The organism is Demequina litoralis, from assembly GCF_030418455.1.
GTDB lineage: Bacteria > Actinomycetota > Actinomycetes > Actinomycetales > Demequinaceae > Demequina > Demequina litoralis.
The window spans coordinates 57,672-113,739 of the sequence record NZ_JAUHPW010000004.1 but is presented as its reverse complement, the minus strand read 5'-3'; the positions used below and the strand labels follow the sequence as shown (position 1 = coordinate 113,739).

The window sequence follows — 56,068 nt, the reverse complement described above, 5'->3', positions numbered from 1 at the left end:
GGCGCGGTCCTACGAGGAGGCGGAGGCGACCGCGTCGCGGCTGTTCGCGCGGTGAGGCCTACGCTCGGGGGGTGATCCTCATCGACCCTCCGCTGTGGCCCAACCACGGGCGCATCTGGGGTCACCTCGTCTCGGACGAGTCGCTCGCGGAGCTGCACACGTTCGCCGACCGTGCCGGGATCCCGCCGCGGGCCTTCGACCGCGACCACTACGACTACCCGGAGGAGCGGCGCGAGGCGCTCGTGGCGCTCGGCGCCGTCGAGGTGTCGACGCGCGAGCTGATCCGCCGCCTCCGCGCCTCGGGCCTGCGGGTGACGGCGGCACAGCGCCGCGCGGATTCCCAATGACAAGGGTGACAGGTGGGACTCGAGCCGCCGCCCGCGCCGGTCACACCCTTCACCTGTGTCATGGGGAATCAGCGCCGTGCATCCACGTATCTCACCCCTGGCGCTAATTGACAGGTGTCAATAGTCTGGAGGGACACGTGACGCGACGAGGCGCACGATGGCCGTGCTCCGCCTCGCGCACCCGACGAGAGGAGACGCCGTGAAGGCATGGCAGTTCACCGGCACCCACCAGCCGCTCGCGCTCAACGAGTTCCCCGACCCCACGCCCGGGCCCGGCGAGGTCGTGCTCGAGGTCAAGGCGGCCGGACTGTGCCACTCCGACGTGGGCGTGCTCGAGGACGAGGGCTGGCTCGCCCTCCTCCCGGTCCTCCCCGTGACGATGGGCCACGAGATCGCCGGCGTCGTCACCGCCATCGGCGACGGTGTCGAGGGCTACGCGGTCGGCGACCGCGTGGGCGTATGCCCCACCGGGGGCTCGGGCGTCGCTCCCGGCTACGGCCGCGACGGCGGCTTCGCCCCGCTGCACCGCGTACCCGCGATCGACCTCGTGCGCATGCCCGAGGGCCTGCCCTTCGACCTCGCCGCCGCGGGCACCGACGCCGGCATGACCTCGTACCACGCGATCGCGACGATCGGCGAGGTGAAGGCGGGCGACAAGGTGGCCGTGATCGGCCTCGGCGGCCTCGGGCAGATCGGCGCGCGCGTCGCGGTGGTCAAGGGCGCCGACGTCACGGCGGTCGAGATCAACGAGGAGGTCTGGCCGCTCGCGCAGGAGATCGGCGCGTCCCGCGTGGTCAAGGACATCGCGGAGCTCGCCGGCGGCGACTTCGACCTCGTGGTCGACTATGCCGGCTTCGGCACCACGACCGCGGGCGCGGTCGACGCGATCCGTCGCGACGGCACCATCGTGGTGGTGGGCATGGGCCGGCTCGAGGCGACGCTCAACACGCGCGACGTGATTCTCAAGCAGGCCCGGATCCTCGGCTCGAATGGCGGCACCCTCGACGACGTCGCCGAGGTCTACGCGCTGTTCGCCTCGGGCGAGGTCGAGCCGCAGGTCGCCACCATCGGCTTCGACGAGATCCCCGAGGGCATCGAGCGGCTCAAGCGGGGCGAGGTACGGGGCAGGCTCGTGGCGCTGCTGTAGCCGGCCGCGCATCGTCCCTCGCCGACCCACGGGAGCCACGGGACCCGCCCGACCGACGCAAGCCGCCGTCGACCCCAGTCACATCCTTCACCCTTGTCATTGGGAATCGCGCCCGCCGACGACGAAGGCCCCCGCCCCCGGCGAACCGGGGACGGAGGCCTTCGCGCTGGCTTCGTGCGAGAAGCGCGAGACGGGCTTAGAAGCCCATGCCGCCCATGTCGGGCGCGCCGCCGGCCGGCATGGCCGGCTCGGGCTCGGGCTTGTCGGCGACGACGGCCTCGGTGGTGAGGAACAGCGCCGCGATCGACGCCGCGTTCTGCAGCGCCGAGCGGGTCACCTTGACCGGGTCGTTGACGCCCGCGGCGAGCAGGTCGACGTACTCGCCGGTCGCGGCGTTGAGGCCGAAGTGGACCGGGAGGCCCTTGACCTTCTCCACGACGACGCCGCCCTCGAGGCCGGCGTTGATCGCGATCTGGCGCAGCGGCGCGGTGATCGCGGCCTCGACGATGCGGGCACCGGTGGCCTCGTCACCCTCGAGCTCGAGACCCTCGAACGCGGTGGTGCCAGCCTGGATGAGGGCCACGCCACCACCGGCGACGATGCCCTCCTCGACGGCGGCCTTCGCGTTGCGGACGGCGTCCTCGATGCGGTGCTTGCGCTCCTTGAGCTCGACCTCGGTGGCCGCGCCCGCCTTGATGACGGCGACGCCGCCGGCGAGCTTGGCGAGGCGCTCCTGGAGCTTCTCGCGGTCGTAGTCCGAGTCGGAGTTGTCGATCTCGGCGCGGATCTGGCGGACGCGGCCCTGGAGCTGCTCCTCCGAACCGGCACCCTCGACGATGGTGGTCTCGTCCTTGGTCACGACGACCTTGCGCGCCTGACCGAGGAGCTCGAGGCCCGCGCTGTCGAGCGAGAGGCCGACCGACTCCGAGATGACGGTACCGCCGGTGAGGATCGCCATGTCCTGCAGCATCGCCTTGCGGCGGTCGCCGAAGCCCGGCGCCTTGACGGCGACGGCCTTGAAGGTGCCACGGATCTTGTTGACGACGAGGGTCGCGAGGGCCTCGGACTCGACGTCCTCGGCGATGATCATCAGCGGCTTGCCGGTCTGCATGACCTTCTCGAGCACGGGCACGAGGTCCTTGACGGAGCCGATCTTCGACTCGACGAGCAGGATGTACGCGTCCTCGAGGACGGCCTCCTGGCGCTCCGGGTCGGTGACGAAGTAGGCCGAGAGGAAGCCCTTGTCGAAGCGCATGCCCTCGGTCAGCTCGAGCTCGAGGCCCAGAGCCGAGGACTCCTCGACGGTGATGACACCCTCCTTGCCGACCTTGTCCATCGCCTCGGCGATGAGCTCGCCGATCGCGGGGTCGCCGGCCGAGATGCCCGCGGTCGCGGCGATCTCGTCCTTGGTCTCGACCTCCTTGGCCGCCTCGAGCAGCTCGGCGGTCACGGCCTCGACGGCCTTCTCGATGCCCTTCTTGAGGGCGATCGGGTTGGCGCCGGCGGCCACGTTGCGCAGACCCTGCTGCACGAGCGCCTGGGCGAGCACGGTCGCGGTGGTGGTGCCGTCACCGGCGACGTCGTCGGTCTTCTTGGCGACCTCCTTGACGAGCTCCGCGCCGATCTTCTCGAAGGGCTCGTCGAGCTCGATCTCCTTGGCGATGGAGACGCCGTCGTTCGTGATGGTGGGGGCGCCCCACTTCTTCTCGAGCACGACGTTGCGACCCTTGGGTCCAAGAGTGACCTTGACGGCGTCGGCGAGGGCGTTCATGCCCCGCTCCATGCCGCGGCGGGCCTCCTCATCGAAGGCAATGATCTTTGCCATGGGGGTAGTACCTCTTCCGATGGATGACGGTCCCCCACCGCCCGCGACGGACGATGCGGAGCCCGGCGTTCCTGTCACGCCGTGCCCCGCACCTCGGCGGAGAACCCTAGGTCTCTTAGCACTCGCACCTGGCGAGTGCTAACGCCGATTCTGGCACTCTCCCCCGTCGAGTGCAAACGCCGTGGAGCCTGTTCGCCGACGGCGTGGCGCGCATCGTCCGCACCGGGGACGATGCGGCGGTCCGGCGGTCCCGCTACTGCGAGACGATCTGGACCTCGATGTCGGCGAGGGTCTCGGTGTCGCCGAACTCGACCGCGTCGATGCCGAGCAGGTCGGCGACCTCCTGGGCGGTGTCGGCGCGCTCCTCGCTGTCGTAGATCACGACGTTGGCGGAGGGCGAGCCGGTGAGGTTCGCGGCGGAGACGTCGGTGAAGCCGGCGTCCGTGAGGATCGACGCCCGCTCGCCGGCGAGGCCGGAGACGCCGGTGCCGTTGAGCACCGCGATCGGGGCGTCGTACGAGATGACCGGCTCGGGCTCGGGGGTGACGCTGGGCTCGGGCTCGGCGGTCTCGCTCGGCTCCACGGTGGCGGAGGCGGAGACGCTCGGCTCGGGCGTCGCCGACGCGGACGCGCTGGGCTCGGTCGAGGCCGTCACGGAGGGCGTGGCCGAGGAGTCGGAGCCGCTGCCGGTGTCCCACAGGAACCGCGCGACGCCGAAGGCCAGCAGGCCGGCGACGACGAACACGACCACGGGGACCACGATGATCCACCACCACGGGCGGGGCGCGCGGTGCACGCCCACGGGGCCGCCGCTCTCGGCGATCTCGTCGAACTCGTCTCGCGGATACTCGTCGGTCACGGGCACACCCTATCGGTCGGAGGTCAGGCGTCCCCGGCACGCGTGGCGCGGCCGCGGCCGCGCGTCGCCCGCATGCGTCGCAGGCGCTGCACGAGCACGGGATCGTGGGCCAGCGCCGCCGGGTCGTCGATGAGCGAGTTGAGCACCTGGTAGTACTGCGTCGCGGTGAGCCCGAAGCGCTCCCGGACGGCGTCCTCCTTGGCGCCGGCGAACCGCCACCAGCCCCGCTCGAAGGAGAGGATGTCGGCGTCGCGCTCGGTCAGCCCGGCCGGCTCGACCGCCGCTGCGGCACCCGCGTCCATCCGTCCCCCTCTCGTGATGGCCTCCACCCTAACCGCGCGTACGGGACGCTCCGGACAGGCGCGCGGCGGGCGCGCCCGGCTGCCGCCGCCCGCCGCCCGGCCCGCGCATCGTCCCCTCGCTAGGGTGGCCGCGTGGACGATGCGTGGCGCACCCGGGTGGCCCCCGACTGGGCCGCCGCGCTCGCGCCCGCGGAGCCGACGCTCGCCGCGCTCGAGGCCTTCCTGCGCGCGGAGGCCGCGGCCGGCCGCGGCTACCTGCCGGACCCCGACGCGGTGCTGCGCGCCTTCACGCTGCCGCTCGCGGACGTGCGCGTCCTGCTCGTGGGGCAGGACCCCTACCCCACCCCCGGTGACCCGGTGGGGCTCAGCTTCTCCGTGCCGCCGGACCACCCCATGCCCCGCTCGCTGCGCAACGTCGCGCGCGAGCTGCACGACGACACCGGCGAGATGCTCACCTCGGGCGACCTGTCGCACTGGCACGCGCAGGGGGTGATGCTGCTCAACCGGGTGCTCACGGTGCGTCCGGGCGAGGCCGGCTCGCACCGCCGGCGCGGCTGGGAGGAGGTCACGGGGCTCGCGATCGAGGCGCTCGCCGCGCACGGCGGTCCGCTCGTGGCGATCCTGTGGGGCAACGATGCGCGGGCGCTGGGCCCGCTGCTCGGGGACGTGCCGCGCGTCGAGTCCGCGCACCCGAGCCCGCTGAGCGCGTCGCGCGGCTTCCTCGGGTCGCGGCCGTTCTCGCGGGTGAACCGCCTGCTCGAGGAGCAGGGCGCGGGCCCGATCCGCTGGGGCACGCCCGCCGGCGACGGGCTGTTCTGACCGGCCCCGGCGCGCGCGGGAGGAGGTGGAGCTGGCAGCGGGACTCGAACCCGCAACCTTCGCTTTACAAGAGCGCTGCGCTACCGATTGCGCCATGCCAGCCTGCGGCGGCCAGGATACCGGGCGGCCGCCCCGCCCCCGACGCGCGAGCGCCGCACCGTCCCGGAGGACGATGCGGCGCTCGGGCGGAGAGTCCTAGGAGCCGAGGCCCTCGAGGTAGGCCTTGAGCACGCCCTCCTCGAAGTAGTTGACGTCCTCGAGGATCGCGCCGTCCGCGAAGTCGCCCGACTCGGACACGCGCACCGTCGGGGTGCCCTGCATGCCGTCGACGGAGGCCTGCTGCGTCGCCGCGGTGGCCCACTTCTTGAAGTCGGTGTCGTCGAGGTTCGCGACCACGTCGTCCGGGATGCCGACGAGGCTCGCGAGGTCCGCGATCTCGTCGTCGCTCAGGCCGGTGGTGTTCTCCTCGGGCTGGTTGGCGAACATCGTCGCCATGAAGTCGTTGAAGTACTCCGGCGCCTGGTCGGCGACCACGCCGGCCGCGCCCGCCGAGCGGGTCGAGAACTCGGTGCCCGAGCTGAAGCGGTCGAGGATCGAGATCGGGTGGTAGTACAGCGCGATGTCGCCGGCCTCGCGCAGCTCGTTCAGGTCGTCCGCGTTGATCGCCTCGAAGGTGCCGCAGATGGGGCACATGAAGTCGAGGTAGACGTCGACGCGCGGCACGTCGACCGGCACGTCCTCGCCGACCACGCCGCCGGTGCCGACGGGGATGCCGCCGGTCGCGTCCGCGGCGGCCGGGGCGGTCGCGCCCTCGGCGCCGAGCTCCGGCACCTTGCTCTGGTTGACAATGAAGAAGATGAGGCCGCCGAAGAGGACGAGGCCCACCACGGAGCCCGCGATGATCATCATGGTCGTGCGGCGTTCCTTGGCGCGCACCTGCGCCTGCGCCTTGGCCTTGGCGGCCGCGCGTGCGTCGCCCTTGGTGTTCTTGGCGGACATGGATCTCTCCAGGGGTTCGTAAGTCGGGGTCAGCAGAAATCTAGACGATGCGCGTCACGCGGCCCGCATCCAGCCGTCCGCGGAGAACCTCGACCGCGGCCAGATGAGCAGGTACGTGCCCAGCGCGACGAAGCCGGCGCGTTCGAGCATGTGCAGCGGGTAGTTGGTGGTGCCCTCGGCGACCTCGCCGCCGCCGCCGAAGCAGCCGCAGTCGATGCTCAGCCCGTGCGCCCACGCCCAGATCACACCCGTGACGAAGCCCGCCATCATGACGAGCCACACGATCGCCGACAGGCGCGTGAACAGGCCCGCGAAGAGGAACAGCGCGAGGACGAGCTCGACGAACGGGAGCATGGTGCCCACGAGCGGCACGACCGCCTCGGGCAGGATCCGGTAGGCGCGCACCGCGATGATCGACTGCGGGATGTCCACCATCTTGGGGACCGCGGCCGCGACGAGGATGACCGCCATCGCCACGCGCACCACGAGGCTCAGCCACGGCTGCACCGTCGCCCACCGCCCGGCGGGCGCCTCGCTCTGGGCCTCGATCGCCTCGGTGCTCATCGTCGCTCTCCTCGTCTCGCGCACGCTCACGGTACCGCGGGCACCGCGTGCCGCCTGCCCGCCCAACGTCCCGGCGGCGCCGTCTGTTCCGGCGCCCGCCGTCGTCCGGCGCGGGTCACCCGAGCGCGAGATCGGGCAGCGGCCACCACCACGGCGCGAGCTGGACGTAGACGCCGATCGCGGCGACCAGGATCGCGGTGAGCGCGACGAGCGTCCACGCGGCGCGCAGCCCGCCCGTGGGCGAGACCGCGGCGGCCATGCGGTGGGCGCCGTCGCGCGTGCCCGACATGAACGGCCCGTACGCCATCGCGATCACGGCGACCGCGGCGCCGAGCGCGAGGGCCGCGGCGTGACCGTAGTACTGGGCGTCGGCCGATGCGCCGATCACGTTCCCCGACGACACGAGCCACCACGCCCCCGCGCCGGCGCCGATGCCCAGCGCGGCGGAGGTGAGGATCGCGGGCACGGCCTCGGCGGCGGCCCGCAGCGTGTGCCACGGCAGGCCGATGGTCTGCACCACGGTGTCGGACGTGCGCCGCCTGCCGCGCTTGGCCTCGGCCGCCTGGATCGCGACCGCGCGGCGCCACACGCCCCGGGCGAGGATCGCGACGCCGGCCATCACGAGGAAGGACAGGGTCGGGGCGAGCGGCGCCGCCGCCACGACGACGAGGGCCGCGAGCGCGAGCAGCAGCCGACGGCGAGGGGCGTACGGGCAGGCCTCGCCCTCCTCGTCGAGGTGGTCGAGGTGGTCGAGGTCCGTGCGGTCCTCGTCCCCCTCCTCCTCCCACGGGAGCCGCTCGACCCAGTGCTGCCCCGCATCGTCCGCATCGTCGCCGGGGACGGCGGGGACGCGCTGCTCGCCGCTGGGGAGGACGGCCGTGGCGTCGGGGTCCTCCCAGCCCTCGGCCATGAGTCCGGTCGGCGCGACCGCGGTGGGCGGGAGCGCCGGCATCACGACGGTCGCGCCGCGCAGCGCCGCGACCACGTCCCTCATCCCGGGGCGTCCGGCGACGTCGCGGCCGAGTGCGGCGCGCAGCGCGGGCGCGCCGGGCACTTCGGGAAGGGTGACGTCGTCCTCGAGGGTGCGGCCGATCGCGCCGGAGCCCGAGCCGAAGGGCCCGTGACCGGTCATCGCGAAGGCGACGGTGGCGGCCCAGGACCAGCGGTCGGCCTGCGTGCCGGGCTCGGCGCCGTCGATCACCTCGGGCGCGACGTAGCCGGGCGTGCCGCTCACGAGGCCCTCGCGGGTGAGGCGCGCGTCGTCGGAGCGGTGGGCGAGCCCGAAGTCGATGAGGACGGGGCCGTCGGGACCCATCATCACGTTCGACGGGGTGACGTCGCGGTGGACCACGCCCGCCGCGTGGACCGCCTCGAGCGCGGAGGCGGTGCGGTCCGCGAAGGCCGCGAGCGCGTCGCCCGCGAGGGGGCCGTGCCGTTGCACATGGTCGAAGAGCGTCTCGCCGGGCACGAGCTCGAAGACGACGAAGGTCTCGTCCTCGTCGAGCTCGGCGTCGAGGATGTGCGGGACCGCCGGGTGGCGCAGCGACTGCAGCGCCCGCACCTCGCGTTCGAGGCGCGCGGCGGCGACCTCGTCCTGGCGCGCGTCGACGAGCTTGAGGGCCGCCTGGTGGCCGCCCTGGTCGGCGACCTTGTACACCGATCCGGACCCGCCGGAGCCGAGCCGCCCGAGCACGCGGTAGCCGCCGACGATGTCACCCACCTCGCGCTGCAGCCCGGCCATGTCCTCAACCTACCGGGCGATTCGCAATGACAAAGGTGACGCATGTGACGGCTCCGCCGGTCACATGCGTCACCTTTGTCATGGGCGGTCGGGGGGGTCCCAGGTCCCGGTCGGGGTGTGAGAGTATGGGCGGGCCGGACAGAACCCGGCAGTGTCAAAGTGGACACCACAGCGGCACTCTTCACAACGGATCGTCCGGCACGTACCTGCCGGTGAAGGGAAACATTGGCCATGGCCACCGTTACTTATGACAAGGCGTCGAGGATCTACCCCGGCACCGAGCGCCCCGCAGTCGACCAGCTCGACCTGCAGATCGCCGACGGCGAGTTCCTCGTCCTCGTCGGCCCCTCCGGTTGCGGAAAGTCCACCTCGCTCCGCATGCTCGCGGGCCTCGAGGACGTCGACAAGGGCGCCATCTACGTGGGTGACCGCGACGTCACGCACGTGCAGCCCAAGGACCGCGACATCGCGATGGTGTTCCAGTCCTACGCGCTCTACCCGCACATGACCGTCGCGGACAACATGGGCTTCGCGCTCAAGATCGCCAAGGTCGACAAGGCCACGATCCGTGAGCGCGTCGAGGCCGCCGCGAAGATCCTCGACCTCACCGAGTACCTCGACCGCAAGCCGAAGGCCCTCTCGGGTGGTCAGCGTCAGCGTGTCGCCATGGGTCGTGCGATCGTCCGCCAGCCGCAGGTGTTCCTCATGGACGAGCCGCTGTCGAACCTCGACGCCAAGCTCCGCGTCCAGACGCGTACGCAGATCGCCGCGCTGCAGCGTCGCCTGGGCACCACCACCGTCTACGTGACGCACGACCAGGTCGAGGCCCTCACCATGGGTGACCGCATCGCGGTCCTCAAGGACGGCCTCCTCCAGCAGGTCGGCACGCCGCGCGAGATGTACGACACCCCGCAGAACGTGTTCGTCGCGGGCTTCATCGGCTCGCCGGCCATGAACCTGTCGACCTTCCGCGTCGAGGACGGCTACGCGCTCGTCGGCGACTCGAAGGTGCAGCTCGAGCGCGACACCGTCGCCAACATGACCGCCGACGACAAGGGCGACGTCATCCTGGGCTTCCGCCCGGAGTCGCTCGACCGCGTCGCCCCGAACACGCCGGGCGCGTTCCCGGTCGAGGTCAACGTCGTCGAGGAGCTCGGCTCGGACGCGTTCGTCTACGGCACCCTCCCGACCCCGCTGGCCACCGCCGGCGACGTCAAGGTGGGCGGCTCCGGAGAGGGCATCGTCCGCGTCGACCCGCGCGACGTCCCCGCGAAGGGCGACACCATCTGGGTCACCATCCGCCCGGGCGAGCAGCACGTCTTCTCGTCCGCCACGCAGCAGCGCATCTCGACGCACGCGGTTCACACCGACGCGTCGCGCACGCTCGCGAAGTAAGCCTCACCGCTTCCCGAAGGGGGCGGTCCCGGTTCACGCCGGGGCCGCCCCCTTCGGCGTCCCCGGGGACGATGCGCCCCCACCGGTTCGCTCAGCACGGTCCCGGCGGCGACACGCCGGCCCGGCCGGCGCATCGTCCGCCCGCACACGGCGTGTCGCGTTGGGCGCCGTGCGGAGCAGATCCCCGGACGGTACACGGGGTCCCGGGCGCCTCTCGTTACGCTGGACCCATGCCGCACATCACCGGGGCCGCCGATCCGGCGCTGATGGAGCTCCCGTGGGACATCCCCCTCTCCGCCTGGCCCGAGGACCGCATCGCCGCGCTGCCGAGGGGACTGTCGCGCCACGTGGTGCGCTTCGTCCGCCACGGCGGGAACGTCCTCGCCGTCAAGGAGACCAACCGCGAGATCGCGTACCGCGAGTTCCAGATGCTGCGCGAGCTGGAGCGCATGGAGACGCCCTGCGTGCACGCCGTGGCCGTGGTGACGCGCCGGTTCACGCCCACCGGCGAGGAGCTGTCCGCCGCGCTCGTGACGGAGCACCTCGCGTTCTCCCTCCCCTACCGCGCGCTGTTCTCGACCGCGCTGCGCAAGGGCACGCTCAACCGGCTCATCGACGCGCTGTCGGTGCTGCTGGTGCGCCTCCACCTCAACGGCTTCTACTGGGGCGACGTGTCGCTGTCGAACGCGCTGTTCCGCCGCGACGCCTCGGAGTTCAGCGCCTATCTCGTGGACGCCGAGACCGGTGACCTCCACGAGACCCTCACGTCGGGCCAGCGCGCGTACGACCTCGAGATCGCGACCACCAACATCATCGGCGAGATCCTCGACCTGCAGGCCAACGAGGACCTGGACGAGGGCATCGACCCGTTCAAGATCGGCGAGCGTCTCGAGTCGAAGTACGACAAGCTGTGGGCCGCGCTCACGGAGACCGAGACCTTCGACGCGAACGTGCCGTTCAAGGTCGCCGAGCGCGTGCGCGAGCTCAACGAGCTCGGCTTCGACGTGGGCGAGCTCGACATGCTCTCGACCCCCGACGGCCAGGGGCTGCGCATCCGCCCCAAGGTGGTGGACGCCGGCTTCCACTCGCGCCGCCTCATGCGCCTCACCGGCCTCGACGTGCAGGAGAACCAGGCGCGTCGCCTGCTCAACGACCTCGACGAGTACCGGGTCGTCAGCGCGGGCGGCTACGACGACGAGGCCTTCGCCGCGCACGAGTGGCTCACCTCGATCTTCGAGCCGACCGTCCGCGCGGTGCCGCGCGAGCTACGCGGCAAGCTCGAGCCGGCGCAGGTGTTCCACGAGGTGCTCGACCACCGCTGGTACCTCGCCGAGTCGGCCGGCAAGGACGTGCCGATGCCGGTCGCGACCGCGTCCTACGTGAAGAACGTGCTGCCGCTGCGCCCCGACGAGCGCGCGGTGCTGGGCCGCTCGATCGCCGAGATGACCGCGGAGCTGCCCGCCCTTACCGACGAGGTGGGCACCGAGTTCGTCAAGCGCGACCCGTTCGAGAACGACAACACCTACGCGTGGGGCGAGGTGCCCGCGCCCGAGCCGGGCACCGCGCCTCCGCCCACCGTGCGCCGCGCCACCACCCGCGTCGCGGCCCCCGAGCGCTCGCCCCTTTCGGGCGAGATCGACGAGCGCAACCGGCGCGCGGCGGATGCGGCGGAGGCCGAGAGCGACGCCGCGGAGGCCAGCGAGGAGGCCGGGTTCTAGGCTCGCGCGTTCACCTGTCCACGCACCCGGGGCACTGCTCCACACAAGCCACCCGATGTGAACGGCCACATGCCCGGATCCGGCGCCCGGCGCATCGTCCTGTGTGGAGGGGTCACCGGGCGGTGTGGAGGGGTCCCCGGGCTCAGACCGCCTTGGACGCCTCGTAGAGCGCGATCGAGGCGGCGACCGAGGCGTTGAGGCTCTCGGTGGACGCCGCGATCGGGATCGACACCACCTGGTCGCAGGTCTCGCGCACGAGGCGGGACAGGCCCTGTCCCTCGGCGCCGACCACGATGACGAGCGGCCCGTCGAGCAGGCTCGACTCGTGCAGGTCCACCTCGCCGTCGCCCGCGAGGCCCAGCACGAAGCAGCCGGCCTTCTTGTACTCCTCGAGCGTGCGGACCATGTTGGTCGCGCGCGCCACGGGCAGGCGCGACGCGGCCCCCGCGGACACCTTCCACGCGGCGACGGTCATGCCCGCGGCGCGACGCTCGGGGATGAGCGCGCCGGAGGCGCCGAACGCGGCCGCCGAGCGCACGATGGCGCCCAGGTTGCGCGGGTCCTGGATGCCGTCGAGGGCGACGATGCGCACCGGCGACGGCGCCTCGAGCAGGTCCTGCGGGTGCGCGTACTCGTACGGCGGCACCTCGAGCGCGACGCCCTGGTGCGGCGAGCCGTCGGAGATGGTGTCGAGCGTCGCCTTGGTGACCTCGCGGACCGTGAGGCCCTGCTCGACGGCGAGCGACACGATCTCGGTGACGCGGTCGTCGGCGTCGATGCGGTTGAAGACGCTCAGCTGCGTGGCCTTCATGCCCTCGCGCAGCGCCTCGAGCACGCTGTTGCGGCCGACCACGAGGTCCGATGCGGCCGACGTGCGGTCGCGCGGGGTCGCCCTGGCGACCTTCTGCGGACGCTTGGAGGCCTCCTTCTCGGCGCGCACCTTGGCCTTGTGGGCCTTGTGATAGGGCCGGTCCTCCGCCTTGGGGGTGGGGCCCTTGCCCTCGAGCGCCTTGCGACCGTGGCCGCCGGTGCCGACCGACGCGCCCTTCTTGGATCCCGCGTTACGGGTCGCGCCGCGGCGCTTCGAGTTACCAGCCATGCCTACAAGGGTAAACGGCGCGGGACGGCACCGGCTCCCTGAGCACTCCTCCACACCCGCCGTTCACTCCTCCACACAGGACGATGCGCGGGGCACCCGATCGAGCCGTGTACCCGTTCACATCGGGCCGGCGGTGTGGAGGGGTGCCCGGTTGGTGTGGAGGGGTGACGGGGGGCTGACCTCAGCCCTCGCTCGCGAGCGACCAGCGCGCACCGTCGGCGGCGTCGGCGATGACGATCCCCGCACCGGCGAGGCGGTCGCGGATCGCGTCGGCGGTCGCCCAGTCCTTCTCGGCACGGGCGGTGGCGCGCGCCTCGATGTCCGCCTTGACCAGGAAGTCGAGCGCGGCCATCGCGGCGGTCGAGGCGCCGGCCTTCTCGGTCGCCCACTCGGGGGCGGCCGGGTCGAGGCCCAGCACGTCGAGCATCGCGCGGGCGGCGAGGAGCGCCGCGGCGACCGCCGCATCGTCCCCCGCGGTGAGCGCGGCGTTGCCGGCGCGGACCGTCTCGTGGATGACCGCGAGCGCGCGGGGCACGCCCAGGTCGTCGTCCATCGCCTCGACGAAGGCGGCGGGCAGCTCGGCGGCCGCCACGTCGGCCGCGGACGGCGCCCCTACCTTCTCGGACGCGCGCGTCACGAAGCCCTGGAAGCGGCCCCACTGCGCGGAGGCCTCCTCGAGGGTCTGCGGCGAGTACTCGAGCATCGACCGGTAGTGCACCGCGGCGAGCGCGAGGCGCAGCGCGGCGGGCTCGTGCGTCGCGAGCACCTCGGACACCAGCAGCCCGTTGCCCAGCGACTTCGACATCTTCGCACCCGACTGCGTCACCCACGCCGAGTGCATCCACAGGTGCGCGAAGCCGTAGCCCGCGGCGTGGGACTGCGCCTGCTCGTTCTCGTGGTGCGGGAAGCGCAGGTCGAGGCCGCCGCCGTGGATGTCGAACGCGTCGCCGAGGTACCGCTGCGCCATCGCGGAGCACTCGATGTGCCAGCCCGGACGTCCGGGGCCCCACGGGGAGTCCCACGAGGCGGTGCCGGGCTCATCGTCCTTGCGGGCCTTCCACAGCGCGAAGTCGTGGACGTCGCGCTTGTCCTCGGACGGCGAGTCCTGCGCGGGCGAGAGGTCGTCGAGCGCCTGACGGGTGAGTGCGCCGTACTGCGGGTACGAGCGCACGTCGAAGTACACCGAGCCGCCGTTCTCGTACGCGTGGCCGCGCTCGATGAGCAGGGCGATGAGCGCGATGATCTCGGGGATGTGGCCGGTGGCGCGCGGCTCGGCGGCCGGCGGCCGCACGCCCACCGCGGAGTACGCCGCCTGGAACTCGCGCTCGTGGCGCAGCGCCCAGGCCCACCAGTCCCAGCCGGCCTCGGCGGCCTTGACCAGGGTCTTGTCGTCGATGTCGGTGACGTTGCGCACCAGGGTCACCTGGTAGCCGGATCGCTCGAGCCAGCGCTGCAGCACGTCGAACGCGACGGCGCTGCGCAGGTGGCCTACGTGCGGCGCGCTCTGCACCGTGGGTCCGCACAGGTAGATGCCCACCTTCCCGGGGATGAGCGGCTCGAAGACGCGCTCGTCGCGGGTGGCGGTGTCGTACAGGCGGAGGGTCACGCGCCCAGGCTACCGGTCCCGTGCGTGCAGGCACGATGCGGCGGTCCCGGCCTCCCGCGTCGCCCCCGGCCGGACGTCAGGAGACGGCGACGATCAGCGCGGTCGCGATCGCGGCCACGCCCTCTCCCCTGCCGGTGAGCCCGAGCCCGTCGGTGGTGGTGCCGGCGACGGTCACCGGGGCGCCGCACGCCTCCGACAGGGCCGCCTCGGCCTCGGCGCGACGGGGCGCGAGCTTGGGCCGGTTGCCGATCACCTGGACCGCCACGTTCCCGATCTCGAAGCCGGCCGCGCGCACCAGCCGCGCGCTCTCCGCGAGCAGCGCGACGCCCGCGGCGCCGGCCCACTCGGGACGCGAGGTGCCGAAGTTCGAGCCCAGGTCTCCGAGCCCCGCCGCGGACAGCAGCGCGTCGCACGCGGCGTGCGCGGCGACGTCCGCGTCCGAGTGCCCCTCGAGCCCGGGCTCGCCAGGCCATTCGAGGCCGGCGACCATCAACGGCCGTGAGCCGCCGAACGCGTGGACGTCGACGCCGATCCCGGTGCGGGGCAGGTTCACACCTTCTCCTCTTCCGCGGCGAGCGCCGCGATGTGCTCGGCGAGCGCGAGGTCGCCCGCATGCGTGATCTTGACGCCCCTCTCGTGGCCGTCGGTCGCGACCACGCGGTAGCCGAGCGCGCGGGCGAGCGTCGCATCGTCCGTCGCGGACGAGCCGCCGCGCGCGTGCGCGTCGAGCAGCACCGAGGCGCGGAAGGCCTGCGGGGTCTGCACGATGCGGAAGCCGGCGCGGTCGACCGGGTCGCCGAGCGCCCCATCGGGCCCCGGCGCGGTGACGAGCGTGTCGACCACGGGCACCACGGGGATGGCGCCGTCGGCGCCCGCCTCGATGGCGGCGACCACCGCGCGCATGGCGGCGACGGTCTGGAAGGCGCGGGCCGCATCGTGCACGAGGACGATGTCGGCCGGCTCCGGCGCGAGCGCGGCGAGCCCGGCGTTGACGGACTCCTGCCGGGTGCCGGCGCCGGGGACGATGCGCGCGTCGAGCCCGGCGAGGGCGCGCGCGAAGTCGTCGAGATGGGTGGGCGGCGCGGTCACCACCACGTGGGCGGCGACGCGCGCGATCCGGCGCACGGCGTGCGTGACGAGCGGTTCGCCCGCCACGGCGACGAGCGCCTTGGGAAGGTCGGACCCGAGCCGGGTCCCGTAGCCGGCGGCCGTGACGACGGCCGCGACGGTCACGAGGCGAGGACCTCGTCGAGACGGGCCTCGGCGGCCTCCTCGTCGCACTTCTCGGCGAGCGCGAGCTCCGAGACGAGGATCTGGCGCGCCTTGTGGAGCATGCGCTTCTCGCCGGCGGAGAGGCCCTTGTCGGTGTCGCGGCGGGACAGGTCGCGGACGACCTCGGCCACGCGGATGACGTCGCCCGAGGCGAGCTTCTCGACGTTGGCCTTGTAGCGGCGCGACCAGTTGGTGGGCTCCTCGATGTAGGGCTCCCGCAGGACGCCGAACACCTTCTCGAGACCCGCCTGGTCGACGACGTCGCGGACACCCACCAGGTCGACGTTCTCGGCCGGCACCTCGATGGTCAGGTCACCCTGCGCTACCTTGAGCTTGAGGTAGGTCTTCTCCTCACCCCGGATGATGCGCTTCTTGATGTCCTGGATCTGGGCCGCCCCATGGTGGGGGTAGACGACGGTCTCGCCAACGACGAAGTTCATGGTGGAGTAATCCCCTTCTCGACGGAGTTCTATTCTACCATTTGGCATTTCCCCAATAACAGGCGCATCTTGCCTGGCAGCGGGCCGTTGGTCCTCGCGAACGCGATTTGACGGCATCAAGTGCCCAAAAGGGGCGGGCAGGGGGACCTCGGGCCCGGCGCTCCGGCCGCCCGCACCCGCCGCGGTGCCGCGTCCACGCACGGTGGCCGCCCGTCACGGGGAGCCACTATCCTTCGAGGGACGCAACCCGGAAAGGTCCCCGCCGTGAAGCACCCCGTTCGCCTCCTGCCGCTCGCCGCGCTCGCCCTCGTGGCCGCCGGCTGCTCCGCCGTCAACCCCATCACCACCCAGGACGCGTACGACGCGTCGGACGGCTTCAGCATCGAGTTCGGCGACGTGACGGGCCTCAACCTCATCGTCATCACGGAGGAGCTCGGCTCCCCCGCGGTCCTGATCGGCTCGCTCTACAACTCGGGCGACGAGGACGTGCAGGTCGCCGCCTCGATCGATGGCGAGGGGATCGTCACGGTCGACGTCCCGGCCGGCACGCTCGTCAAGCTCGGCGGCGAGGAGGGCGAGGCGCACATCACCGGCACCTCGACCGCGGCGCCCGGCTCGCTCCAGGAGATCACCGTCCAGACCGACGAGGCCGGCCACGTCGCCGAGTTCGTGCCCGTCCTCGACGGCACGCTCCCCGAGTACGCGGTCGAGCTCGACTCCCTCTAGCCCTCCGCCGGCGTGCACCCCTCCACGCGACCGGTGCACCCCTCCACGCAAGCGAATCCACGCATCGTCCTCTACCAGGCATGATGCACAGAAGCGGGGCCGATGCACACGCATCGGCCCCGCTTCTGTGTGGGGGGATACCCCCGAGGTTTCAACCGAAGCGGCCTGAGATGTAGTCCTCGGTGGCCTTCTCGGACGGCGTGGAGAACATCGTCGGGGTGTCGTTCATCTCGATGAGCTTGCCGGGCTTGCCGGTGCCCGCGATGTTGAAGAACGCGGTGCGGTCGGACACGCGCGCGGCCTGCTGCATGTTGTGGGTGACGATGACGATCGTGTAGTCGTTCTTGAGCTCCTGGATGAGGTCCTCGATCGCGAGGGTCGAGATGGGGTCCAGGGCCGAGCAGGGCTCGTCCATGAGGAGCACGTCGGGCTTGATCGCGATCGCGCGGGCGATGCAGAGGCGCTGCTGCTGGCCGCCGGAGAGCGAGGAGCCGGGCTTGTCGAGGCGGTCCTTGACCTCCTCCCACAGGTTCGCGCCGCGCAGCGAGGACTCGACGAGGTCGTCGGCGTCGGCGCGGGAGATGCGCTTGTTGTTGAGCTTGACGCCCGCGAGGACGTTCTCCGCGATCGACATCGTGGGGAACGGGTTGGGGCGCTGGAAGACCATGCCGACGTGGCGGCGGACCGTCACGGGGTCGACGCTGTCCGCGTAGAGGTTGACGCCGTCCATGAGGACCTCGCCCTCGACGCGGGCGCCGGGGATGACCTCGTGCATGCGGTTGAGCGTGCGCAGGAAGGTCGACTTGCCGCAGCCCGAGGGGCCGATGAACGCCGTGACGGACTTGGGCTCGATCGACAGCGACACGTCCTCCACCGCAAGGAAGTTGGAGTAGTAGACGTTGAGGTTGTTGACGTCGATGCGCTTGGACACAGGAGCTCCGGTTCTGGCTAGCGGCCGGTCTTGGGGGAGAAGTAGCGGGCGATGAGGCGCGCGATGAGGTTCAGCGCCATGACGATGAGGATGAGCACCAGCGCGGCGCCCCAGGCGCGGTACTGCGTGATCTCACCGATGCAGGTGGCGGTGTTGCAGGGCAGGACACCCTTCTCGTACTCGGAGATGATGAACACCGGCAGCGACATCATGCGGCCGTCGAAGAGGTTGAAGTTCATCGAGTCGGTCACGCCCACCGCGACGAGCAGCGGCGCGGTCTCGCCGATGACGCGGGCGATCGCGAGGGTGACGCCCGTGGTGATGCCGGCGATCGCGGTGCGGACCACGACCTTGATGACCGTGAGCCACTTGGGCACGCCCAGCGCGTAGGAGGCCTCGCGCAGCTCGTTCGGCACGAGGCGCAGCATCTCCTCGGACGAGCGCACCACGACCGGGATCATGAGGACCGAGAGCGCGACCGCGCCGACGATGCCGAGCTTGGTGCCCGGCCCCATGATGATCGCGAACAGCGAGTAGGCGAACAGACCGGCGACGATGGACGGGATGCCCGTCATCACGTCGACGAAGAAGGTGATCGCGCGCTTGAGCGCACCCGTGCCGTACTCCACCAGGTAGATGGAGGTGAGCAGGCCGATCGGCACGGAGATGACGGTCGCCGCGATCGTCATGAGGACGGTGCCCCAGATCGCGTGCAGGATGCCGCCGTAGGGCGCCTCGGAGCCGAACACGCCGCGCATGCTCTGCTGGAGGAACTCGAGGTTGAAGCCCGCGTCGAGGCCGTCGGCGTTCGAGATGAAGAAGATGTCGATGCCGTTGACGATCACGGTCACCGCGAGCCAGATCAGCGGGATGACGGCGAGCGCGAACGCGACGTAGATGATGCCGGTCATGCCGGCGTTCTTCAGCCGGCGCGACCGCGAGAGACCGCCGAGGGGCGACAGCGTGGTGGTGGTCGACATCAGTTGGCTCCCGAGAACTCGCTGCGGCGGGACACGACCCAGCGCGCGAGCATGTTGACGAGCAGGGTGATCACGAACAGCGCGAGGCCCATCGCGATGAGCGAGTTCACGCCGAGCGCGTTGGCCTCGGGGAACTGCAGCGCGATGTACGCGGCGATGGTGTTGTGCTGGTTGGGCTGGAGGATGTGCGCCGAGAACGTGAGCCCGGGGCTGATGATCATCAGCACGGCCATCGTCTCGCCGAGCGCGCGGCCGAGGCCCAGCATGGTCGCGCCGATCATGCCGGAGCGGCCGAACGGGAAGACCGCCATGCGGATCATCTCCCAGCGGGTGGCGCCCATGGCGAGCGCGGCCTCCTCGTGCAGCTTGGGCGTCTGGAGGAAGACCTCGCGGGAGACCGCGGAGATGATCGGGATGATCATGATCGCGAGCACGATGCCCGCGGAGAGGGCCACGCGGCCCGTGAAGACCTCGCCGGACTGCGGCGGCGCGAAGATCGGGATCCACCCGAAGTAGTCGGCGAGCCACTGGTAGAACGGCTGGAGGAAGGGCACCAGCACCGCGACGCCCCAGAGGCCGTACACCACGGACGGCACGGCGGCGAGCAGGTCGATGAGGTAGCCCAGGCCCTGCGCGAGGCGGCGCGGGGCGAAGTGCGAGATGAAGAGCGCGATGCCGATGGAGACCGGCGTGGCCAGCAGCAGCGCGATCACCGAGATCAGCACCGTGCCGTAGACCAGGAAGCCGACGATCTCGAGCAGGCTCTGGCCGTTCTCCGGCTTGATGAAGGAGACCTTCTCGCCGAGCTCGGCGGCCGACATCGAGATCGCGGGCCAGGCCTCGACGAGAAGGAAGGTCGCGACGGCGGCGAGGGTGGTGAGGATGAGAAGGCCGGCGCCGGTCGACAGCCACTTGAAGAAGCGGTTGGCCGCGGCGCCGGGGTGGGTGCCGTAGTCGGCCGCGGGTTCAGTCTCTGGCGACTGCTGTGTGGTGGTCACGCGCGGGTCTCCCTTGGTTGCGCACCCATCGTAATGGGCAAGGTGGTGGGCCCACCCGTCGAGGGCGGGCCCACCACCTTCACTGTCCTACGAGGCGCGTCAGGCCGCCGCGATCTCGTCGAGGATCGCGGTGACCTGGGCCGAGAGGTCCGCGGGCAGCGGGGCCGAGCCGGCGGCCTCGGCGGCGGCGGCCTGGCCCTCCTCCGACGCGACGTACTTCTCGAACGCGGTCACGAGCGCACGCTCGGTCTCGTCCTCGTACTGCGAGCAGACGATGTGGTACGAGACGAGGGTGAGCGGGTACGCCGACGAGTCGGTCGTGGTGCGGTCGATCGCGTACGCGAGGTCGTTCTCACCGTTGGCGGACTCCGACAGCGGCGACGCGGCGATGATCGCGGCGGCGGCCTCGGCCGAGTAGGGCACGTACTCCTCGCCGACCTTGAGGGCGACGGTGCCGAGCGAGGCCGCACGCGAGGCGTCGGCGTAGCCGATCGCGCCGTCGGTCGTGCTCACGGTGTCGACCACGGCGGAGGTGCCGTCCGCACCGACCGACTGGTCGGCGGCGGTCGCGAACTCCTTGGTGGCCTCGTACGGCCAGGCGCCGTTCGACGCCTGCTCGAGGTAGTCGGTGAAGTTGTCCGAGGTGCCGGACGAGTCCGAGCGGTAGACCACGGTGATGTTGGTCGACGGGAGCTCGACGCCCGCGTTCTGCGACGCGATGGCCTCGTCGTCCCAGGTGGTGATCTTGCCGTCGAAGATGTTCGCGATGGTCTCGGCGTCGAGGTTGATCGAGTCGACACCCTCGAGGTTGAAGATCACGGCGACGGGCGAGATGTACATCGGGAGGTGGTACGCGCCACCGTCGCCCGAGCAGCGCTCGACCGCGGTCGCGTACTCCGACTCGTCGAGGAGGCCGTCCGAGCCGGCGAACGGCACGGCGCCGGCGAGGAACTGCTCGATGCCGCCGCCCGAGCCGACCGGGTCGTAGCCGACGGTGACGTCGGCGTTGGCGGACTGGAAGCCGGCGCGCCACGCGTCCATGGCGGACTCCTGCGACGAGGCGCCGGCGCCCTGGAGGTTGCCCGAGAGCTCGGTCATCGCGGCATCGGTCGACTCGGCCGACGAGTCGCCGGCGGGCGCCTCGTTCGACGCGGTGCAGGCGGCGAGCGACAGCGAGAGAGCGGCGGCGGTCAGGACGACTCCGCTACGGGTGAAAGCCTTCACTTCGAATTCCTCACGTTTGATCACAGGGGCCGGCTGCTTGCCGGATGACCATCACGGTAGGCAGACCAGGTAACGGTCCGCACGAGGGATTCTGAACTGGGGGTGAACATCCGGTGAACCCGGCGCCCCCGTTATCGAAACGTGACGATGCGCAGGTGGCCAGGGCCCCCCGGTTGCCTCTCCACGCCGGCTCCCCCGCATCGTCCCTCCGCGGGCCATGTGCCCGTTCACAACGGGGCGCTCGTGTGGAGCAGCGCCTCACCCGCGTGGAGGAGCACCCGGGGGGGTCAGGCCTCGAACGAGTACCCGACCCCGCGGACCGTCTGGATGAGCGACGGCTCCGACGGGTCCGTCTCGACTCGGCTGCGGATGCGCTTGATGTGGACGTCGAGGGTCTTGGTGTCGCCGAAGTAGTCGGAGCCCCACACGCGGTCGATGATGACCTGGCGCGGGAGCACGCGGCCGGCGTTCTGCGCGAGCAGGTGCAGGAGCGCGAACTCCTTGGGCGGCAGCGATTGCGTCTCGCCGCCGCGGGTCAGCTGCAGGCGCTCGGGGTCGAGGGTGAGGCCCGCGATGGTGAGCCGCTCGGGCTCGTCGACGATGTCGCGCTGCCCGCCGGCGTAGCGGCGGAGGACCCCGCGGATGCGGGCGACGAGCTCGCGGCCCGAGTAGGGCTTGGTGACGTAGTCGTCGGCGCCGAGCTCGAGGCCGATGATCTTGTCGACCTGGTCGTCCTTCGCGGTCACCATGATGATCGGCACGTCGGAGCGCTCGCGCACCGCCTTGAACACCTCGGGGCCGGACATGCCGGGCAGCATGAGGTCGAGCAGGATGAGGTCCGCGCCGTCGCGCGTGAACGCGTCGAGCCCCGCGGTGCCCGAGGCGGCGAGGTCGACGGCGAACCCCTCCCGCTCGAGCAGGAACTGCAGGGAGTCGCGATACGACTCCTCGTCCTCGACGACGAGGATCCGCGCCTCGGTCATGATGCCTCCTGATGTACGGCCAGCTTGAAGGTGAAGGTGGACCCCACGCCGGGCTCGGACCAGACGGCGACCGATCCCGAGTGCTGCAGGGCGATGTGCTTGACGATGCTGAGGCCCAGGCCCGTGCCGCCGGTGTCGCGGGCACGGGCGGGGTCTGCGCGGTAGAACCGCTCGAAGATGCGCTCCTGGTCCTTGTCCCCGATGCCGATGCCGCGGTCGATCACCGAGACCGAGGCGATGCCGTCGCGCGCGTCGAGCGAGATCGTCACCGGCGTCCCGGCGTCCGAGTACTGGACGGCGTTGTCGACGAGGTTGCGCAGCGCCATGACGAGCAGGTCGCGGTCGCCGTAGACGTCGGGACGCGCCTTGAGGTCGGTGACCAGGCGGATCTCCTTGGCGTCGGCGGCGACCTTGGCCGCCTCGACCGCCTCGTGGACCACGCCGTCGAGGTGGAGCAGCTCCTGGTCGACCACCGAGCCGCCGGACTGGAGGCGCGTGATCTCGATGATCTCCTGGATGAGCTTGGTGAGGCGGCGGGCCTCCTTGCGCATCTTCTTGGCGAACTTGCGCACCACCTCGGGGTCCTCGTACGCCTCCTCGATGGTCTCCGCGAGGAGGCTGAGCGCGCCGATGGGCGTCTTGAGCTCGTGCGAGACGTTGACCGCGAACTCCCGGCGCGACTGCTCGGCGGCGCGGGACTCGGTGTTGTCGTTCACGAGCGCGAGGCACAGCTCGTCGTCGATGGGGGTGACGCGGGCGTGGACGAAGCGCGGGGTGTGGAGGACGCCGCGCTGGACGGCGATCTCCGACTCGATCGTCTCCTCGCGGCGCCACGCCTCCTCGGCGAGGTCCGCGAGCTCGGTGTTGAGCGCGCCGTCGGGTCGCGAGACGCCGAGCGCGGTGGCCGCCTGGTTGCTGAACGCGCTGCGCCGGTCGCGGCGGATCACCACGGCACCCGCCTGCAGCGCCGCCATGAGCTGGCGCGTCCGATGCGGGACGAGGGTGGTCTCCTGCAGCACCTCGCGGCGGCGGAAGTACCCGGCGACGGCGGTGGCGCCGGCCCCGAGGACCAGCCCCAGCGCCAGCGCGACCCACACCTCCGGACTCATGGCGCCACAGTATCCATGGGGCTCCGAGTTCACCCAATGTTCAGGACCGCCACCGATTGTTCACCCTGGTGGGTGGGGCGAAAGTGCGTCGCGCCTGGCTCCGGTGCCAGACTAGGAGCGCTACAGATCAAGGAGAGTCATGCGCACCCTGTTCAACGCCGAGATGGCGGACCTTGCCGAGGACCTCGTCGGGATGGCGCGCCACGTCGAGACGGCGATCACCAAGGCGTCCGAGGCGATCCTCACCGGCAACCTCGACGCGGCCCAGCAGGTCATCGCCGAGGACGAGCAGCTCGACGACCTCGAGACGCAGGTCGACGAGCGCTGCGTGCTGCTCATCGCTCAGCAGCAGCCGGTGGGCCTGGACCTCCGCACCATCATCTCCGCGCTGCGCATCTCCGCCGCGCTCGAGCGCATGGGCGACCTGGCCGCGCACATCGCGAAGGACGTGCGCCGCTCGTACCCCGAGTCGCCGGTCCCGGACTCGCACCGCGAGATCATCGAGGGGATGTGCGCCGCCGCCACCGAGGCCGCCGGCGAGATCATCCGCCTGCTCGAGACGCGCGACCTCAACGTCGCCGCCGCGATCGTCGAGGACGACGACACGCTCGACGCGCTCCACGAGCGTGCCTACAAGAGCCTCACCGACGGCACCTACACGGGCTCGCCGCAGAACACGCTCGACGTCGCGCTGCTCGCGCGCTACTTCGAGCGGTTCGGCGACCACGCGGTGGGCATCTCCCGCCGCATCGTCTACCTCGTCACCGGCGACCACTCGGGCTCCGACGCCAAGATCTGAGCCGACAGGACCGACAGCGAAGCCCCCGACCGTTCGGTCGGGGGCTTCGTCGTTCAGGGGGACGATGCGCGGGCCGGGCCTGAGACGGGCAGCGCCCCGCGCATCGTCCTCCCTGCTACTTCTTCTTGCCCTGGTTGGCGACGGCCTGGATGGCGGCCGCGGCGGCCTCCGGGTCGAGGTAGGTGCCGCCCGGGTTGGTGGGCTTCAGGGTCTCCTCGTCGAGGTGGTAGACGAGCGGGATGCCGGTGGGGATGTTGACGCCCACGATCGCGTCGTCCGCGACGTCGTCGAGGTGCTTGACGATCGCGCGCAGCGAGTTGCCGTGCGCCGCGACCATGACGGTCTTGCCGGCCTTGAGGTCCGGGACCACGGCCTCCTCCCAGTACGGGAGGGCGCGCTCGAGGACGTCCTTGAGGCACTCGGTCGTGGGGATCGGCTCGCCGGCGTAGCGCGGGTCGCCCTCCTGGGTCCACGGGTTGTCGGCGCTGATCTCCGGCGGCGGCACGTCGTACGAACGGCGCCAGATCATGAACTTCTCCTCGCCGAACTGCTCGAGGGTCTCGGCCTTGTTCTTGCCCTGGAGGTCGCCGTAGTGGCGCTCGTTGAGGCGCCAGTTGCGCTTGACCGGGATCCAGTGGCGGTCCGCGGCGTCGAGCGCGAGGTTCGCCGTCATGATCGCGCGGCGCAGGAGCGACGTGTGGAGCACGTCGGGGAGGATGCCCTCCTCCTTGAGCAGCTCGCCGCCGCGCTTGGCCTCGCCCCAGCCCTTCTCGTTGAGGGGGACGTCGACCCAGCCGGTGAACAGGTTCTTCTCGTTCCACTCGCTCTCGCCGTGGCGGAGCAGGATCAGTGTGTAGGTCATGCGGTCAGCCTAGTGCGGACCTCGCGTCCGGCGCGTGGCCAACGTCCCACCTCCCCGCCGTTGACCCCTCCACGCGCGCGGCGCGATACCGCCCCGGGATTCCCGATGTGGGCCTTCACATCGCCCATCTCGGTGGAGGAGCGACTCGGTTGCGTGGAGAGGTCACCGGTGGTCAAATCTCAGTAATGCAGGCCGGGCTCACGACCTCGCCCGCCGCGTAGGGCAGCTCTGCGACGTCGCCGATGCCGCCCTCCGGCGGCATGCCGATCACGTCGGCGAGCGCGAAGGACCGCACGCGGTGGCCGCGCTCCTCCCCCACGAGCAGCCGGTCGCCGACGGCCGCGAAGTGCCGCGGCCAGTAACCCGCGTCGAACGCGCCGCGGTAGGTGAGCTCGCCCTCGGGGGCCACGTCGAAGACCGCGATGACGTCCGCGCCGCGCACGCTCGCGAGCAGCACGTCGCCGCCGTGGCCGGGCACGAGCGCGACGTGGGCGTCCTGCAGCTCGGCGCTGCGGGGCGGCGCGAGGGTCGAGGGCGTCTCGGCGATGACGGTCGCGGTGGACGATGCGTCGTCCCAGCGGAGCGTGCGGAGCCGGTGGTCGAGCTCGCACGTGACATAGAGGAGGTGTCCCCGGACCGCGGCGTGCCGGGGGCCGGCGCCGGGCGGGAGCGTCGCGGCGATGCCGTCGGGCTCGAGCAGGCCGCCGTCGAGGATGCGGTAGCGGCGCAGCTCGTCGGTGCCGAGGTCGACGACGAGCACGTGCCGGCCGCCGGGCGCGATCAGCGAGGAGTGCGCGTGCGGCCCTTCCTGGCGCTCGGCGTTCGGACCCGAGCCGGAGTGGCCGAGCAGCTGGGCCGGCGCATCGTCCACGGGAACGCCGTCCTCCCCGAGCGGGACGACCGCGAGGTCGCCGCTCGAGTAGTGGCTGACGTAGAGCGTGCGCGAGTCGGGCGCGAGGAGGAGGTGGCAGGCGTCGGCGCCGCCGGTCGCGAGGCGCGCGACGATGCGCGGCGCGGCCGGGCGGCGCACGTCGAGGACCACGACCTCGCTCGCGGGCAGCTCGCAGGCCGCGTACACGAGCGGGAGGCGCGGGTGCGCGACCAGGAAGGACGGTGCGGGCAGGTCGATGACCTGCTCCGCGGCGGGGTCATCCGGTCGCGTGGACCGCCAGATCCCCTCGCCCAGCCCGGCCGGGGTGCCGAGACCGGCCGCCGGGTAGGTGCCCCAGAGGAGCGTCACTGTGCGGCGTCGTAGGCCTCACGGACCTTGGCCGGGATGCGGCCTCGCTCCGGGACCTCGACGCCGTTGGCCTTGGCCCACGCGCGGATCGCGGCGGCGTCGCCGCCGGACGAGCGCGCCGACTTGCGGGCGGTCGCCTTGCGCGAGGCCGTGCGGCGGCCCGCGGAGATCCACGGCGCGAGGGCGTCGCGCAGCGCGGAGGCGTTCTGCTCGTTGAGGTCGACCTCGTAGGACGAGCCGTCGAGGGAGAACGAGACGGTCTCCGAGGCGGTGGAACCGTCGATGTCGTCGACCAGGACGACCTGAACCTTCTGCGCCACAGCATTTCCTTTCACGGGAGGTACCGCGATATTCGCATTCCGGAGAAGCGCGCGTCAATTCCTTCCGTGGCGTTTATGGAAAACGCGGCCTGCGTTTAGGGGTGGAAATCGGCGGTTGATGTTTGCCGCGCGCCGATAATCACCACCCTTTACGCCTCCTGGCGCTGCTCCCCCGAGCCGGCCGCCGCATCGTCCCCCGCATCGCCGCTGGTAGCGGGCTGCTCGGGCGCGCCCGCCGGGCCGGACGTGGACGCGGCCTCGCGGGCCGCCTCCTCGGCGTCGGCCTTAGCGAGAGCGGCGCGCTCATTTCGGTCGGCGCGGATGACCGCGCGCATCGCGAACCAGAAGATCAGGCCCACCCCGATCGACGGGATGATGCCGATCGCGACGGCCTGCCAGGTCTCCATCCCGGTCCCCTCAGTCCTCGGTGGGCTTGACGAGCGGGAAGAGGATGGTCTCGCGGATGCCGAGGCCGGTGAGCGCCATGAGCAGGCGGTCGATGCCCATGCCCATGCCGCCGCTCGGGGGCATCGCGTACTCCATGGCGGTGAGGAAGTCCTCGTCGAGCTGCATCGCCTCGTCGTCGCCCTGCGCGGCCATGCGGGCCTGCTGCTCGAAGCGCTCGCGCTGGATGACGGGGTCGACCAGCTCGGAGTAGGCGGTCGCGAGCTCGAAGCCGCGGATGTAGAGGTCCCACTTCTCGACGATGCCGGCCTTGGTGCGGTGGTCGCGCGTGAGCGGGCTGGTCTCGACCGGGAAGTCGCGGACGAAGGTGGGCAGGTAGAGCGAGTCGCCGACGTGGTGCTCCCACAGCTCCTCGACCAGCTTGCCGTGGTTGACGCGCTTGGGGTCGACCGAGATCTCGAAGCGGTCGCACAGCGCCTCGAGGTGCGCGAGCGGCGTCTCGGGGGTGATCTCCTCGCCGAGGGCGTCGGAGAGCGAGCCGTACATGGTGATCTCGGTCCAGTCGCCCGAGAGGTCGTAGTCCGAGCCGTCCGCGAGGGTGACGACCTGGGTGCCGAAGATGTCGTCGGCGGCGCCCTGGACGAGGCTCTTGGTGAGCTCGGCCATCGTGTCGTAGGTGCCGTACGCCTCGTAGGCCTCGAGCATGGAGAACTCGGGGCTGTGCGAGCTGTCCGCGCCCTCGTTGCGGAAGTTGCGGTTGATCTCGAAGACCTTCTCGATGCCGCCCACGGCCGCGCGCTTGAGGAACAGCTCGGGCGCGATGCGCATGTAGAGGTCGATGTCGTACGCGTTCATGTGCGTGACGAACGGGCGCGCGGCGGCGCCGCCGGGCTGCGTCTGGAGCATCGGGGTCTCGACCTCGATGTAGCCGCGGTTGTCGAGGCTCTCGCGGAGGCTGCGGTTGAGCTTGGCGCGGTTGCGGACGGTCTCGCGCGCGAGCGGGCGGGCGATGAGGTCGACGTAGCGCTGGCGCACGCGGGTGTCCTCGGCGAGGTCCTTGTGCAGCGTCGGCAGCGGGCGGAGCGCCTTGGCGGCGACGGCCCACTCGGAGGCGAAGACGGACACCTCGCCGCGGCGCGACTTGATGGCACGGCCCTTGGCGAAGAGGTGGTCGCCCAGGTCGACGGTGCTCTTGAAGGCCGCGAGCGACTCCTCGCCCACCTCGGCGAGCGACAGCATGATCTGGAGGCGCTCGCCGGCGCCGTCCTGGATCGACGCGAAGCAGAGCTTGCCGGTGTTGCGGATGAACACCACGCGGCCGGCGACGCCGACCACGTCCTGCGTCTCCTCGCCGTCCTCGAGGCCCGCGTAGGACGCCTTGACGTCGGCGATCTCGTGCGTCTTGTCGACGGTGGCCGGGTAGGCCTCGCCGCCGTCCGCGATGAGGCGGTCGCGCTTCTCGCGGCGCACGCGCATCTGCTCGGGGACGTCGTCCGTGGTCTCGGGGGCGGGCGCGGTCTGCTCAGTCACGGGGAAGATTCTACGTGGCGTGCCGCGGGACCCGCCCCGCCCGAGCACCTCTCCACGCACCCTCCGCCGAATCGGCCCCGAAGGCACCGAGATCAGGGCTGAGCGGCCTCGTCGCACGCCCTCCGCGTGGAGCAGTGCCTCACGTGCGTGGATAGGTGCTCGGGGCTAGCTCAGGTCGAGGCCCAGGTCGACGATCGGGCTCGAGTGCGTGAGCGCGCCGACCGACATGAAGTCGACGCCCGTCTCGGCCACGTCGCGCACGTTCGCCAGGGTCAACCCGCCGGTCGCCTCGAGCCACACCTTGCCGGTGCCGCCCAGCCCCTGCTCGCCGGCACGGACCTGCTCCACCAGCGCGCGCATCGTCGCCGGGGGCATGTTGTCGAGCATGAGGAACCGGGCGCCGGCCGCGATCGCCTCGGCCCCCTGGGCGGCGTCCTCGACCTCCACCTGGACGGGGACGTCGGGGAAGTGCTCGCCGATGCGGGCGATCGCCGCCACCACCGAGCCGGCCGCGACGATGTGGTTGTCCTTCACCATCGCGCAGTCGAAGAGCCCCATCCGCTTGTTGACGCCGCCGCCCATGCGGACCGCGTACTTCTCGAGCGCGCGCAGGCCCGGCGTGGTCTTGCGCGTGTCGAGGACCTTGGCGGGGGTGCCCGCGAGCGCGTCGGCCCAGCGGCGCGTGTGGGTCGCGACTCCCGAGGCGCGGGACATGAGGTTGAGGAGGGTGCGCTCGGCGATGAGGACCACGTGGCCGGGGCCCTCGAGGCGCGCGATCACGGCGCCGGGCGCGAGCAGGTCGCCGTCCGCGGCCTCCACGGCGACCGTCGGGGCCGGGAGGCCGAGGCGCTCGGCGACCTGACGCATCGTCTCCCCGATCGCGTCGACACCGGCGAGGACGCACTCCTCGCGCGTGGCGACGACGCCGCTGACACGTGCGGAGGCCGGGATCGTGGACTGGGTGGTGACGTCGCGGCCGGGGGCGGCGCCGAGGTCCTCGTCGAGCGCGGTGCGGACCATGCGCGCGAGGGCGTCGGCGTCGAGCGGCGCGTCCTGCGGCAGCTCCTCGGGATGCGGCGTGGAGGTCATGGGGCAATCGTGGCACGCGCGGGTTGCCGCGGGTCTACCGCGGCGGCGTCCACCCTGGCAGACTCCCTCCATGCTCGCCCTCGTCGTGACCGCCGTCGGGTTCTACGTCCTCTACTGGGTGGTGCGCGCCGCCGTGCGCGACGGGCTGCGCGACGCCGACCGGCTCGCGAACGGCGAGAAGCGGTAGGGCGTCTCTCGGCTCGGCGCCGCGGCCACGGATCGCTCCGGGACGGGAGGCCTGGCCGACATATACCCCCACGGGGTATCCTGTGACCCTGTCGCCCGCAAGCCCCGAGGAGGACGCGATGGCCGAGATTCACCTGAGCCCCGAGGACATGGACCCCGTGGTCAAGCGCCTGCGCCGTGCGCACGGCCAGCTCGCGGGTGTGCTGAAGATGATCGAGGACGGCCGCGAGTGCGCCGACGTCGTCACCCAGCTCGCCGCGGTCTCCAAGGCGATCGACCGCGCCGGCTTCTCGATGATCGCGACCGGTCTCGAGCAGTGCGTCAACGCCGGCGAGGACGCCGCGGACGCCAAGGAGCGCCTCCAGAAGATGTTCATGTCGCTGGCCTGAGCCGGCGTCGCCGAAGCGCGCCTTGCTCCCGTCCGGGAGTGGGGCGCGCTTCGCTTTTCCCGGCCGGACCAGGGGCTTCGCAGTCCAGGGACCTTGGTCGGAATATACCCCCGGGGGGTATCTGTTACGGTGGTCGCACTCTCCTAGATGGACCCTGATGGAAGGACCTCACATGCGAATCCTGGTGATCGGCGGTGTCGCCGGCGGCATGAGCGCCGCAGCCCGCGCCCGCAGGCTCGACGAGCACGCGGAGATCATCGTGTTCGAGAAGGGCCGATACGTGTCCTTCGCGAACTGCGGGCTCCCGTACCACGTGGGCGGCGAGATCGAGCAGGACTCCTACCTGCTGCTCCACTCCCCCGAGTCCCTCAAGGCCGAGCTCGACCTCGACGTGCGCATCGAGCACGAGGTCATCGGGATCGACCGCGACGCGCAGACCGTGCTGGTCGCGACGCCCGAGGGCACCGAGACCTTCGAGTACGACGCGCTCGTGCTCTCCCCCGGCGCCGACGCGATCGTGCCGCCGATCCCCGGCGTCGACCTCCCCGAGGTCACCCACCTCCGCACCGTCGACGAGGCGCGCGAGCTCGCCGGCCGCACCGCGAACGCCAAGCGCGCGGTCGTCATGGGCGCCGGCTTCATCGGCCTCGAGACCGCCGAGGCCTTCCGCCACCGCGGCCTCGAGGTGACGCTCGTCGAGCTCGCCCCGCAGGTGCTCCCGCCGCTCGCGCCCGAGATGAGCGCGCTCGTCGAGAAGGAGCTCACCTCGCACGGCGTCGACGTCCGCGCCGGAGTCGCCGCGACCGGCATCCGCGCGGGCGGGGACGATGCGGCGGTCACCGTGACGCTCGGCGACGGCACCGAGGTGCCCGCCGACATCGTCGTGATGTCCGTGGGCGTGCGCCCCAACACCGCGCTCGCCGGAGAGGCGGGCCTCGAGCTCACCGACCGCGGCGCGATCGTGGTCGACGAGTTCCAGCAGACCTCCGACGCCCACATCTGGGCCGCCGGCGACGCGATCGCCGTCCGCCACGGCGTGACCGGCCAGGTGGGCCCGGTCCCGCTCGCGGGTCCGGCCAACCGTCAGGGCCGCCGCGCCGCGGACTCGATCATGGGCCGTTCCGACAAGGCGCAGCCGGTGCTCGGCACCGCGATCGTCCGCACGTTCGGCCTCACCGCCGCGACAACGGGCGCCTCGCCCCGCATGCTCGACCAGGCGGGCATCGAGTACTTCGTGGTCCACACGCACCCCGCGAACCACGCCGGCTACTACCCCGGCTCCCAGGTGCTGCACCTCATGGGCGTGTTCTCGCCCGAGGGCAAGCTCCTCGGCGCCCAGGCCGTGGGACCGGACGGCGCCGACAAGCGCATCGACGTGCTCGCGACGGCGCTGCGGGCGGGCTTCTCTGCCGACGACATCGCTGAGCTCGAGCTCGCATATGCACCCCCGTTCGGCTCGGCCAAGGACCCCGTCAACATGCTGGGCTTCCTCGCCCAGAACGTGGTGAACGGGACCACCAAGGTGTGGACGGTGGGCGAACTCGACTGGGCTCGGGACAACGCCCTGATCCTCGACGTCCGGTCGGAGCGCGAGTACGCCATGGGCCACCTGCCCGAGGCGGTCAACCTCCCGCACACCCACATCCGCGAGTACATCGAGGGCGTCAAGCAGATCGCGGCCGGTCGCCCGGTCCGCGTGCTGTGCGCCTCGGGCGTGCGCTCGTACTACGCGCACCGCGTGCTGGCGCAGCACGGCCTCGACTCGGCTACGCTCGACGGCGGCATGTTCACGCTCGTCGACGCGGTCCCGGGCCTCGAGCTCGCGACGGGCGCGTTCCAGCCCGCCTGATCTCCCACCCTCGAAGCCCCTCGCCTCCCCGTCGGAGGCGGGGGGTTTCGTCGTCCTCTCGCTATTTATGCAGAAGCGGACATCGACGGCGGCGGGGCCGCGGCGAGCACCGGGCGCCGGGCGCCGGGCGCCGTGAACCTCGAGGCGGCGGCACGGGTGTCGCAACATGCATGAATAGCGGGAGCATCGCGCACCCACACCTGCCCTCGGACGCCTTGCGGGCGCGGAGGCGTCGCTCAGTTCCCCGTAGGAGTGACAAACCTTCCAGAACCGTCGCTTAGTTCCCCGCAGCGAGGCGGGCGTGGGGCCGGTCGGGGTGGGCGGCGCCTACTCCACCAGGTCGAGCGGCGCCTTCATGAAGTCGATCTCGCCGTCCGGGTCGAGCCGCGCGGCCAGGCGCACCGCCCACTCCGGGTCCGTGTCCGGGAAGTCCGCGCGCTGGTGCCCACCGCGCGACTCCTCGCGCAGCAGCGCCGCCTGGCACAGCACCGACGCCGCGGCGACGATGTTCGTCGTCTCCCACTCCGCGGTCTGAGGGACGACCTCGGCCGCCGGCTCCGTATGGAAGCGGGCGCGGATGCGATCGAGCCGTGCCACCGCATCGTCCAGGCCGTCGCCGTCGCGGACCGGGCCGGCGCCCTCGTGCGCGATCGCCTGGACGCGGGGGCGCATCGTCGCCGGGACGAGCGCCGACTCGCCGGAGCGCTCGACGGGCTCGAGCTGCTCGAGCACGCCGTCCGCGACCATGGCGGCGGCGTCGCGCGCGGCGCGGCGCGCGAAGACGAGGCCCTCGAGCAGCGAGTTCGAGGCGAGGCGGTTGGCCCCGTGAACGCCGGTGCAGGCCGCCTCGCCGATCGCGTAGAGGCCGCGCTGGGTGGAGCGGCCGTGGAGGTCGGTGAGGATGCCGCCGGAGTGGAAGTGCTGGGCGGGCGCGACTGGGATGAGGTCGTGCGCCATGTCGAGGCCGTGCTCCTTGAGCGACGCCCAGATCGACGGGAAGCGGCGCTTGAGGAAGTCGCGCTCGAGGTGGCGGCAGTCGAGGAAGACGGAGTCGGACTCCTCCTCGCGCATCTGCTCGACGATGGTACGGCTCACCACGTCGCGCGGCGCGAGCTCGGCCATCGGGTGCGTGCCCACCATGAAGCGCTCGCCCGCGCCGTTGAGCAGGTACGCGCCCTCGCCGCGGACCGCCTCGGAGATCAGCGGCAGCTGGCCGCGAGCGTTGGCGCCCTGCCACAGGACGGTCGGGTGGAACTGGACGTACTCGACGTCGGCGACCGCGGCGCCCGCGCGCAGGCCCACGGCGAGGCCGTCGCCGGTGGACGATGCGGGATTCGTCGAGGAGCGGAACACCTGGCCGATGCCGCCGGTCGCCATGACGACGGCCTTCGCGAGCGCGGCGCCGACGCCGTCGCGCGAGCCCTCGCCGATGATGTGGATGGTCGCGCCGCAGACGGGGCCGGGGCGTCCGTCTGCGTCGGGTGCGGCGGTGAGGAGGTCGACCACCATGGCGTGCTCGATGACCTCGATGCCCGGGTCGTTGCGGACGGCCTCGAGCTGCTCGATGAGGGCACGGGAGATCTCGGCGCCCGTGGCGTCGCCGCCGGCGTGGACGATGCGGTCGCGGTGGTGGCCGCCCTCGCGGGTGAGCGTGAGGCCGCCGTCGGGGCCGGTGTCGAACTGCGCGCCGCGGCGCAGGAGCTTGCGGACCGAGTGCGGACCCTCGGTGACGAGGACGCGCACGGCCTCCTCGGAGCACAGGCCGACGCCCGCGACGAGGGTGTCCTCGAGGTGCTCCTCGGGGGTGTCCTCGGGGTCGAGCGCGGCCGCGATGCCGCCCTGCGCCCACACGGTCGAGCCCGACGAGAGCTCGCCCTTCGTCACCACGAGCACCCGGTCGACGCGCTCGCGCAGGTCCAGCGCCGTGGTGAGGCCGGCGATGCCCGAGCCGACCACGATGACGTCGGTCTCGATGGTCCAGCCGGGCGGGGGCGCGGCGAGGCTGCGCACGAAGGCGGTCATGAACGTCAGGTTACCGGCGCATAGTCCCGGCCCGGATCCATGCACCCCTCCACGCGACGAGGCACCGAACGCGCCGATTCGGCGCCTTTTCCGTGCGTTCGAGGCGCTTTCTGGTGGAGGAGTGCCCCGGTGGCGTGGAGAGGTGAACGCAGGGTGCTCAGCGCGCGGGGTGGTAGGCGTCCCAGCCCTGGGAGTGGAACTCGTGGACCGGCAGGCCCGACGGCTCCAACCCGACCGCGGAGTCCGGGACCAGACCCGGCTCGTCGGAGAGCTCGACCACGCGGTTGGACCCGTCGACGAACACGACGTGCGGCTCGAAGGTCCGGGCCTCGGCGTCGGCGAGCATGCCGTAGCCGATGATGATGACGATGTCGCCCTCGTGGACCAGGTGCGCGGCGGCGCCGTTGATGCATAGCACGCCCGAGCCGCTCTCGCCGGGGATCGCGTAGGTGGTGAGGCGCGCGCCGTTGGTGACGTCGACGATGTCGACCTGCTGGCCCGGCAGCAGGTCCGCCGCCTCCATGAGGTCGACGTCGATGGTGACGGAGCCGACGTAGTGCAGGTCCGCCTGGGTGACGGTCGCGCGATGGATCTTGGAGATCATCATCGGGCGCTGGAGCGAGGTCATGAGGGTTCCTTCCGCGGCCGCGGACCCGCCCGCCTAGCCCAGCGGGCGCCCGATCCGCGTCACCACGTTGTCGATGAGCCGGGTCTCGCCCACGCGGGCGGCCACGGCGATCACTGCCTCTCCACGGTAGTCCCCCTCGAGGCCCTCGGCGGACACGGGGTCGAGCGCCGCGAGGTACTCGACCTCCACCTCGGGCTCGCGGGCGAGCGCGGCGTTGCCGGCCGCGAGCGCCTCGTCGAGGTCGGCGCCGGTCCGGGCCGCCGCATCGGCCGCCATGACGGCCTCGGAGAGGATGAGTGCCCGCGCGCGCTCCTCGCCGGAGAGGAAGACGTTGCGCGAGGACAGCGCGAGGCCGTCGACGTCGCGCACCGTGGGCACGGCGACGATGTCGACGCCCATCGCGAGGTCGCGCACCATGGTCCGCACCGCGATGAGCTGCTGCGCGTCCTTCTGCCCGAAGAACGCGAGGTCCGGCTGCGTGAGGTGGAGCAGCTTGCACACGACGGTGAGCACGCCGTCGAGGTGGCCGGGACGATGCGCGCCCTCGAAGACCTCGCCGATCCGCCCCGCGTTGACGGTCACCACGGGCAGGCCGGTCGGGTAGACCTCGTCGACCGAGGGCGCGAAGACCACGTCGACGCCGAGCGGCTCGAGCAGCGCGCAGTCCTCGTCGAGGGTGCGGGGATAGGTGTCGAGGTCGTCGGGGTCCTCGAACTGGAGGGGGTTGACGAAGATGGAGACGACGACCTCGTCGGCGGCCTCGCGCGCGGCGCGCACGAGCGCGAGGTGGCCCTCGTGGAGCGCGCCCATCGTCATGACGACGGCGCGGCTGGGGCGGTCGCCCGAGCGCCGGGCGGGCCGGGTGGTCGTCCCGCGCAGCTCGTTCGCGGTGTGGACGATGCGCATCAGTCCCCCATCCCTTCCGTTCCGAGCGTCGCGATGAGGTCGGCGTACTGGGCGGGGCCGATGCGGCCGCCGCTGAGAGCCAGGTCGGCCGTCGCGCGCGCCATGGCACGATACGCGAACAGGGCCTCCGGCTGCCCATCGAGGGCGCGGATGTGGGCGGCGACCGTGCCCGCGTCGCCGCGCACGACCGGCCCGGTGAGGGTCGACACGGCGCCCGGGGCGTCCCGCAGCGCGCCGTCGACGGACGCGTGGATGAGCGGCCCGAGCACCCGCGCGGGCTCCTCGATGCCGATGCGCGACAGCACCTGGCTGGCCTGCGCGACCGCGGTGACCACGTGGTTCGCGCCGTGCACGAGGGCCGCGTGGTAGAGCGGCCGGTCCCACTCCTCGATGACGACGGGCTCGCCGCCCATCTCCACCACGAGCGCCTGCGCGATGGGCAGCATCCCGGGCGGCGCGGTGACGGCGAAGACCGTGTCGTGCAGCCGCGCGCGGTCGAGCGAGGTGCCGGTGAAGGTCATCGCGGGGTGGATCGCGAGGGGCACGATGCCGGGGGTCGCGTGCTCGGACAGCACGTCGATCCCGTGCCTGCCGGACGTGTGCACGACGAGCTGCCCGGGCCGCCAGGCCTCGACCTTGGCGAGGCCGGCCGCGACGGGGCCGATCGCATCGTCCGGCACGGTGAGCAGGACGAGCTCGGCGGCGCGGACCACCTCGTCGGGGTCGGCGATGGGGACGCCGGGAAGCATCGCCTCGATGCGCGCGAGGGTCGCGTCGGAGACGCCCGACGCGGCGACGATGTCGTGGCCGGCCTCGCGCAGCGCGGCCGCGAGGACCGCGCCCACCTTGCCCGCGCCGACCACGCCGATGCGCAGCCGGCCCGGCCGGCGCGTGTTGCCGTTGACCGCGTGCCCGCGGACGTCACTCATCGGAGGCTCCCGTCTCGAGGCCGACGGCGCTCATCCACTGCTCGGGGGTCTGCCGGCGGCGGCCCTCGCGCGCCCGGGCGGCCTGCGCGTCGAGCAGCTCGATCGCATCGTCCACCGCGAGGTGCGCCGCGACCGGGGTGACGGGGCCCTGCGTGGAGTGCACGACGACGTTCGCGAGGCCGAGCGCGCGGCGGATCGGGCCCTGGGTGAGGCCGAGGGACTGGGTGCGCTCGTGCGGCACGACGAAGAGCTCGCGCTCCCAGCGGCCGCGGCGGATGAGCAGCGCGCGGTCGGTGGCGCGGACGCCGCGGAAGCGCCACTGCAAGGGGTCGACGCGGCGGGCGGCCTCGGGGCTGGCGGTGAAGCCGCCGTCGGCGCCGTGGCCGTGGAGCGCGTGGCCGAGGGTGCCGTACGGGTCGGGGTCGCCGAGGTCCGGCAGGACCAGCCACACCGCGCGGATGGCCTCCTCGCGCGTCGCGACCGGGTGGAGGACGGAGACGGACTCCTGGTCCTCGCCGTAGCCTGCGACGTTGATGGTGATGCGCCACCAGTCCTGGCCGCGCCAGAGGAAGGGCTGGTAGAGGCGGATCGCCTGGACGCGGCCCGGCGGGACGGTCTGCCGGCGGGTCTCGGTGAGGCCGTGGCGCAGGCGCAGCCCGTCCGCGGAGATGCCGGCGGTGAAGCCGAAGCCGCCGTTGAGGCGCGTCCAGAAGAAGCCGAGCAGACCGGCGAGCGCCGTCACGATCGCGACGAGGCTGGTGCCGATGGCCGCGCCGACCGCCGCCACGACGTCGACCCGGAAGACGAAGAACGCGATGAGCCCCACGAACGGGAGCGTGAGCAGGAAGAACGTGGCGCCCGACAGCACGATCGACAGCAGCAGTCGCTTGAGCGGGAGCGTGTAGACCTCGCGCTCCTCGGCGGCGGCGACGGCGGTGCGGACCCGCTCGGTGCCGGACAGGACCGCCTCGGGGTTGGAGAGCGCGCCGGCGCGTGCGGCGAGGTGGCCGCGGATTCCGGACGATGCGGTGGTGTCGGCGGTGGTCGCGTCGGGGGCGGCGGTGGGCGCGGTGGTGCCCGCCGCATCGTCCCCCGTCGCCTTCTCCTCCTTGACGCCGGCGGCGAGGGCGAGGATCTCGTTGCGGAGGGCCTCGGCATCGCCGAGGCGGAGGAACTTGAGCTCGACACCGGACTTCTGGCCGCCCGCGACCTGCACGTTGATGGCCGCGAAGCCGAAGAGGCGCGCGAGCAGCGGCTGCACCACGTCGACGGCCTGGAGGCGGTCGAGGCGGGCCTGGCGCTGCTGGCGGGTGACGATGCCCTGGCGGAGGTAGACCGCGTCGTCGCCGATCCGGTACTCGGTGCGGCGCCACTGCCAGAACGAGATGCCGATGGTGGCGGCGAAGGCGAGGAGGGCCGCGAGGACCAGCCACAGGAACGGGAACTGGTCGAAGAAGGCGAGCGAGTTGTCGTCGCCGCCGTCGACCCACGCGGGCAGCTGGTTGTGGATCCAGTACGCGAGGATGAGGCCGAGGAACACCCAGCCGCCCAGCAGGGGCGAGACCGGGTGGAGGCGGGTCCACTCGCGTGGTGCGTGGTAGACGTAGCCGGTCGTGTCGTTCATGGTGGCGCGCGCGTCCCTCAGAGCCCCGCGAGGCGGGCCTCGCCCCGGGTGGTGAGGCGGTCGCGGAGGCGGTCGGCCTCGGAGGCGGGGACGCCGGAGATCGAGGCGTCGGTGCCGGGCGAGGCGGTGTGGAGCTGGACCTTGGCGATGCCGAGCGCGCGCTCGAGCGGGCCTGCCTTGACGTCGACGAACTGCATGCGGCCGTACGGCACGACCGTCACCGAGCGGAACATGCGGCCGCGGCGCACGAGGAGGTCCTCCTCGTCCTCGGCCCACGCATGCGCGGTCACCTGGCGGACGATCAGCCAGCTGCCCCAGCCTCCGAGCAGCAGCGCGGCCGCGGGGACCAGGAGGAGGAGCGGCGCGCCGGTGAGGAGCGAGGCGACCAGGCCGCCCAGGATGAGGATGCCCAGCCAGATCCACATCGTCACCAGGCGGGCGGTGATGAGCTTGCGCGAGACGAAATTCCACGGAGCGGCGGCGTTGTCGTACCAGGACATGCCTCCAGTCTGCCAGGGTCCGGCTCGCGCGTGGACGGCCGCTCCGGGGTTTCGCCCTCCCACCCGCCCCCTCCCGCAATGGGTGCATGGTTGTCGGTCTGCGGAGGTCTCTGCCTCGCATGGGTAGACGCTTGTCGCTGCGGGGCTAGGAGGATCGCGGAGCGGGAGGCGAGGGGCTGCCGCGTGTGACCCGCACCGACCGACACTGGTCTACCCATGGCGCGCAGCAACCCCGGGAAAGCGACCACCATCTACCCAATTCGCGAGAGCGGCGGCGGGGCGGACGCTCAGGCCGGCGCCTTGCCGCCTTCGTTGTCGTCGGAGGAGTCGTCCTTGCACCAGTGCTCGGCCAGCAGCGCCGCCACCACGAGCACGATCCCGCCGACCGCCGCGATGAACGCCGAGATCGCGACCTCGCGGCGGGGGCTGTGCGACCACTCGACCGCGATCGCGAGGCCGTAGCCGCCGAACGCGCCCGTGATGATCGCGCCCGTGTACGCGGCCGCCTGCGCGAACACCGCGGTGCGGGCGGCACGCAGGCCGCTCAGGCCCGGGTTCTTGCCGCGCCTGTACTGGCGCACCGTCCAGCCGAGCCACACCACCACCACCCCGACCGCGACCGCGATCGCGAGGACTGTCCACGGCACCGACAGCGGCGAGGCGCCCGAGTTCACCGCGGTGCGCGACACGCCCCACGCGACCACGCCCATGATCGCCGCGAGCACCAGCAGGCGGATGCGGCTCAGCGGCTCCATGCGGCGCTCCGGCGGGACGGGGTCACGGCTGCGCGGGCGCGGCGTCCTGCTGCGGCCACCGCTCCTGGACCAGCTGGACGCCCTCGTCGCCGATCGCGTCGGCGAGGTCGCCCACGCGTCCCGCGCCGGGGATCTCGTAGTTGGGCGCGACTGTCGCCCACGGCTTGAGCACGAACGCGCGCGAGGTGGCGCGCGGGTGCGGGACCACCAGGTCGTCGGCGTCGATGGTGAGGTCGCCGTACGCGACGATGTCGAGGTCGAGCGTGCGGGGCCCGTTCTCCTCGTGCCGCTCGCGACCGTGCAGCACCTCGACGCCCTGGCACGCGGCCAGCAGCTCGCGCGGCGCGAGCGCGGTCATGATCTCGACGACGGCGTTGAGGAAATCGTCCTGCTCGGGACCGCCCACAGGGGTGGTCTTGAACAGGGACGACGCGCGCTGGACCATGATCCCGGGGATCTTGTGCAGCTCCCACAGCGCCTCGCGGAAGGTGGTGTCGACGTCGCCGATGTTGCCGCCGAGCGCGAGGTACGCGACCACCGGCTGGAGCGGCGGGTTGTCGGCGGGGTTCTCGGAGTGCACGCGCGGCGCGAACGGGTCGCCCGGCATGCCGGCCGAGGAGCCGATGCGCTTGTCCGCCCACAGCGTCCCCGACCGGAGGTCGCGGCGGATCTTCACCATGACGTCGCGGAACTCGACGTGCAGCGGCGCCTGCGGCTTGTGCACCACGACGTCGACGCAGTGGACGCCCTCCATCTCGAGGATCGCGCGCGCGATGTGCTCGGCGACGGTCTCGAGCAGGTCGTTCGGGTCGCCGCCGAGCACCTCGGCGGCGCGGTCGGCGATGTCGGAGTAGTTGACGGTGCGCCCGAGGTCATCCTTGGTCGCGGCGCTCTGCGTCGAGACATGCGCGACCACGTCCGCGAGGAAGAGCTGGCCCGATTCCTTCTCGGGCGTGTACACGCCATGGAAGCCGGTGACCCGGATCCCCTGGACGATGATCTGGTCGAGCTCGACCCCGTCCTTGACATACGGGCTGATCGAAGGCGTCGTCATGCCTGTCATCCTTCCCCTCGTGCGGCGTTCTCCCAAGCCGACACGACGCGGATCGCGTCGACGGCGGCACGTGCGTCGTGCACCCTGACACCCCAGGCACCTGCCCGGGCGGCGAGCGTGGTGACCGCGATGGTGGCGGCCTCGCGGGCGGTCGGGTCGGCGGCGTCCACGCCCGGGCGCGCGATCGCGGCGCCCAGGAAGCGCTTCCGGCTCGCGCCCACCAGGACGCGCCGGCCACCGGCCCACCCGTCCATGTGCGCGAGCAGCGGCCAGTTGGAGTCCGTCACCTTGGAGAAGCCCAGGCCTGGATCGAGGACGATGCGGTCCTCGCCGACGCCGGCGGCGACCAGGGCGTCGACGCGCGCCGCGAGCTCGGCGCCCACCTCGCGCACGACGTCCGCGTACTCGTCCCGGTGGTCCATCTCCGTGGAGTGGGCGCGCCAATGCATGGCGATGAAGTCGACGGCGAGGTCGGCGACGGTGGCGGCCATCGCATCGTCCGCCAGGCCGCCGGAGACGTCGTTGACGATGCTCGCGCCGGCCTCGACGGCGGCGCGCGCGGTGGCGGCGTTCATCGTGTCGATGCTGGTCGCGATGCCGGCCTCGGCGAGGGCGCGGATGACGGGGACGACGCGGCGCTGCTCCTCCTCGACGCTCACGCGCGCGGCGCCGGGTCGGGTGGACTCGCCGCCGACGTCGACGAGGTCTGCGCCGTCCTGGGCGAGCCGGACGCCCCGGGCGATCGCATCGTCCACCTCGGCGAAGAGGCCGCCGTCGGAGAAGGAGTCCGGCGTGACGTTAAGGATGCCCATGACGAGCGTCACGTCGCCTCCCCTACTTGACGGCGATGAGGCTCATGGCCTCCGCGCGGGTCGCGACGTCGCGCATGATGCCGCGGACGGCGGAGGTGACGGTGCGCGAGCCTGGCTTGCGGATGCCGCGCATGGACATGCAGAGGTGCTCGGCCTCGACGACGACGATGACGCCGCGGGCGCCGAGCTCGTCGACCAGCGCATCGGCGATCTGCGTGGTGAGACGCTCCTGCACCTGCGGGCGCTTGGCGAAGACGTCGACGAGGCGTGCGAGCTTCGACAGGCCCGTGATGCGGCCGTCGGGGCCGGGGATGTAGCCGACGTGCGCGACGCCGTGGAAGGGCACGAGGTGGTGCTCGCACATCGAGTACAGCTCGATGTCCTTGACGAGGATCATCTCCTCGTGGCCGAGCTCGAAGACGGCGCTCAGCACGTCCGCGGGGTCCTGGTGGAGCCCCTTGAAGAACTCCTCGTAGGCGCGGGCCACCCGGCTGGGGGTGTCCTTGAGGCCGTCGCGGTCGGGGTCCTCGCCGACGGCGGCGAGGATCTCCCTCACCGCCGCCTCGATGCGGGGCTTGTCTACGGTCACGGCTAGTTGTCCTTGGGCTCGATCAGCTCGGGAGCGGGGACCACGTCGTCGCCCTCGCCCGCCTGGTCGCCCGAGGATACCGCCGCATCGTCCATCCGTACGGGCACCGCGACGGCGTCGCCCTTGGCGGACTCGGGGGCGGCGGCGATCCAGTGGCCGGAGATCCACTCGTCGCGGTTGGCGATCTTCTCGACGGGCGCGAAGATCTCCGCGAGCTCGTTCTCGCCGAGGGTCTCCTTCTCGAGGAGCTCCTCCGCGAGGCGGTCGAGGATGCCGCGGTTCTGGGTGAGCGCGAGGGTGGCCTCGGCCATCGCGTTGTCCATGAGCACGCGGACCTCCTGGTCCACCGTCGCCGCGACGGACTCGGAGAACTCGCGGCCGTGGCCCATGTCGCGGCCCAGGAACACCTCGCCCGAGCTGCCGGACAGGCGCACCGAGCCGATCTTGGTCGACATGCCGTACTCGGTGACCATCTGCTTGGCGATCTCGGTCGCCTGCGAGATGTCGTTGGACGCGCCTGTCGACGGGTCGCCGAAGATGAGCTCCTCCGCGATCCGGCCGCCCATCGCGTACGCGAGGTTGTCGAGCAGCTGGTTGCGGGTCTTGGAGTAGCGGTCCTCCTGCGGCATCACCATCGTGTAGCCGAGGGCGCGTCCGCGCGGGAGGATCGTCACCTTGGTGACGGGGTCCGTGTGGCGCATCGCGGCGGCCACCAGGGCGTGGCCGCCCTCGTGGTAGGCGGTGACGCGCTTGTCGTGGTCGTTCATCACGCGGGTGCGCTTCTGCGGGCCGGCGATGACGCGGTCGATCGCCTCGTCCATCTCGGACGGGCCGATGAGCTGCTTCTCGCGCCTCGCGGTGAGCAGGGCCGCCTCGTTGAGGACGTTCGCGAGGTCCGCGCCGGTGAAGCCGGGGGTGCGGCGCGCGAGGGCGTCGAGGTCGACCTCCGGGGAGATCGGCTTGCCCTTGGCGTGCACCTCGAGGACCTTGACGCGGCCCTTGAGGTCCGGTGCGTCGACGCCGACCTGGCGGTCGAATCGGCCCGGGCGCAGCAGCGCTGGGTCGAGGATGTCGGGGCGGTTGGTCGCCGCGATCATGATGATGTTCGTGTGGATGTCGAAGCCGTCCATCTCGACGAGCATCTGGTTGAGCGTCTGCTCGCGCTCGTCGTGGCCGCCGCCCAGGCCGGCGCCGCGGTGGCGGCCGACCGCGTCGATCTCATCGACGAAGATGATGGCCGGGCTGTTCTTCTTGGCCTGCTCGAAGAGGTCGCGGACGCGGCTCGCGCCCACGCCGACGAACATCTCGACGAAGTCCGAGCCGGAGATCGAGAAGAACGGGACTCCCGCCTCGCCGGCGACGGCGCGCGCGAGCAGGGTCTTGCCGGTGCCGGGCGGGCCGTAGAGCAGGACGCCCTTGGGGATCTTCGCGCCGACGGCCTGGAACTTCGCCGGGTTCTCGAGGAACTCCTCGATCTCCTTGAGCTCCTCGACGGCCTCGTCCACACCGGCGACGTCGTCGAACTTCACGGTCGGCGTGTCGGGCGTCACCATGGACGCCTTCGACTTGCCGAAGCTCATGAGGCGGCCGCCACCGCCGCCCTGCATGTTCGACATGAGGAACCAGAAGAGGCCCACGAGCAGCAGGATCGGCAGGAAGGTGAAGGCGAGCGTGGCCCACACGGAGGTCTGCGGGACCTCGGAGTTGTAGCCCTGGGCCGGGTCGGCGGCCTTGACGGCGTTGACGACCTCCTCGCCCTGCGGGGCGACGTAGAAGAACTCGACGCGGCCGTTGTAGTCGGCCCACTCGTCGGGGACGCCGTCCGGGAAGTCCTCGGGTTCGATCAGGGTGAGCTCGACGCGCTGGTCGCCGTCGACGATCTTCACCTGCTCGGCGACCTTCTGGTCGAGCATCTCGAGGCCGACGGACGTGTCCACCTTCTCGACGCGCGGCGCCAGCAGGCCGGACACCATCCAGCCGACAAGGAGCGCGGCCGCGACATAGAAGAGGATGAGGCGGAGGTTGAGGACGTTCTTCATCGTGTGGTCGACTCTACGCGCTGGGTCTGACAGGAGGTAAAGGTTTCGCTCAGGGCGTTTCCCTCCTGATAGCGGGCACGTATCCACGTGGTTACCTATCCACGCAGGTGAGGCACTCCCCCACCAGCATTCGGGCGTGTCGTCGGCGAGTCGCGCCCCAACGGTCCAGATCTGGGCTCCACGGGCACGGCCGCGTGGGCCAGCCACCGCACCACTTGCAGGAGCGGTCAATAGGCGAGCGCGGCGCGTACGTCGCGGATCACGCGCGGCATCGCGCTCATCACGTCGTCGTAGGTGAAGCGCAGCACCCGGTACCCGGCCGCGACGCATGCGCGATCCCTGCGGCGGTCCTCGACGAACGCGACCGGGTTGTCATGATGCTCGCGACCGTCGGTCTGGACCACGACCTTGTCCTCGACGAGGAGGTCGACGCGGCCCGCATCGGCGATGGGCACCTGCGACCGGACGCGCCATCCCTCGTCGACCAGGCCGACGCGGGTGATCGTCTCGAGCAACGAATCGGCCGCGGGGTCGGCGTGGTCGCGGAGCCACTGCAGGCGCGCCTCGTCCGTGATCTCGAACGCCGCCAGATCACCGATGGTCATGAGCCGCTGGTTGAGCGCCGCGTCGATCGCCACGAGCTGCTGCATCCGGTCCGCACAGACCCCGAGCATGTCGAGCGCGACCGCGACGCGCGCCTCATCGGACACGACCTCCTCGCCGTGGCGGTGCAGCACCACGCCTTTCCGCGGGCGGCGGTCGTCGACCCGCCGCCCACGGTCGCGCGGGACCACCAGGTGGATCGCGCCGTCACGCTCGATCACCGGCAGCTTGAGCGCCTCGCACAGGCTGGTGCAGCACAGCTCGGCCCTGTAGGCGGCGCGCAGGATGTCGGCGCGCGTGGCGTTGGGCAGCGCGTAGCATCCGTACAGAGGGCGGACGATGCGCTGGGTGGCCACCGCTCGTCCGAGCGCCCGGCTCGCGACGCCTGCTTCCTTCAGCTCTCCCAGCCGCGCGGCGCGGCCGAGCGAGTTCAGCGCAGTGACGGGATCCATGGCCCGACGATCGCGCCTCGGGACCTCAGCCGGAAGCCCGATCAGAGCACCCGGGGATAGGCGCGAGCCCACCGACGGTGCGGGGACATCACCCTCGCCGACCGGCGCCGATTACCCCTCCACACCGACCACGCGCCACAGCCGCGCTGAGGCGCCTCCGTACCGCGACACGCCCGAGCCCCGGTGGGAGAGTGACTCACCTGCGTGGATGGGCGCTCGCAGGGCGGGGCTACTTCTCGTAGACCTCGGGCTTGAGCACTGCCACGAACGGGAGCGTGCGGTAGTTCTCTGCGAAGTCGAGGCCGTAGCCGACCACGAAGTCCGGCGGGATGTCGAAGCCGACGTACTTGCACGGCACCTCGACCACCGCGGCCTTGGGCTTGCGCAGCAGCGCCGCCACCTCGACCGAGGCCGCGCCGCGGGTGCGCAGGTTGCCCAGCAGCCACGACAGGGTCACGCCGGTGTCGATGATGTCCTCGACGATCAGCACGTGACGGCCGGTGAGGTCGGCGTCGAGGTCCTTGAGGATCCGCACCACACCCGACGACTTCGTCCCACTCCCATAAGAAGAGACAGCCATCCAGTCCATCTGGACGTGCGGCGGCATGCGGCGCGCGAGGTCCGCCATCACCATGACCGCACCCTTGAGGACGCCCACGAGCAGCAGGTCCTGTCCCTCGTAGTCGCGGCGGATGGCCTCCGCCATCTCGTCGAGCTTGCGCCCGATCGAGTTCTCGGAGACGAGCACCTCGGAGAAGTCGCTCATGTCGTACTGGAAGCTCACGCTGGCCTCTCCTCAGTGTTCGGGGCATCCGGGTGGCTGATGACCAGCCTGCCATATTCGCGCCGGGCCTCGTAGCCGCCCGGGAGCGAGATCGCGCCCTGGCCCTTCCACGCCGTGACGAGCGAATCGAGGGCCGCGACGTGCGTCGCCGTCATGGGAGCGGCGCCGCGGTTCTCGGCGAGCATCTTGAGCATGCGGGTGCGGATCGCGTCGGGCAGGGCGGCAAGCATGTCGCAGCGCCACTCGTCGCTGCGCACCGTCGACGCGGAGCCGCCCATCGCGGAACGGGCCTGGCGATCGAGCTCGTCGGCGTCGGCCTGCAGCAGCGCCGCCGACCGTGCCAGCCCCGACACCACGCCCGGCCCCAGCACCTCCACCAACGACGGCATCACCTTCGTCCGCAGCGCCGACCGCCGCGGCCCGTCCTCGGTGTAGTTGGTCGGGTCGTGCCACGGGTCCAGCTCCAGGGCCTGGCACGCGGCGAGGGTGTCCTTGCGTCGCACGTTGAGGAACGGCCGGACGATGCGCCCGCGCCGGGCGGGGATGCCCGACAACGCCCGTGCGCCGCTCCCCCGCGCGAGGGCGAGCAGGACGGTCTCGGCCTGGTCGTCCATCGTATGGCCGGTGAGCAGCAGGGGCGCGAGCCCACCCTCGGCGTCGATGCGCGCCTCGAGGGCGGCGTAGCGGGCGTCGCGTGCCGCGGCCTCCATGCCGCCCGCGCGGCCCACGGTCACCTTCTCGACGAAGACGGTGTGGATGCCCGCACGCCGGACCTCGTGCGCGGCGCGCTCGGCGACGACGGCGGAGTCGGGCTGCAGCCCGTGGTCGACGATGATCGCGCCGGCGAACAGGCCCTGCTTGCGGGCGACGAAGGCGACGGCGGCGGCGAGGGCCAGCGAGTCGGGCCCGCCGGAGACGGCCACCCAGACGCGGGTGCCGAGCTCGAGATCCCCGAGGGCGTCGCGCACGGCCACCCGGCACGCGGCTACGGCGGGATGAGGTCCCGTCAACGGATTGCCCTCATCCCTCACAACCGCATTCTGCCAGCGCGCCGAGGAGGTCGTCGAACGCGGCCATGGGGTTCGCCTGCCCGTACGGCATGCCGTCGGCGAGCAGCGCGACGGCCAGCGGCCGACCGTCCGCGGTGACGAGCACGCCTGCGATCGCGGTGACGCCCGTGAGCGAGCCGGTCTTCGCGCGCCAGTAGCCGGCGGGCGGCAGGCCGTCGTACCTGGTCTCGACCGTGCCCTCGAGGCCCGCGAGCGGCAGCCAGTCGAGGAGCCCCGACAGCGACGGCTCGTCCTTGGCGGCGAGCAGCGCGCTCGTCATGGTCGCCGGGGAGATCTGGTTGCGGTCGGAGAAGCCGGCGCCGTCGTACAGCTCGAGGCCGGCTGTGGTCACGCCCAGATCCGAGAGCGCCGCGGCGACCGCCTTCGCCTCCCCCGCCGGCGTCGCCCTGTAGCCCGACTCGAGCGCGAGCACCCGCGCCACCTGCTCGGCGACCGTGTTGTCGGACACCGATAGCAGGTGGCGCGCGACCTCGGACAGCGGCGCCGAGTCCACCGACGCCACCTCCACGGCCTTCGCGGTGGACGATGCGTGGCTCACCTCTCCCTGGACGCGCAGCCCGCGCGCCTCGAGGGCCTCGACGAAGAGCTCGCCGGCGTGGAGGGAGGGATCGGAGGCCCGGGCGACGTAGTTGCCCTCGGTGAGGCGGCCGCCGCGGACCGCGAGGCCGGTCACGGGGGCCGCGTATCCCATGGTGAAGGCGTACTCGGGCCATTCCTTGGGCCAGGCGGGACCGGGGAAGTCGGAGTCGTCGACGCGGACCTTGAGGGCGCGCCCGTCCTCTCCAAGGAAGGACAGCACCTGGTCCGCGAGGTCGCCGAGCCCGGCCCAACCCTCGGCGGCGTCCTCGGCATCCTCGACGTCGCCGTGGTGGCCCTCGTCGGCGGCGAGCATGGAGTCGCCGCCCGCGACGAGGGTGAGGGTCCGGGTGGAGCGGTCCCACGTGACGGTGGTCTGCGTGGTGAAGTCGACGCCGAGCTCGGACACCGCCGCGATCGCCGTGACGAGCTTCGTGGTGGAGGCGGGCACCTGGGGGTCGGCGGCGGAGACGTCGGCGTAGACGGTGCCGTCGAGGTAGTCGACGATCGACACGTTGGTCGACGTCCCCGTGCGGTCGTCGGCCCGCAGCGCCTCCGCGAGTTCTTGAACCTCGGAGACCGACGGCCGAGGCGCGTCCGCCGACAAACTAGAAGCCGCATCGTCCACCCCCGGCGAGGCCGCGACGACGGGCGCCTGGGTGATGAAGGGGGCCTGCGGGACGTCGGCCGGCTCGGCCGTGAGGAAGCCCGGGACCACGTCCTGAGCGTCGAGATAGAGGTAGCCGCCGGCGAGCGCCAGCACGCCGACGCTCACGCCTGCGATGATTCTTCGCACCCACGACCTCCGAACATGGGCCACACTAGTACCGAACTCACCAGGCTCATCAGACCCCAAAGGACGCCAGGAATGGAATTCGACGTCACCATCGAGATCCCCAAGGGCTCGCGCAACAAGTACGAGGTGGATCACCACACCGGCCGCATCGTGCTCGACCGCATGCTCTTCACCTCGACGCGCTACCCGGACGACTACGGCTTCATCGACGGCACGCTCGGTGAGGACGGCGACCCGCTGGACGCGCTCGTGCTGCTCGAGGAGCCGACGTTCCCCGGCTGCCAGATCCGCTGCCGCGCGCTCGGCATGTTCCGCATGCGCGACGAGGCCGGCGGCGACGACAAGGTGCTGTGCGTGCCCGTGGGCGACCAGCGTCAGACGTGGCGCCAGGAGCTGACCGACGTGTCGGACTTCCACCGCCTCGAGGTCCAGCACTTCTTCGAGGTCTACAAGGACCTGGAGCCCGGCAAGTCGGTCGAGGGCGCGCACTGGGTGTCGCGCGAGGAGGCCGAGGACGAGATCCGCACGTCGTTCGAGCGCGCCAAGGGCACGCCGTTCGCGAACATGAACCCGCTGCTCCCGCCGAGCAGCCACTGAGTCTTCCTGGGAGGGGCCGGAGCCGAGGGGCTCCGGCCCTTTCTGCATGTCCCCCGCGCCGGGACGGGACGATGCGCGGGTTCCGATCCGCGCGACACTCATCGTCGCGTTTCGCTATTTCAGGATTTCCTCAAACAGCCGAGCGATCGCACGATTCGCAGTCCTCTTTCCAGGGACGATGCGCGGAGCGCTGGTGCTATTTCAGCTCCCGCGGATACACGCGAGACAGAACACGACGCGCGCCGGCGGGCGACCCGGGTGCCGCCGCCTCAGGGGCGGCCGATGAACGGCATCATGTTCGACGTCATCCACGCGTAGAGGCCGCGGACGCCGGCGGGCTTGGAGTAGTTGACCGCCTCCATGACCTGGCCGTTCCCGATGTAGATCGCCACGTGGTAGATCGTCGACGGGTCCGAGGTGTCGGTCGCGTAGAAGACGAGGTCGCCCTCGCGGATCTGCGAGTAGGACAGGTGCGTGGTCGCCTGGTACTGGGTGCGCGACGAGCGCGTGATCCACTGCCCCGCCTCGAGCCACGACACCGACGTGACGCCCGAGCAGTCGTACTTGGGGCCCGAGCCGCCCAGCAGGTACTCCGCGCCGATGAGCGTCTGCGAGTACTCCGCCGCCTTCTTGCCCTGTGCCGCGGTCGAGTTCCAGCTGGTGCCGGGCTGCTCGGGCTTGGGGGTCGAGGTGGTGGTCGGCTTCGGGGTCGACGTGGTGGTCGTGGGCTCGGGCTCGGAGGTCTTCGTCTCCTCCGGCTCGGAGGTCTTGGTGGCCGTCGGCTTGGGCGTCGACGTCTTGGTCGCGCTCGGCTTCGGCGTGGAGGTCTTGGTCGGCGTCGAGGTCGGCCGCGGGCGCGACGCCTCCTCCTCGGCCTTCGCGGCCTCCTCGGCGGCCTTCTGGCGGGCCTCGGCCTCGGCCTGCGCGGCGGCCTGGCGCTCGGCCTCGAGCCCTGCCTGGCGCTCCTCCTCGAGGGCGATCGTGACCCCGCGGAGCTCGGCGAGGCGGGTGACGGCGTCGGCGCGGGTCTCGTTCGCGATCGCGACGGCCTCCTCCGCGTGCGCCTGCGCGTCCTGCGCCTCCGCGTACTTGGCCTGCGCCTCGGCGGCGGCCTCCGCGGCCTCGGTCGCCGCATCGTCCGCGTACGAGCGCATCGTCGAGGCGACGAGCTCGGCGGCCTTGACGCGCTGGACCCACATGTCGGCCTCGTCGGAGCCGCGGGCGAAGGCCTCGGAGCGGGCGATGACCTCGTCGACGGTGTCGGCGCCCACGACCGCGCCGATCTGGCTCATCGAGCCGGAGTCGCGGTAGGCGGCCTGGGCGACGGACGCGAGGTTCTCGCGGGCCTCGGCGAGCTCCTTCTCGGCCTGGCGGGCGCGCTTGTTCGCGGCCTCGAGGGTGTCCTGCGCGGCGTCCGAGGCCTCCTGGGCCTGGATGTAGTCCTCGCCGGCGAGCAGCGCGTTGGCGGTGGCCTTCTCGCGGGCCTCGCCGAGGGCGACGATCGCGTTGTCGAGCTCGTCGATGCCGGCGGCGAGGTCGTTGGCGGCCTTGCGGGCCTCGTCGATCTCGGCCTGGCCGGGGTAGTCCTCGGCGAGGGCACGATGCGTGGGCCCGGCCACGACGACGACGCTCGCCAGCGCGAACATCGCCGCGAGCGCGAGCACCCGCTTGAACCCAGCCGTCACCTTCACCACCCTTGTCACATCTGTCACACGAGTCACGTCCGCACCGATACTAGGCGGGCGCCGTTCATACGTGAAGCCCCCTGTGCCGTATCTCTCACGCGCGCGAGCGCGAGCCGAGCGGCGACGCAGGGGACCCGTACGGGATATCGGCGGGCGGAGCGGGCGCCTTGAGCGAGATTCCCGGCCCCGAACGCCCCGGTCCTCGGTACATTGACCTCGGGGGGAATGGGGACAAAATGGACACACGCGTGCGCGTCCGCAACACGCGGCAGCCGTGGCTGACCCGCGAGTGGGGCGGGATGCCCATGTGGGGCTTCATCGTCCTGATCCTCCTCGCCATCGCGGGCGCCGGCGCGTGGGTCTGGCACGACCGTCAACCCACGCCGGTACGCACCTGGACTCCACCCCCGCCGGCGATCCCTCCGGTGGTCTCCGTGGTCGGCGACTCCTACACCGGGGGCTCGAACATGGACTCCGGCCGCGAGGCGCGCTGGCCCGCGCTGCTCGGTGACGACTACGCGATCACCACCTTCCACGTCGGCGGCAGCGGATACGTGACACCCGCGCAGCAGGACGGCGAGCCGTCGACCTACGTCACCCGCGCCGCCGAGGTGGATCCGGAGTCCGACCTCGTCCTGTTCTTCGGCTCCATCAACGACGTCGGCGCCAGCCCAGAGGACGTCACCGCCGCCGCAGCAGAAGCCGTCGACATCGCGGAGGTGAAGGCTCCGGGAGCGAACATCGTCGTCGTCGGGCCCGCGTCGCCCGAATGGCCCGTGCCGGACGAGCTGATCGAGGTGCGCGACGCCGTCGCGGCCGCCGCGATGGAGGCCCGTGTCGTCTTCATCGACCCCATCGAGTCCGGCTGGTTCGACGGCCGCGCGGGCCTCATCGGCGACGACGGGATCCACCCGAACGACGCCGGCCAGACTTACCTCGCGGGCCACTTCAGCGCGATCCTGCGCGAGTACGCGGACTAGCCGCAGCGCGCACCCGCCCCGAGCCACCCGGCCCCTCGCGCATCGTCCCGTCCAATACGCTGAGCGCCATGGATGACGACGGCATCGAGACCGACGCGCTCGCCGCGGACCAGGGCCCCGGCCCCGGCGCGCCCATCCCCGCGAGCGCCGCGTGGCGGGAGGGCGAGCACCCGGGCCGCCGCCTCTTCTTCGCGCTGGGTGACCTACCTCTCGAAGCCGACCCCCTCGGCACCCTCCCCGACGTCGTCCTCGCCTACGAGACCTGGGGCACCCTCTCCCCCACGAAGGACAACGCCGTCTATGTCGCGCACGCGCTCACGGGCGACAGCCACGTCTTCGGCCCGGCCGAGCCCGGCCACCACACCGGCGGCTGGTGGAACGCGATGGTCGGCCACGGCAAGCCGATCGACCCCGACAAGCACTTCATCGTCTGCGCGAACGTCGTCGGCGGCTGCCAGGGCTCGACCGGCCCGGCAAGCCCGCACCCCGAGGACGGCAGGCCGTGGGGCTCGCGCTTCCCGTACGTGACGATGCGCGACATGGCCCGCGCGGAGATCGCGCTCATGGACCACCTCGAGATCGACCGCTGGCGCCTCATGACCGGGCCGAGCATGGGCGGCATGCGCGCCCTCGAGTGGACGGTCATGGCACCCGAGCGGGTGGGCGCGATCGCACCCGTCGGCTCGACGGGCGCCACCACCGCGGACCAGATCGCCTGGTCGACCGCCCAGGTCGCCGCCATCCAGTCCGACCCCAGGTATCGCGGCGGCGACTACTACGACGCCGCCGACGGCGACGGCCCGCACGTGGGCATGGGCATCGCCCGCATGATCGCGCACACCACGTACCGCAGCGCCGGCGAGCTCAACGAGAGGTTCGACCGCAACTACCAGGGCGAATCGGACCCGCTGGGCCGCGGCGGCCTCTTCGCCGTGCAGTCGTACCTCGAGCACCACGCCCGAAAGCTCGCGCGCCGCTTCGACGCCAACACCTACGTGCGCCTCGCGCAGGCGATCCAGTCGCACGACGTGGGCCGCGGCCGCGGCGGCGTCGAGACCGCCCTCGCGCGCTACACGGATCCGGCGCTCGTCATCGCGATCGACTCGGACCGCCTCTACCCCATGCAGAACTCGCAGCGCCTCGATGCGGCGCTCAGCGGATCCAACGGCATCAAGGTGGTCCACTCCCCCGTGGGTCACGACGGCTTCCTCGTCGAGGCGGCGCAGATGATCGCCTTCATGGACGAGTTCGAGCGCTCCCTCTAACCCTCACGCACGGAACAGAGGCGCACGTATCGTCCGAATTGTGGACTTTTGCGTGACATGTGCCGCGATTCGGGGTTAGCGTGCTGAAGGGGCCACGACACGACGGAGGGGGCGTGCCATGGGGGGACGTGACAAGGTCGTCGATTCGCTGAGGGGCATCGCCTGCATCCTGTTGGTGACGTTGCATGTCGCTCACAATCGGTGGGGGCAGTCGGACTCGCTCGAGTGGTATGCGGATACGTTCATCTACATCCGCATGCCGCTGTTCGCTTTCCTGTCGGGCGTGGTCTACGCCTGGCGCCCGCTCACCAGCGCCGCGGGCTACGGCACCTACATGAGCAAGAAGGTGCGCCGCCTGCTGGTGCCGTACGTGATCTTCGTGCTCGCCATGGGCGTCTTCCAGCTCGTGCTCGGCGACAGCGCCCGCGCGGCCGACCCGTGGAACTGGCTGCTCTACTCGCTCACTCCGTACTGGTTCCTGCTGGCGACGTTCTGGGTCTACGCGGTCATCGCGCTGCTCGACTCGCGCCAGCTGCTCGAGACCAAGACACGCGTGGGCATCCTCTTCGGAGTGCTGCTGGCCGCGAACCTGCTGTTCAACCTGCAGGACACCACCGCGTTCCTGCAGTTCACCAGCGCCGCCTACCTGGGCCTCTTCTTCGTCGCCGGTCTCGCCGCCACCCGATTCGGGTGGAAGGACATCGGGCCGACCGGCGCGTGGATCGTCACGGGCATCACCGTGGTCGCCTTCGCGTACACGCAGCTCGCCGTCAACGGTGTGTGGGCGGTCGCGGACAGCCAGCGTCAGGACCCGCTCGGCATCGTGCTCGGCATCGCGTTCCCGCTCGCCTTCATCGCCTTCGGACTGAAGAACAACTTCCTCGCATGGATCGGCAGCTACTCGTACGGCATCTTCCTCATGCACCCGTTCGCCATCATGGCAACCTCGGGCGCGCTGCAAGTGGCGGGGGTCACCGCCCTGGTGCCGAGCATCATCGTGCTGTCGATCGCTGGCATCTTCGGGCCGATCCTCGGCGTCCTGGTACTGCGGAAGTTCGCGGTCGGCCGCGTGATCATCGGCGAGAGGGCCCGCAAGCCCAAGGCCGTCGCAGCGGCGCCGGCAGCCCCCGCGGCGTAGGGACGATGCGGCGGCGGGCTTGCGCATCCCGCGCGCCTGCCCCTACAGTCGCTCCCATGTTCCGTCGAATGTGCCGCTGACCAGCGCACGTTCGGCGTGCGCCCGTGAGGGCGCCGGCCGCGAACTCCCCCGCTGAGACGGGGAAGTGACCGCAGGCCACACCCTCCACGGGCCCACTCCCACGTGTCGCACCGCATCCCTGTGGGTTGCGGGTCTCGGCGCGCTTGCACGCCCGACGGCCGGTGACACCTGACCCGGGGATGCGGATCAGCCCCCACTGATCACGCAGACACCCCACAGGAGCCACCATGACCACGAACGACTGGGCCTTCGAGACCAAGCAGATTCACGCAGGCCAGACCCCCGACGCCGAGACTGGCGCCCGCGCCCTCCCCATCTACCAGACCACGTCTTTCGTCTTCGAGGACACTAACCAGGCGGCCGCCCGCTTCGCGCTCGGCGAGCTCGGCCCCATCTACACGCGCCTGGGCAACCCCACCACCGAGGCCGTCGAGAACCGCATCGCGGCGCTCGAGGGCGGCGTCGGCGCCCTCCTGGTGAGCAGCGGCTCCGCGGCCAACACCCTCGCGATCCAGAACACCGCCGAGGCCGGCGACCACATCGTCGCCTCGCCGTCGCTTTATGGCGGCACGTACAACCTGTTCCGGCACACGCTGCCGAAGTACGGCATCACCGTGACCTTTGTGACCGACCCCGACGACCCCGAGGCGTGGCGCGACGCCGTCCGCCCCAACACCAAGGCGTTCTTCGGCGAGTCGATCTCCAACCCCAAGCAGGACCTCCTCGACATCGAGGCCGTCGCCGCGGTCGCGCACGAGGCCGGCGTCCCGCTCATCGTCGACAACACGGTCGCGTCGCCCTACCTGATCAACCCGCTGAAGTGGGGCGCGGACATCGTCACCCACTCCGCCACCAAGTACCTGGGCGGCCACGGCACGGCGATCGGCGGCGTCATCGTCGACGGCGGCAGCTTCGACTACGCCCAGCACCCCGACCGCTTCCCGAACTACAACACCCCCGACCCGAGCTACAACGGCCTCGTCTACGCACGCGACCTGGGGGTCGGGAGCCCGTTCGGCGCGAACCTGTCCTTCATCCTCAAGGCGCGCGTGCAGCTCCTGCGCGACACCGGCGCCGCCATCGGCCCGTTCAACGCGTTCCTCATCGCGCAGGGCATCGAGACGCTCAGCCTCCGGGTCGAGCGCCACGTCGAGAACGCCGAGCAGGTCGCCGACTTCCTCGAAGGCCACCCGCAGGTCGAGTCCGTCGCCTACAGCGGCCTCAGCACCAGCCCTTGGAACCACCTGCAGCGCAAGTACGCGCCCCGCGGCGGCGGCGCGGTTCTCGCGTTCGAGATCGAGGGCGGCCGGGAGGCAGGCCAGGCCTTCGTCGACGCGCTCGAGCTCCACAGCCTGGTGGCGAACATCGGCGACGTCCGCTCGCTCGCGATCCACCCCGCCACCACCACGCACTCGCAGCTGACCCCCGAGCAGCAGCGCGACGCCGGCGTCACGCCCGGCCTCGTCCGGCTCGCGGTGGGCATCGAGCACATCGACGACATCCTCGGCGACCTCGGCACCGGCTTCGAGGCCGCGGCGGCCGTGGTCGCGCGGGACGATGCTGCCAGGGACGATGCGGCGCACGCGCAGGCGGTCCCGGCATGACCGACCACGTCGAGACCGCGTGGGACGCGGGCGCCCACCCGACCCGTGCCCAGGAGAGACAGACGCTCGGCCCTATCCCCGCATCGTCCGCCTGGCGCCCGGGCGACCACCCGGGCAGCCGGCGGTTCGTCGACCTGGGGTGGCTGCCGCTCGAGGCGGACCCGCGCGGCGGCATCGACGTCACGCTCGCGTACGAGACGTGGGGCGAGCTCAACGCGGACGCGAGCAACGCGATCTACGTCGCGCACGCGTTCACGGGCGACAGCCACGTGGTGGGCGAGGCGGGCGACGGCCATCTCACGGGCGGCTGGTGGAACGGACTGGTCGGGCCCGGGAAGCCGATCGACACGGACCGGTACTTCGTGGTGAGCGCGAACGTGCTCGGCGGCTGCCAGGGCACCACCGGGCCCGCGCACCCGCACCCCGAGGACGGGCACCCGTGGGGCTCGCAGTTCCCATATGTGACGCTGCACGACATGGTGGTGGCGGAGGCGCGCCTCGCGGACCACCTGGGCATCGACGCGTGGGCGCTGGTGATCGGTCCGTCGATGGGCGGGATGCGCGCGGTCGAGTGGGCTGCGTCGTTCCCCGAGCGGGTGCGGGCGATCGGCGCGATCGGGTCGACCGCTGCGACCACCGCGGACCAGATCGCGTGGCACGCGACCCAGGGCGCCGCCATTCGCTTGGACCCGCACTTCCGGGACGGCGACTACTACGACGCCGCGCCGGGCGAGGGCCCGCACACGGGCCTGGGGATCGCGCGCGCGATCGCGCACACCACGTACCGGTCGGGGCCGGAGCTCAACGCGCGCTTCGACCGCGACGC

General features: G+C 71.7%; 55 protein-coding genes and 1 tRNA gene (2 of these 56 only partly in view). 16 read left to right on the top strand and 40 right to left on the bottom strand.

All coding sequences use genetic code 11. From position 1 onward, the window contains the following. From QQX09_RS06475 to QQX09_RS06465, 3 genes are all read left to right on the top strand, one after another. Nucleotides 1-55: the end of a WXG100 family type VII secretion target gene (locus tag QQX09_RS06475; RefSeq protein WP_301132582.1), read on the top strand. The gene continues 233 nt to the left of window position 1, outside the view; 55 of the gene's 288 nt are visible here — the last part of the coding sequence; the start codon falls outside the window, past its left edge; the stop codon is at nucleotides 53-55. Between the two features lie 16 nt (nucleotides 56-71). Continuing rightward, nucleotides 72-347 (top strand): DUF4031 domain-containing protein, encoded by a 276-nt coding sequence (locus QQX09_RS06470; RefSeq protein WP_301132580.1) that lies wholly within the window; start codon nucleotides 72-74, stop codon nucleotides 345-347. A 199-nt stretch (nucleotides 348-546) separates the two neighbouring features. Further along, the gene (locus tag QQX09_RS06465) at nucleotides 547-1,494 is read left to right on the top strand and encodes a zinc-binding dehydrogenase (RefSeq protein WP_301132578.1); all 948 of its coding nucleotides are present in this window, start codon (nucleotides 547-549) and stop codon (nucleotides 1,492-1,494) included. Between the two features lie 196 nt (nucleotides 1,495-1,690). Here QQX09_RS06465 and groL read toward each other — a convergent pair whose 3' ends face one another. The 3 genes from groL to QQX09_RS06450 form a co-directional block, all read right to left on the bottom strand. Beyond that, entirely contained in the window at nucleotides 1,691-3,319 is a 1,629-nt protein-coding gene (gene groL / locus QQX09_RS06460; RefSeq protein WP_301132576.1) for a chaperonin GroEL, read from the bottom strand. Between the two features lie 253 nt (nucleotides 3,320-3,572). After that, a complete protein-coding gene (locus QQX09_RS06455; RefSeq protein ID WP_301132574.1) occupies nucleotides 3,573-4,178 on the bottom strand; it encodes a LytR C-terminal domain-containing protein in 606 nt (201 codons plus the stop codon). Nucleotides 4,179-4,201: 23 nt separating this feature from the next. Next, on the bottom strand, nucleotides 4,202-4,480 hold the full coding sequence (locus tag QQX09_RS06450; RefSeq protein WP_301132572.1) for a DUF3263 domain-containing protein: 279 nt from the start codon (nucleotides 4,478-4,480) through the stop codon (nucleotides 4,202-4,204). 132 nt (nucleotides 4,481-4,612) lie between these two features. Between QQX09_RS06450 and QQX09_RS06445 the strand changes: the two genes are divergently transcribed. Then, nucleotides 4,613-5,299: a uracil-DNA glycosylase gene (locus QQX09_RS06445; protein ID WP_301132570.1), complete on the top strand. Its 687-nt coding sequence runs from the start codon at nucleotides 4,613-4,615 to the stop codon at nucleotides 5,297-5,299. Between the two features lie 26 nt (nucleotides 5,300-5,325). On the opposite strand, the gene QQX09_RS06440 is transcribed toward QQX09_RS06445, so the two are convergent. The 4 genes from QQX09_RS06440 to QQX09_RS06425 form a co-directional block, all read right to left on the bottom strand. Then, nucleotides 5,326-5,401 (bottom strand) — tRNA-Thr (locus tag QQX09_RS06440). 93 nt (nucleotides 5,402-5,494) lie between these two features. Beyond that, complete coding sequence (locus QQX09_RS06435; RefSeq protein WP_301132568.1) at nucleotides 5,495-6,298, bottom strand: DsbA family protein; 804 nt, start codon at nucleotides 6,296-6,298, stop codon at nucleotides 5,495-5,497. 54 nt (nucleotides 6,299-6,352) lie between these two features. Next, complete coding sequence (locus QQX09_RS06430) at nucleotides 6,353-6,862, bottom strand: MauE/DoxX family redox-associated membrane protein (RefSeq protein WP_301132566.1); 510 nt, start codon at nucleotides 6,860-6,862, stop codon at nucleotides 6,353-6,355. 115 nt (nucleotides 6,863-6,977) lie between these two features. After that, the gene (locus tag QQX09_RS06425; RefSeq protein WP_301132564.1) at nucleotides 6,978-8,603 is read right to left on the bottom strand and encodes a serine/threonine-protein kinase; all 1,626 of its coding nucleotides are present in this window, start codon (nucleotides 8,601-8,603) and stop codon (nucleotides 6,978-6,980) included. A 231-nt stretch (nucleotides 8,604-8,834) separates the two neighbouring features. On the opposite strand from QQX09_RS06425, the gene QQX09_RS06420 reads away from it, so the two are divergent. Further along, nucleotides 8,835-9,998, top strand: coding sequence for an ABC transporter ATP-binding protein (locus QQX09_RS06420; protein WP_301132562.1), 1,164 nt, complete (start codon nucleotides 8,835-8,837; stop codon nucleotides 9,996-9,998). 230 nt (nucleotides 9,999-10,228) lie between these two features. Then, nucleotides 10,229-11,716 (top strand): DUF4032 domain-containing protein, encoded by a 1,488-nt coding sequence (locus QQX09_RS06415; protein WP_367307549.1) that lies wholly within the window; start codon nucleotides 10,229-10,231, stop codon nucleotides 11,714-11,716. Between the two features lie 142 nt (nucleotides 11,717-11,858). On the opposite strand, the gene rlmB is transcribed toward QQX09_RS06415, so the two are convergent. The 5 genes from rlmB to QQX09_RS06390 form a co-directional block, all read right to left on the bottom strand. Continuing rightward, nucleotides 11,859-12,815, bottom strand: coding sequence for a 23S rRNA (guanosine(2251)-2'-O)-methyltransferase RlmB (gene rlmB, locus QQX09_RS06410; protein ID WP_301132561.1), 957 nt, complete (start codon nucleotides 12,813-12,815; stop codon nucleotides 11,859-11,861). Between the two features lie 181 nt (nucleotides 12,816-12,996). Continuing rightward, the gene (gene cysS, locus QQX09_RS06405) at nucleotides 12,997-14,421 is read right to left on the bottom strand and encodes a cysteine--tRNA ligase (protein WP_301132559.1); all 1,425 of its coding nucleotides are present in this window, start codon (nucleotides 14,419-14,421) and stop codon (nucleotides 12,997-12,999) included. A 76-nt stretch (nucleotides 14,422-14,497) separates the two neighbouring features. Further along, a complete protein-coding gene (gene ispF / locus QQX09_RS06400) occupies nucleotides 14,498-14,974 on the bottom strand; it encodes a 2-C-methyl-D-erythritol 2,4-cyclodiphosphate synthase (protein ID WP_301132558.1) in 477 nt (158 codons plus the stop codon). After that, on the bottom strand, nucleotides 14,971-15,654 hold the full coding sequence (locus tag QQX09_RS06395) for an IspD/TarI family cytidylyltransferase (protein WP_301132556.1): 684 nt from the start codon (nucleotides 15,652-15,654) through the stop codon (nucleotides 14,971-14,973). The genes ispF and QQX09_RS06395 overlap by 4 nt, the downstream gene beginning before the upstream one ends. Beyond that, nucleotides 15,651-16,133, bottom strand: coding sequence for a CarD family transcriptional regulator (locus QQX09_RS06390; RefSeq protein ID WP_062296348.1), 483 nt, complete (start codon nucleotides 16,131-16,133; stop codon nucleotides 15,651-15,653). The genes QQX09_RS06395 and QQX09_RS06390 overlap by 4 nt, the downstream gene beginning before the upstream one ends. Before the next feature lie 264 nt (nucleotides 16,134-16,397). Between QQX09_RS06390 and QQX09_RS06385 the strand changes: the two genes are divergently transcribed. Next, nucleotides 16,398-16,859, top strand: coding sequence for a hypothetical protein (locus QQX09_RS06385; protein WP_301132555.1), 462 nt, complete (start codon nucleotides 16,398-16,400; stop codon nucleotides 16,857-16,859). Between the two features lie 151 nt (nucleotides 16,860-17,010). On the opposite strand, the gene pstB is transcribed toward QQX09_RS06385, so the two are convergent. From pstB to QQX09_RS06355, 6 genes are all read right to left on the bottom strand, one after another. Next, nucleotides 17,011-17,790, bottom strand: a complete 780-nt coding sequence (gene pstB, locus QQX09_RS06380) for a phosphate ABC transporter ATP-binding protein PstB (RefSeq protein WP_301132554.1) — start codon at nucleotides 17,788-17,790, stop codon at nucleotides 17,011-17,013. Between the two features lie 17 nt (nucleotides 17,791-17,807). Beyond that, nucleotides 17,808-18,770 (bottom strand): phosphate ABC transporter permease PstA, encoded by a 963-nt coding sequence (gene pstA, locus QQX09_RS06375; protein ID WP_301132553.1) that lies wholly within the window; start codon nucleotides 18,768-18,770, stop codon nucleotides 17,808-17,810. Then, nucleotides 18,770-19,768 (bottom strand): phosphate ABC transporter permease subunit PstC, encoded by a 999-nt coding sequence (gene pstC, locus QQX09_RS06370; protein ID WP_301132550.1) that lies wholly within the window; start codon nucleotides 19,766-19,768, stop codon nucleotides 18,770-18,772. The genes pstA and pstC overlap by 1 nt, the downstream gene beginning before the upstream one ends. Nucleotides 19,769-19,867: 99 nt before the next feature. Next, nucleotides 19,868-20,992: a phosphate ABC transporter substrate-binding protein PstS gene (gene pstS, locus QQX09_RS06365; RefSeq protein ID WP_301132548.1), complete on the bottom strand. Its 1,125-nt coding sequence runs from the start codon at nucleotides 20,990-20,992 to the stop codon at nucleotides 19,868-19,870. A 287-nt stretch (nucleotides 20,993-21,279) separates the two neighbouring features. After that, a complete protein-coding gene (locus QQX09_RS06360) occupies nucleotides 21,280-21,975 on the bottom strand; it encodes a response regulator (RefSeq protein ID WP_301132544.1) in 696 nt (231 codons plus the stop codon). After that, the gene (locus QQX09_RS06355; protein WP_301132537.1) at nucleotides 21,972-23,084 is read right to left on the bottom strand and encodes a sensor histidine kinase; all 1,113 of its coding nucleotides are present in this window, start codon (nucleotides 23,082-23,084) and stop codon (nucleotides 21,972-21,974) included. Before QQX09_RS06355 ends, QQX09_RS06360 begins: the two co-directional genes overlap by 4 nt. 139 nt (nucleotides 23,085-23,223) lie before the next feature. Between QQX09_RS06355 and phoU the strand changes: the two genes are divergently transcribed. Continuing rightward, a complete protein-coding gene (gene phoU, locus QQX09_RS06350; RefSeq protein ID WP_301132535.1) occupies nucleotides 23,224-23,883 on the top strand; it encodes a phosphate signaling complex protein PhoU in 660 nt (219 codons plus the stop codon). A gap of 115 nt (nucleotides 23,884-23,998) precedes the next feature. On the opposite strand, the gene QQX09_RS06345 is transcribed toward phoU, so the two are convergent. The 6 genes from QQX09_RS06345 to nadC form a co-directional block, all read right to left on the bottom strand. Next, nucleotides 23,999-24,745, bottom strand: coding sequence for a phosphoglyceromutase (locus QQX09_RS06345; RefSeq protein WP_301132533.1), 747 nt, complete (start codon nucleotides 24,743-24,745; stop codon nucleotides 23,999-24,001). 172 nt (nucleotides 24,746-24,917) lie between these two features. Next, nucleotides 24,918-25,985, bottom strand: coding sequence for a lactonase family protein (locus QQX09_RS06340; protein WP_301132531.1), 1,068 nt, complete (start codon nucleotides 25,983-25,985; stop codon nucleotides 24,918-24,920). Beyond that, nucleotides 25,982-26,305 carry a histone-like nucleoid-structuring protein Lsr2 gene (locus tag QQX09_RS06335; RefSeq protein ID WP_301132530.1) on the bottom strand — a complete coding sequence of 108 codons (324 nt, stop codon included), beginning with the start codon at nucleotides 26,303-26,305 and terminating at the stop codon, nucleotides 25,982-25,984. Before QQX09_RS06335 ends, QQX09_RS06340 begins: the two co-directional genes overlap by 4 nt. Before the next feature lie 149 nt (nucleotides 26,306-26,454). Continuing rightward, entirely contained in the window at nucleotides 26,455-26,712 is a 258-nt protein-coding gene (locus tag QQX09_RS06330) for a hypothetical protein (protein ID WP_301132527.1), read from the bottom strand. 10 nt (nucleotides 26,713-26,722) lie between these two features. Beyond that, on the bottom strand, nucleotides 26,723-28,186 hold the full coding sequence (lysS, locus tag QQX09_RS06325) for a lysine--tRNA ligase (protein WP_301132946.1): 1,464 nt from the start codon (nucleotides 28,184-28,186) through the stop codon (nucleotides 26,723-26,725). A 219-nt stretch (nucleotides 28,187-28,405) separates the two neighbouring features. Beyond that, nucleotides 28,406-29,329 (bottom strand): carboxylating nicotinate-nucleotide diphosphorylase, encoded by a 924-nt coding sequence (gene nadC, locus QQX09_RS06320; protein WP_301132521.1) that lies wholly within the window; start codon nucleotides 29,327-29,329, stop codon nucleotides 28,406-28,408. A gap of 314 nt (nucleotides 29,330-29,643) precedes the next feature. On the opposite strand from nadC, the gene QQX09_RS06315 reads away from it, so the two are divergent. Further along, nucleotides 29,644-29,904 (top strand): metal-sensitive transcriptional regulator, encoded by a 261-nt coding sequence (locus tag QQX09_RS06315; RefSeq protein ID WP_082099639.1) that lies wholly within the window; start codon nucleotides 29,644-29,646, stop codon nucleotides 29,902-29,904. A 172-nt stretch (nucleotides 29,905-30,076) separates the two neighbouring features. Then, nucleotides 30,077-31,753, top strand: coding sequence for an FAD-dependent oxidoreductase (locus QQX09_RS06310; RefSeq protein ID WP_301132515.1), 1,677 nt, complete (start codon nucleotides 30,077-30,079; stop codon nucleotides 31,751-31,753). A gap of 327 nt (nucleotides 31,754-32,080) precedes the next feature. On the opposite strand, the gene QQX09_RS06305 is transcribed toward QQX09_RS06310, so the two are convergent. The 15 genes from QQX09_RS06305 to dacB form a co-directional block, all read right to left on the bottom strand. Beyond that, complete coding sequence (locus QQX09_RS06305) at nucleotides 32,081-33,775, bottom strand: L-aspartate oxidase (RefSeq protein ID WP_301132512.1); 1,695 nt, start codon at nucleotides 33,773-33,775, stop codon at nucleotides 32,081-32,083. A 157-nt stretch (nucleotides 33,776-33,932) separates the two neighbouring features. Then, nucleotides 33,933-34,403 carry an aspartate 1-decarboxylase gene (panD, locus tag QQX09_RS06300; protein WP_301132503.1) on the bottom strand — a complete coding sequence of 157 codons (471 nt, stop codon included), beginning with the start codon at nucleotides 34,401-34,403 and terminating at the stop codon, nucleotides 33,933-33,935. A gap of 33 nt (nucleotides 34,404-34,436) precedes the next feature. Then, nucleotides 34,437-35,309, bottom strand: a complete 873-nt coding sequence (gene panC / locus QQX09_RS06295) for a pantoate--beta-alanine ligase (RefSeq protein ID WP_301132496.1) — start codon at nucleotides 35,307-35,309, stop codon at nucleotides 34,437-34,439. After that, complete coding sequence (locus QQX09_RS06290; protein WP_301132476.1) at nucleotides 35,309-36,238, bottom strand: Rossmann-like and DUF2520 domain-containing protein; 930 nt, start codon at nucleotides 36,236-36,238, stop codon at nucleotides 35,309-35,311. Before QQX09_RS06290 ends, panC begins: the two co-directional genes overlap by 1 nt. After that, complete coding sequence (locus QQX09_RS06285; protein ID WP_301132468.1) at nucleotides 36,231-37,862, bottom strand: PH domain-containing protein; 1,632 nt, start codon at nucleotides 37,860-37,862, stop codon at nucleotides 36,231-36,233. Before QQX09_RS06285 ends, QQX09_RS06290 begins: the two co-directional genes overlap by 8 nt. 17 nt (nucleotides 37,863-37,879) lie before the next feature. Next, nucleotides 37,880-38,362: a PH domain-containing protein gene (locus QQX09_RS06280; RefSeq protein ID WP_301132461.1), complete on the bottom strand. Its 483-nt coding sequence runs from the start codon at nucleotides 38,360-38,362 to the stop codon at nucleotides 37,880-37,882. Nucleotides 38,363-38,649: 287 nt separating this feature from the next. Beyond that, nucleotides 38,650-39,117 carry a DUF3180 domain-containing protein gene (locus QQX09_RS06275; protein WP_301132453.1) on the bottom strand — a complete coding sequence of 156 codons (468 nt, stop codon included), beginning with the start codon at nucleotides 39,115-39,117 and terminating at the stop codon, nucleotides 38,650-38,652. A 22-nt stretch (nucleotides 39,118-39,139) separates the two neighbouring features. Then, nucleotides 39,140-40,171 (bottom strand): 2-amino-4-hydroxy-6-hydroxymethyldihydropteridine diphosphokinase, encoded by a 1,032-nt coding sequence (gene folK, locus QQX09_RS06270; protein ID WP_301132449.1) that lies wholly within the window; start codon nucleotides 40,169-40,171, stop codon nucleotides 39,140-39,142. Nucleotides 40,172-40,176: 5 nt separating this feature from the next. Further along, nucleotides 40,177-40,995 (bottom strand): dihydropteroate synthase, encoded by an 819-nt coding sequence (folP, locus tag QQX09_RS06265; RefSeq protein WP_301132443.1) that lies wholly within the window; start codon nucleotides 40,993-40,995, stop codon nucleotides 40,177-40,179. A 10-nt stretch (nucleotides 40,996-41,005) separates the two neighbouring features. Further along, entirely contained in the window at nucleotides 41,006-41,572 is a 567-nt protein-coding gene (gene folE, locus QQX09_RS06260; RefSeq protein WP_301132437.1) for a GTP cyclohydrolase I FolE, read from the bottom strand. Between the two features lie 2 nt (nucleotides 41,573-41,574). Further along, nucleotides 41,575-43,611 carry an ATP-dependent zinc metalloprotease FtsH gene (gene ftsH / locus QQX09_RS06255; RefSeq protein WP_301132431.1) on the bottom strand — a complete coding sequence of 679 codons (2,037 nt, stop codon included), beginning with the start codon at nucleotides 43,609-43,611 and terminating at the stop codon, nucleotides 41,575-41,577. A gap of 227 nt (nucleotides 43,612-43,838) precedes the next feature. Next, the gene (locus QQX09_RS06250) at nucleotides 43,839-44,666 is read right to left on the bottom strand and encodes an endonuclease domain-containing protein (protein ID WP_301132426.1); all 828 of its coding nucleotides are present in this window, start codon (nucleotides 44,664-44,666) and stop codon (nucleotides 43,839-43,841) included. 229 nt (nucleotides 44,667-44,895) lie between these two features. Continuing rightward, nucleotides 44,896-45,432 carry a hypoxanthine phosphoribosyltransferase gene (hpt, locus tag QQX09_RS06245; RefSeq protein WP_301132943.1) on the bottom strand — a complete coding sequence of 179 codons (537 nt, stop codon included), beginning with the start codon at nucleotides 45,430-45,432 and terminating at the stop codon, nucleotides 44,896-44,898. 14 nt (nucleotides 45,433-45,446) lie between these two features. Continuing rightward, on the bottom strand, nucleotides 45,447-46,418 hold the full coding sequence (tilS, locus tag QQX09_RS06240; RefSeq protein ID WP_301132415.1) for a tRNA lysidine(34) synthetase TilS: 972 nt from the start codon (nucleotides 46,416-46,418) through the stop codon (nucleotides 45,447-45,449). A 52-nt stretch (nucleotides 46,419-46,470) separates the two neighbouring features. Further along, entirely contained in the window at nucleotides 46,471-47,892 is a 1,422-nt protein-coding gene (dacB, locus tag QQX09_RS06235; protein ID WP_301132404.1) for a D-alanyl-D-alanine carboxypeptidase/D-alanyl-D-alanine endopeptidase, read from the bottom strand. A 72-nt stretch (nucleotides 47,893-47,964) separates the two neighbouring features. Between dacB and QQX09_RS06230 the strand changes: the two genes are divergently transcribed. Continuing rightward, a complete protein-coding gene (locus QQX09_RS06230; protein WP_062311193.1) occupies nucleotides 47,965-48,489 on the top strand; it encodes an inorganic diphosphatase in 525 nt (174 codons plus the stop codon). A 269-nt stretch (nucleotides 48,490-48,758) separates the two neighbouring features. Here QQX09_RS06230 and QQX09_RS06225 read toward each other — a convergent pair whose 3' ends face one another. Further along, nucleotides 48,759-50,174 carry a C40 family peptidase gene (locus QQX09_RS06225; RefSeq protein WP_301132376.1) on the bottom strand — a complete coding sequence of 472 codons (1,416 nt, stop codon included), beginning with the start codon at nucleotides 50,172-50,174 and terminating at the stop codon, nucleotides 48,759-48,761. Nucleotides 50,175-50,410: 236 nt separating this feature from the next. On the opposite strand from QQX09_RS06225, the gene QQX09_RS06220 reads away from it, so the two are divergent. From QQX09_RS06220 to metX (QQX09_RS06200), 5 genes are all read left to right on the top strand, one after another. After that, nucleotides 50,411-51,154: an SGNH/GDSL hydrolase family protein gene (locus tag QQX09_RS06220; protein WP_301132367.1), complete on the top strand. Its 744-nt coding sequence runs from the start codon at nucleotides 50,411-50,413 to the stop codon at nucleotides 51,152-51,154. A 68-nt stretch (nucleotides 51,155-51,222) separates the two neighbouring features. Then, nucleotides 51,223-52,419 carry a homoserine O-acetyltransferase MetX gene (gene metX / locus QQX09_RS06215; RefSeq protein ID WP_301132351.1) on the top strand — a complete coding sequence of 399 codons (1,197 nt, stop codon included), beginning with the start codon at nucleotides 51,223-51,225 and terminating at the stop codon, nucleotides 52,417-52,419. Nucleotides 52,420-52,537: 118 nt separating this feature from the next. After that, entirely contained in the window at nucleotides 52,538-53,557 is a 1,020-nt protein-coding gene (locus tag QQX09_RS06210) for an acyltransferase family protein (protein WP_301132338.1), read from the top strand. 308 nt (nucleotides 53,558-53,865) lie between these two features. Next, complete coding sequence (locus tag QQX09_RS06205) at nucleotides 53,866-55,242, top strand: bifunctional o-acetylhomoserine/o-acetylserine sulfhydrylase (RefSeq protein WP_301132331.1); 1,377 nt, start codon at nucleotides 53,866-53,868, stop codon at nucleotides 55,240-55,242. Next, nucleotides 55,239-56,068: the 5' portion of a homoserine O-acetyltransferase MetX gene (metX, locus tag QQX09_RS06200; protein WP_301132322.1), read on the top strand. It continues 394 nt past the right edge of the window; 830 of the gene's 1,224 nt are visible here — the first part of the coding sequence; its start codon is at nucleotides 55,239-55,241; its stop codon lies off the right edge, out of view. Before QQX09_RS06205 ends, metX (QQX09_RS06200) begins: the two co-directional genes overlap by 4 nt.

Bases quoted from the DNA above. Each gene is read 5' to 3' on its own strand.
- groL (WP_301132576.1), bottom strand. From the start codon at position 3,319: ATGGCAAAGATCATTGCCTTCGATGAGGAGGCCCGCCGCGGCATGGAG.
- QQX09_RS06450 (WP_301132572.1), bottom strand. From the start codon at position 4,480: ATGGACGCGGGTGCCGCAGCGGCGGTCGAGCCGGCCGGGCTGACCGAG.
- QQX09_RS06435 (WP_301132568.1), bottom strand. From the start codon at position 6,298: ATGTCCGCCAAGAACACCAAGGGCGACGCACGCGCGGCCGCCAAGGCC.
- QQX09_RS06430 (WP_301132566.1), bottom strand. From the start codon at position 6,862: ATGAGCACCGAGGCGATCGAGGCCCAGAGCGAGGCGCCCGCCGGGCGG.
- QQX09_RS06425 (WP_301132564.1), bottom strand. From the start codon at position 8,603: ATGGCCGGGCTGCAGCGCGAGGTGGGTGACATCGTCGGCGGCTACCGC.
- QQX09_RS06420 (WP_301132562.1), top strand. From the start codon at position 8,835: ATGGCCACCGTTACTTATGACAAGGCGTCGAGGATCTACCCCGGCACC.
- QQX09_RS06415 (WP_367307549.1), top strand. From the start codon at position 10,229: ATGCCGCACATCACCGGGGCCGCCGATCCGGCGCTGATGGAGCTCCCG.
- rlmB (WP_301132561.1), bottom strand. From the start codon at position 12,815: ATGGCTGGTAACTCGAAGCGCCGCGGCGCGACCCGTAACGCGGGATCC.
- QQX09_RS06390 (WP_062296348.1), bottom strand. From the start codon at position 16,133: ATGAACTTCGTCGTTGGCGAGACCGTCGTCTACCCCCACCATGGGGCG.
- pstA (WP_301132553.1), bottom strand. From the start codon at position 18,770: ATGTCGACCACCACCACGCTGTCGCCCCTCGGCGGTCTCTCGCGGTCG.
- QQX09_RS06360 (WP_301132544.1), bottom strand. From the start codon at position 21,975: ATGACCGAGGCGCGGATCCTCGTCGTCGAGGACGAGGAGTCGTATCGC.
- QQX09_RS06355 (WP_301132537.1), bottom strand. From the start codon at position 23,084: ATGAGTCCGGAGGTGTGGGTCGCGCTGGCGCTGGGGCTGGTCCTCGGG.
- phoU (WP_301132535.1), top strand. From the start codon at position 23,224: ATGCGCACCCTGTTCAACGCCGAGATGGCGGACCTTGCCGAGGACCTC.
- QQX09_RS06345 (WP_301132533.1), bottom strand. From the start codon at position 24,745: ATGACCTACACACTGATCCTGCTCCGCCACGGCGAGAGCGAGTGGAAC.
- QQX09_RS06330 (WP_301132527.1), bottom strand. From the start codon at position 26,712: ATGGAGACCTGGCAGGCCGTCGCGATCGGCATCATCCCGTCGATCGGG.
- lysS (WP_301132946.1), bottom strand. From the start codon at position 28,186: ATGCGCGTGCGCCGCGAGAAGCGCGACCGCCTCATCGCGGACGGCGGC.
- nadC (WP_301132521.1), bottom strand. From the start codon at position 29,329: ATGACCTCCACGCCGCATCCCGAGGAGCTGCCGCAGGACGCGCCGCTC.
- QQX09_RS06310 (WP_301132515.1), top strand. From the start codon at position 30,077: ATGCGAATCCTGGTGATCGGCGGTGTCGCCGGCGGCATGAGCGCCGCA.
- QQX09_RS06305 (WP_301132512.1), bottom strand. From the start codon at position 33,775: ATGACCGCCTTCGTGCGCAGCCTCGCCGCGCCCCCGCCCGGCTGGACC.
- panD (WP_301132503.1), bottom strand. From the start codon at position 34,403: ATGACCTCGCTCCAGCGCCCGATGATGATCTCCAAGATCCATCGCGCG.
- panC (WP_301132496.1), bottom strand. From the start codon at position 35,309: ATGCGCATCGTCCACACCGCGAACGAGCTGCGCGGGACGACCACCCGG.
- QQX09_RS06290 (WP_301132476.1), bottom strand. From the start codon at position 36,238: ATGAGTGACGTCCGCGGGCACGCGGTCAACGGCAACACGCGCCGGCCG.
- QQX09_RS06285 (WP_301132468.1), bottom strand. From the start codon at position 37,862: ATGAACGACACGACCGGCTACGTCTACCACGCACCACGCGAGTGGACC.
- QQX09_RS06280 (WP_301132461.1), bottom strand. From the start codon at position 38,362: ATGTCCTGGTACGACAACGCCGCCGCTCCGTGGAATTTCGTCTCGCGC.
- QQX09_RS06275 (WP_301132453.1), bottom strand. From the start codon at position 39,117: ATGGAGCCGCTGAGCCGCATCCGCCTGCTGGTGCTCGCGGCGATCATG.
- folK (WP_301132449.1), bottom strand. From the start codon at position 40,171: ATGACGACGCCTTCGATCAGCCCGTATGTCAAGGACGGGGTCGAGCTC.
- ftsH (WP_301132431.1), bottom strand. From the start codon at position 43,611: ATGAAGAACGTCCTCAACCTCCGCCTCATCCTCTTCTATGTCGCGGCC.
- QQX09_RS06250 (WP_301132426.1), bottom strand. From the start codon at position 44,666: ATGGATCCCGTCACTGCGCTGAACTCGCTCGGCCGCGCCGCGCGGCTG.
- hpt (WP_301132943.1), bottom strand. From the start codon at position 45,432: ATGAGCGACTTCTCCGAGGTGCTCGTCTCCGAGAACTCGATCGGGCGC.
- QQX09_RS06230 (WP_062311193.1), top strand. From the start codon at position 47,965: ATGGAATTCGACGTCACCATCGAGATCCCCAAGGGCTCGCGCAACAAG.
- QQX09_RS06220 (WP_301132367.1), top strand. From the start codon at position 50,411: ATGGACACACGCGTGCGCGTCCGCAACACGCGGCAGCCGTGGCTGACC.
- metX (WP_301132351.1), top strand. From the start codon at position 51,223: ATGGATGACGACGGCATCGAGACCGACGCGCTCGCCGCGGACCAGGGC.
- QQX09_RS06210 (WP_301132338.1), top strand. From the start codon at position 52,538: ATGGGGGGACGTGACAAGGTCGTCGATTCGCTGAGGGGCATCGCCTGC.
- QQX09_RS06205 (WP_301132331.1), top strand. From the start codon at position 53,866: ATGACCACGAACGACTGGGCCTTCGAGACCAAGCAGATTCACGCAGGC.